A 57,671-nucleotide genomic window follows, 5' to 3' on the forward strand; every position below is an offset into this window, starting at 1 on the left:
GATAGAGTAAGAATGAGCGTGACGACGGTGTCGTCGCATTTGCCTGGCCGCGGAAAGTGAATCAATTGGAGAGATGTTGATTTGCTCGCAGAATTGGATCGGCTTGCGATGCAAATCAACAACCGAAGCTGTGTAAGAACGTAAAACCGGATATTCGCGGGTAGCAAAAACCTTTCCGATACCGGGAAAATTGAATGGCGAGCCAACCGAGCGCCCGATAGCAGACGCTATGACTGGACAGGCGGCTATATGGATAACGCTCCGTGGCGATGATTGACGGCAGTCTTGCCTGATTTCCGGACTGTACCTTCAAACCACATCTAGAACTGCATCCTGAAACCCGCAGTGGCGGATGCGCTGTAGCTGCCATGCAGATCACTGTCGGCAGCAACTTCGCCGTAGATGGCGTAACGCTCGCCCCAGGCATACTCTCCGCCGCCGCCCACCCCGGCCCAGGTGCGCCCTTGACGCGTGTCAAACGGGGTTCCCGACACGGTCACCCGAGTACCGTTGAGGAGCTCGCGCTTGAGATTGATCAGGCCATATAAGTTGAGCTGACGCCGCTGTCCGGCAGCCTCCGGCAAATCGCGGCGGTAATCGAATGCAAGGCCGAGTCGTCCCTGCAGACTCTCACCCTTGTCACTGTCGACTTGCGCATTGAACCGGTCCCTGAAACTGAAACTGCTTGATACATAGCTCAGTTGCGCCTGCGGGATGACAGAGAATCCATCCTTGAACGGAAATGCCATGCCGGTTTCGACACTCGCGGCATAGCTGCGTGCGGGCTGGCCATTGACCAAGGGGCCGGCGAGTCTGGAACTCAGATCGCTGCTGAACCAGGTTGCCTGGAGCTGCGTATCGACATATGCGCCTTGCTGGCCGTACCAGGTCAGAGTGGTGCCCAAGCCATAGGCTTTGGTATCGATGTTGCCGTCGCCATAGACCGAGGCTACCCGGGTGTCGGCCGTGCCATAGCGGGCGGTCACTCCGCCAACCACGCGCGCGCCGTCTTTCTCGCCGGATAAGACGCGATCCACGCCGAACTGCGCCTGCCAGCTATCGATGTCTTGACGCATCGCGCTCGCAGATGTCGATGGTTCGAGGTGATTTCTTTTACCCTCCACCCGGCCCCACACCCCATCCTGGTCGCGGTCCGCAGCGTCATAGCGCCGGGTGCCGACCCGCTGGCGCAATGTGGGAACGCTGCTCAACGCCAGCAGCGTATTGGCGTAGGCCTCATTGGCCTTGTTTGTGAAAATCGCGCCACACGTCGTGCTCATGGTCGTCAATATAATTCCCCTCGCACAGCAACTCGCCGGTCCGGTAATAGGCGCGAAAGAGACCGTGCTTTAACCATCGTGATCCATCAGAGGAAAGATACTGAGAGTATCGAAATCTGACTTCGCCGGTTTCGTAGTGAGTTTCCAGAAGATGCAATTCGGCCTTGGCATTTATTTTGTCGACGGTTGGCCGGCAAGTTTCCCGCCAGGAAAGATATTTGGCTCATTTCGCCTGATACACCCTCCGCCGGCAGCGGCCATCATTCACTGTATTGCCAGGAAAACATCCGCCGGAGCAGGTGAGTGCGACGTTCTGAACGGATGCCAAGCTGCGCAAATGGACTTTTGCGTCAGCGTGTGCATCCGCTTCTCAGACGAGCGGGGCGCGGCAGGGAGCCGAACATGCATGAAGAGCACTTCGCCCCAGCGTGCTCAGCTTACTTGGTCGTATAGCCGCCGTTGATCAGGATGGTCTGTCCGGTGACCCACCAGCCGTCGCTGACCAGATGGCGGATGAACGGCACAACATCTTCGATATCGGTCAGGCCGGTCTTGCTGAAGGGAGAGAGCGCCGCTGCCGTTTTGTGATAAGCCACCGCATCCTGGCCTTCCGCCGGATAAAAGAATGGCGTGTCCATTGGGCCAGGGCCGATGGCCGTCACCGAGATTCCGCGCGCGCCGAATTCCTTGGCTGCGGCACGCGTGAAGTGTTCCACCGGTGCTTTGGTGCCTGCGTACGCCGCGTAGAAGGGCGTAAACGCACCAAGCAGAGAAGTCACCAATGTGCAGATCTTGCCGTTGTCGTTGAGGTGTTTGCCTGCCTCTTTCAGGAAAAAGAACGCCGACTTGCTGTTGACTGCCGTCATCTCGTCGTACTCGGCTTCGCTGATTTCGGCCAATGGTTTCTTGAGCACCTTGCCGACAGTATTGATGGCGATATCCGGGCGGCCGACCGCGGCGATGACATCGGCGAACAGTTTTTCAACGGCGGCGGCGGAGGTCAGGTCGGCCTGCAGCGTGATGGCTTTGGCGCCGGCGTGTTCGACAGCCGCCGCAGTGGCTTTGGCATCGGCAGCACTGGCGGCGCTGTTGTAATGGATGGCGACAGCTTTGGCGCCTTGCGCGGCCAGATCACGGGCGATCAGGCCGCCGAGATTCTTGGCGCCGCCGGCAATGAGGACGACCTTGCCTTGAATGGTGTGTTTGGACATGAGAACTCCGTTGTCGTGGTAGAGGGTTTCATCACTCTACGGGGCGCAGACATATCGATAAATAGCGTATTGACGTATAAACTATTCAGAATTTACTACCAATAAGACGTCATGGATCGGATAGACCAGCTCAGCATCTTCATTCGCGTGGCGCAAGGAGGCGGCTTCACTGTGGCCGCAGATCAACTTGGCCTGCCGCGCCCTACGGTTTCGCTTGCTATCCAGCAATTGGAGGCGAGGATCGGCACGCGGCTGTTCAATCGGACCACCCGTCGCGTCAGTCTTACCCGGGATGGCGAGGCGCTGCTGGAACGCGCCATTCGCCTGGTAGCCGACAGTGAAGCACTGGAACAACAATTCAAGCTCCGGGCCCGTGCGTTGGCCGGAAGATTAAAGGTAGATTTGCCCAGCCGCATTGCGCGCTGCCACGTGGCGCCGGCATTGCCGAAGTTCTTCGCGCGCTTTCCTGATATCACGATCGATCTGGGTTCAAGTGATCATTCAATTGATCTGGTGCAAGAAGGAATCGATTGCGCGTTGCGGGTCGGCCAGGTAGGTTCCGAGAGTTTGGTTGCACGTCCGTTGGGAAGCTTCCGGATGATCAATTGCGCGAGCCCGGCGTATCTGCTACGCCATGGGGCACCACTGAGTCCGGCCGATTTGTCACAGCACAAGACAGTTCACTATGCATTGCCCGGCGGTCGGGCTGCGCTCTGGGAATGGCAGGAAGCGGGCCATCTGCGGACCACGGCGATGACCGCCCAGGTGTCCGCCAGCAATGCCGAAACGTATATTGCTTGTTGTCTGGCCGGCACGGGACTCATTCAAATTCCGGCCTTCGATGTGCACGATCATTTGCTGGCAGGAGAGTTGATCGAAGTATTGACGGACTGGCGCGCCCCTCCGATGCCGGTGCAGATGGTGTATTCGCACCGGCGCAGTCTGTCGTTGCGGGTGCAGGCCTTCAGCGAGTGGTTGGCGGAACTGTTGGCACCCCATCTGAATTAGTGTCCGTGCGCATTGGGGGGGGGCGTTTGATATCCGTGACATGCGGCAACCTTCAAGAGGCCTCCTGTTTTTCAAGAGGAGTAGTAAGGCTTCCGCTTGATCCATATGGGTGACTGGTGCGATTCACGCAACAACACACTGAAGCAAAGGGCACGAAGTCAGCCAACAGAACATGACAGCGATGGCTTGATGAAATTAAGTATCCACAAGCAAGCCCAGATGAATCGGTGATGCGGTTATCATGACGCATCCCTCCTTCGACTACTTCTTCTCATGTCACAGTTCCAGATCATCATTGCCGCGATTTCGTCAATCGTTCTGTTTTTATATGGTCTGGAAGGATTCAGCAAGGAACTGCAGGCCACCGGCGGCGATAGGCTTCGAACCTGGTTGGCGCGCGTCACATCAAATCGTTATAACGGCTTTGTGATTGGCGCATTCGCGACCGTACTTATACAGTCAAGCAGCGCCGTCACCTCGCTGGCCACCGGTCTGGTAGATACTGGAGTGTTGAGTTTGCGCAGCAGCCTGGGCATCCTGCTGGGTGCCAATGTCGGTACCACTGCGACCGCATGGCTGGTTTCGTTCAAACTGGCCAATATCGGGCCATATTTCATTGTCCTGGGTACTGTACTGTCCATGCTACCAAGCCGAGCGAAAATGTTCGGTAAGTCCATCTTCTACTTTGGATTGATCTTTTTTGCCCTCGATCTGGTATCGACCGAATTGAAGCCGCTGCAGCAGCAGGCCTGGTGGGCTTCTGCGATAGGATATGTCGACTCGCCCCTTCCTGGCCTGATAGTCGGGGCACTCTTCACGGCCATAGTGCAATCCAGCAGCGTAGCAACGGGACTTGCGATCTTGCTTGTTCAACAGGGTGTCCTTCCGGCTGAAGGGGCCATCGCCATCGTGATCGGAGCCAATGTCGGCTCCACATCCACTGCACTCATCGCCAGCCTTTCGATGGGTCGCACAGCTAAGGCTGCGGCCTTGGCAAATCTACTTTTCAACGCATGCGGTGCTTTAATTGTTTTCCCTTTCTTGGGTGCCGTGAGCAAGGTCATCATGGGTTTTAGTGATCCTGCGATTGCCGTTGCGCTAGCGCATCTTTGTTTCAATTTGTTTATCGGCGCGCTTTTTTTGCCATCTCTGCAGTGGAGCCAGGCATGGCTTATGTCTTTAGCTGCAAGGGATGCCAAGTGAGGACCGTGTCCTTAGAGTACTTTTCTAGCTTGATCCTTGGACTTCCTATCTGCCTGTCGCAGGATGTCGTGAGCTGCGATATGTATCTCTTCTGCTAACCAGAACTCCGCAGTTCCGTGGAGGTACTGTTAGCGCAAGTTCGCTAAATCAGCTAGATGAAATATTGGGCGGAATTCTCCGACAAGAATCGCCAGCCGAATAATCCAAGTAAAAAGCATTAATGCCCCCAATTGTTGTTATGAAATCGAATTGATTTCGCTCGATTATAGGAGGCGATGTCGGCTTCCATTTGCAGTGGCCGAAATCTATGAGTTCATCGATTTCTATGCGGAGTCCCGGAGCTCTCGGATGGGCTGAGTTCGCTTTCCTAATGGCAACGAAAAGATGGCGGGAAGGGGAAAAAGTCGGAAAAAATGATAACCAACTTTGGGGGGGCGATTAGGAGCGAAAATCTGGTACAAGAACTACCCGCCAAAGCTAGATGGGTAGGGGATTTTCGGTCGATTGAGGCTAGCCGAAAATCCGCCCATTTCTAGTCAATATAAAGTGCTTCTACTGTTTCGTGACAACACAATCAGGCTAAACCACTACAAATCACTCCACAGTAACCGACTTAGCCAAATTACGCGGCTTGTCCACATCCGTACCGCGTGCCAGTGCCGTGTGATACGCCAGCAATTGCAGTGGCACCACATGCAGGATCGGTGACAGTACGCCGTAGTGTTCCGGCAGACGGATCACGTGCACCCCTTCGCTGGAGGTGATGTGTGAATCCTTGTCGGCGAAGACGTACAGTTCGCCGCCGCGGGCGCGGACTTCTTGCAGGTTCGACTTGAGTTTTTCGATCAGGGCGTCGTTCGGCGCCACGGTGACTACCGGCATTTCTTCGGTGACCAGTGCCAGCGGGCCGTGCTTGAGTTCGCCGGCGGCGTAGGCTTCGGCGTGGATGTAGGTGATTTCCTTGAGTTTGAGCGCGCCTTCCAGTGCAATCGGATAGTGCAGGCCGCGGCCGAGGAACAGGGCGTTTTCCTTGCGGGCGAAGGCTTCGGCCCAGGCTACGATGTGCGGTTCCAGCGCCAGTACGCTTTGCAATGCCGCCGGCAAGTGGCGCATCGCTTTCAGATGGGCGGCTTCCTGTTCGTCGCTCAGGCGGCCTTTGGTTTGCGCCAGTGTCAGTGTCAGCAGGAACAGTCCGACCAGTTGTGTGGTGAAGGCCTTGGTCGAGGCGACGCCGACTTCCACCCCGGCGCGGGTGATGTAGGCCAGCGCGCATTCGCGCACCATGGCGCTGGTGGCGACATTGCAGATGGTCAGCGTGTGCAGCATGCCTTGCGCGCGTGCATGTTTCAGTGCGGCCAGTGTGTCGGCAGTTTCACCGCTTTGTGAAATCGTGACCACTAGCGAGGCCGGGTTTGGCACGCTGTCGCGATAGCGATATTCACTGGCGATTTCGACATTGACCGGAATCTTCGCTATCGATTCGATCCAGTATTTTGCCGTCAGGCCGGCGTAGTAGCTGGTGCCGCAGGCCAGGATCAGGACCGAGTCGATTTGCTTGAAGACGCCGTAGGCTTTGTCGCCGAACAGTTCCGGCATGATGCCGGTGACGCCTTCGAGCGTATCGGCGATGGCGCGCGGCTGTTCGAAGATTTCCTTTTGCATGAAGTGCTGATACGGGCCGAGTTCCACCGCGCTGGTGTAGGCATGCACGGTTTTGACTTCGCGCTCGACCGCTTGCCCTTTGCTGTCGACGATCCAGACGCGTTGCAATTGCAGGTCAACCACATCGCCTTCTTCCAGATAAATGATCTGGTCGGTGGTGCCGGCCAGCGCCATGGCATCGGAGGCGACGAAATTCTGGCCTTCGCCGACGCCGACGATCAGCGGCGAACCCTGACGGGCCGCCACCACGCGGTGCGGTTCATCGACCGAAAAAACGGCAATCGCATAGGCGCCGGTGAGGCGACGCACAGCTTGTTGCACGGTATCAAACAAGTCGCCGGTATACATGTGATCGACCAGATGCGCGATCACTTCGGTATCGGTCTGGCTTTCGAAGACGTAGCCGTGGCCTTGCAGTTCGGCGCGCAGCTCGTCGTGGTTTTCGATGATGCCGTTATGTACCAGCGCAATGCGATCACGCGAGAAATGCGGATGGGCGTTGTGGGTAGCGGGCGCGCCGTGGGTGGCCCAGCGCGTGTGGGCGATGCCGGTGAAGCCGCTCAGATGGGCATTGTCTACCTGAATTTGCAAATCGGCCACGCGCGAGGTGCTGCGCGAGCGTTGCAATTTGCCATCAATGTGGAGCGCGATGCCGCAGGAATCATAACCGCGGTATTCCAGACGCTTGAGGCCTTCCAGCAGGATAGGGGTGACATTTTGCTGCGCTACTGCGCCAACGATACCGCACATGGAGACCTCGCTTGAAAGATTAAGTATTTGACATCTTAGGGGAGAGTGCGTGAAATTATCTTTCTAATTAAATCAAGTTTTGAATTATTAATTCTTGAGTTATATTGGGTGAACTAATATTTCATTTAATGAATTTCTAATTACTTATATTTCACTTTATGACTGTGTCTCTCGATGATCTGGACCGCCGTATCCTCAATGCGCTGCAAGAAGATGCTTCGCAAACGAATCATCAACTGGCAGAGCTGGTGCATGCTTCGCCGCCGACTTGTCTGCGGCGCGTCAAGCGCCTGACCGATGCCGGCGTGATCACGCGGCAGGTGGCCTTGATCGATCCGCAGCATATCGGGCCGGCGCTGACCGCGATTGTTGAAATCACGCTGGATCGCCAGGGCGATGAGCAACAAGTCGAGTTTGAAGCATTGGTCGCGCAAGAAGCCATGGTGCTGCAATGTTATCGGGTGTCGCCGGGTCCTGATTTCGTACTGGTGGTGCAAGTTGCCGATATGCCTGCCTATCATGCGCTGGCGCATCGCTTGTTCGCTGCCCACAAGAACGTGCGTAACGTTCGCAGTTATTTTTCCGTCTTGCGTACCAAATTCGAAACCCGCTTCGCCGTGTGAGCGGCGCTGTTGTCGTGGCGCTTCAGCAGGGTTTGTTTCCGTTCTGCAGTATAGGCCCGCCACGGCTGTGGCGGCGCACCTTCCGTAAAACTCTGGCGCTGATGAAGGTGTCAATCACGCAGGGATCGCGCCATGTGGGCTCATGGCGCTGAGGCGCTGGTGCAGGGCGCAGGGATCTTGCCCGATCAGGCCGATGCAGTGGCGGATGCCAGGTTGTTGCAATGCTGCGACCATCGACGTGCCGACATTGGGCTTTGCTCCAGATAGTCGGCTTCGGCGGCGATGGTCGCTTTTTTCATGGCGAATCCGGTCAGGGCAGCTTATTTCTTGATGTTGACCGGACGCTGCCAGCCCGGCAGTGACATTTGTTTGGCGCGCGACAGGGTCAGCTGGTCGGCCGGTGCATCCTTGGTCAGCGTGGTGCCGGCGCCGATGGTGGCGCCTTTGCCAACCCGTACCGGTGCCACCAGTTGGGTATCGCTGCCGATGAAGACCTCATCTTCGATCACGGTGCGGAATTTGTTGGCGCCATCGTAGTTGCAGGTAATCACGCCGGCGCCGACATTGACCTTGCTGCCGATGTCGGCATCGCCGACGTAAGCCAGGTGATTGGCCTTGCTGTGCGCGGCGATGTTGCTGTTTTTGACTTCCACGAAATTGCCGATGTGAACGTCTTCACCGAGGATGGTGCCGGGGCGCAGGCGCGCATACGGGCCGATTTGCGACGCCGCGCCGACGCTGGCGTCGTCGATATGCGAGAACGGTTTGATCTGCGCCTGTTTGCCGATGCGGGCATTCTTGATGACGCAATTGGCGCCGATGCTGACGCCGTCTTCCAGCGTCACCGTGCCTTCGAATACGCAGTTGACGTCGATGCTGACGTCGCGTCCGCAGACCAGGCTGCCGCGCACATCGAGCCGCGCCGGGTCGAGCAGGGTCACGCCCTGTTCCAGTAATGCATGTGCCACGCGCCGCTGATGCAGGCGTTCCAGTTCGGCCAGTTGTACCTTGCTGTTGACGCCCAGGGTTTCGGCCACGTCGTCCGGTTGTGCGGATACCACCTCCACGCCGTCGGCGACGGCGCGCGCGATGATGTCGGTCAGGTAATACTCGCCCTGGGCATTGTTGTTGGACAGCGTTGCCAGCCACTGACGCAGCTTGGCTGTCGGTGCCACGATGATGCCAGTATTGATTTCACGGATCGCCTTCTCGCCGGCGCTGGCATCTTTCTGCTCGACAATGCGAACGATCTTGCCGTCTTCACGCACGATGCGGCCATAACCGGTCGGATCATCCATGGTGATCGTCAGGATACCCAGCTTGTCGCTGCCGGCGCTGTCGACCAGGCGCTGCAGCGATGCGGTCCTGGTCAGCGGCACATCGCCGTAAAGAATCAGGGTTGGCACCGCGTCATCCAGATACGGCAGGGCTTGCATGACTGCGTGACCGGTGCCGAGCTGCGGCTCCTGTTTGGCAAAGGTCAGGCCGTCGCCGGCAAACGCCGTCGGCACCGCTTCGCCGCCATGACCGTAAATGACGCACAGGCCGCTTGGCGTCAGCGTGCGCGCGGTATCGATCACATGACCCAGCAGCGATTTGCCTGCCAGAGGATGGAGGACTTTCGGCAGCGCGGACTGCATGCGCTTTCCCATGCCGGCGGCGAGGATGACGATGTTCATACGGTTTTATGGAGAGGGCGAAAAATGAAGCAGAAAGTGTAGCACGCAAGTATCGTTGTTGTTTAGATAACTATCGCTTGCTCAGGTATTGAGGAAATGCAAAGTTGAGGGTTAATTCATGTTGTTATCCTTGCTTTGAGTTGCGGGCATGCAATTAAGATGACATGAGAAGCAAAGAGCGTCAGCATTAATATTTCCGCCGGGAAAATATACGCTGGCACGGCTCCGTTCTTCGCTCCGCCATCATGCAGCAGACGAAATCGATGGCTTGAATATGAGGGGGCGGCAGCAATCCATCGCATCAACAGGTGACAAGAAAATGAGTTTGAACCAACGAATGGCCGCGTTACTGCAGTCGCCGATTACTGCGATAACCTGGGACAGCATTACGCAAGAATGCATCAGGTTGCAGGAAGAGTATCCCTCCATACCATCGGGCATCAGGTGGGCATTGGAGTACAAACGTTCCCAATTGGAAAATGACCGTGGCAATGCCGCAGCAGCGTTGCAATTTCTGAAAAGTGCCATTGCTTTGGCACCGTATAACGTCGATATTCTTGACGATTACAAGAATCTGGTGCGCAAGTCGTCACGTCTGCAATGCATCGTTTTGATCATCAGCTGCAAAAAAAATGAAGCGAATGCGCTGCGACTGGCAAGTCAATTGGAGCAGATGGACATTGAATACCTGATCGTCAGCGGTTCGGACGCGGCATCAATCAAGCATGTTCGTGCCTTGCAAGTGAATACCTCTGACAGTGTGGAGGCCATGCCGCAAAAAGTGGTCGCTGCTTGTACCTGGGTGCATGAGAATCTGGGCGGTAATGTCAGCGTTCTGAAAGTGGCCGATAACCTTTTGCTGCAAGAGCCGCAGAAATTGCAGGAAATCGTGACGCAGTCAGCGCGCAAGGATGTCTATATTGGCGTGCCGGTCACCAGTTTCGAGCATGATCGCTGTCTGCATTGGGAGCAAAGTGAAAATGCAGCTTCGGAGCGTCGCCCCTATGGACGTCCTGTACTTGGTCCGTGGGCAGATGGAAGTGCCTACTATCTGGGCAGCGGGGCGGTAGAGAAAATTGTATTGTCCTTCATTCGGTTTCCCGGCTTGTTTGACGGCGAGTACTACGAAGACAAACTGATAGGCGACGTCCTCATTGCTGAAGGAGTCACTCTCGGCGGCGTTGCCAGTTATGACGATTTCGGCTTGTTCGTGAATAACGCCCGTTCATGACCGCGAGATTTTTTCATTTATCCGCCGGTACGGGACACAGACGCAGCGGCTTCAGAAAGCAATAGAACTCATATGAACACAATTCTCTTTTTATCCGGCAAAACCATGGGTGATTCGCTGGGCAGCATTGGTCGTGCGTTGGGGCCGCTATTCGAAGAACAGGGATTTGAATTCATCGAGCTGGTGCCAAGTCAGCCCGGCAGCACCGATATCTTGAATCAGATCATCAAGGAAAAAAAACTGGACTTTGTATTCTCATTCGCGGGCATGGGCGCAGATTACAAAGCCGCCAATGATCGCAACCTGTGGGAAGTGCTGGGTATTCCATTTCTTGCCATCCATGGTGATTCGCCGGCGTATTTCTTTGATCGTCATGTACATGCCAGCCCCTATGTGGCTGTCGTTTACGGATTTCATGAACATTACAATTTCCGCAAACAATTGCCAAAAATCAATGGCGTGCTGGCGATTGCAGAGCCGCTGCCACTCAATCAGTTTACGCTGGAAGACATCGATTTCAAAAAGAAGGAAAGCGGCAAACTGTTTTTTCTGAAGAATGGCAATGATCCGGAAAAATTAAGGCGCATGTGGGGCCGGGATTTGCCCCCACGAATTGCGTCCGGCTTGTTTGCCCTGGCGGACGAGCTGGATAACGAAATCGCAAGTGACCTTGGGCTGGATCTGAATGGCTTCGTCAGCGGGTTTTTCGGCGGCAAGGGAATTGATATCGATCAGGTGCCGAAGCTGCATCTGTTTTATGTCGCGCAGCTGGACGACTATCTGAGGCGCATCAAGAGCACCATGATGGCCGAGGTATTGAAGGAATTCCCGGTTGAAATTCACGGTTATAACTGGGAGCACATTGATTTCCACGGTAGTAAATGTCATTACGTGAAAGGTGCCGATTACTCCCTGTCGACCGGTCTGATCAAGGATTCGTTGGGCATGATCGACATGTCGCCGAATACGGGCTCGAATTTTCACGACCGGCCGCTACGCGCATTTGGCGCATATACCTTGTGCCTGACGAATGAACAGGCTTGTTTTCAGCAGGTGTTCGAAAACCACGCGGACTTCAGTTTCAGATTTGAACGGGAAAGCCTGCGCGAGAAGGTTGCTGATGTGTTGGCGCATCCGCAGCGATATGTAGAAATAGGCCGCAATACCGCACTGGATTTTCAGCAGAAATTCAAGGTTGAAGCATCGATCCGGAGATTATGCGAGATCGCAGACGCGGTCCGGATTGGTGCTGCTACGCGGCAGGTTGACATGCAGGACTTCTTTTTATGGCCGCCGGTATCGCTGACATAAAAACGATGTATCCGATATTCCAGATTAATTGATGAAGCGAATGCTGCCATGAAGCTTTTTATGAGTGTTTTTATTACGGACAACAGTAATACGAAACTGGATCGCGGGCTGCTGCAATCGCAATCGCGGGTAGACGTCTTCAAGTATTCGCTGGCCAGTCTTGCGGCAATTCCATTTACGGAAGCCTGGATCTATTTTTCCTGCGACGACATGTACCGGGGTTACGAGGAAGAACTCATTCTGTACGCCCATTCCTGCTTTCCGTCGTTGCGGATTCGTCCGCAACGCTTGTTGCAGCTCAGAGACTGGCAGGCGGCAATCAATGAGCTGACTGCAGATGGATCATCGGAGTTGATCTGGTATTCGGGCAACGATGACCACATCTTTGTCGATAGTGATTTACAGGTGCTCAATGAGTGCCTCCAACTGGCAGATAATTTCAGCGAACGGACTACCGATTTTTGCCTCTGTTATTCACACTGGCCGGAAAGTATAGGCCGGGTTGGACGGCTTTATGCGCATTTTGATTGTGCCTCGATCGTGTATACGAAGCAGATTGATACCCGCGATTCGATTTTGGTCATGCCGCCGGAATTATTGAAAAAATGGTTCTTTTCGGATGCCGCACAAGTGCCTGAAGATTATGTCATCCGGCGCGCAGAAAATATCCCGGTCCGTCCGGACAATTTCGCCGTGATTGTTCCCCATCGCGAATTGCTGCGTCACTTTGACGGCTATTCACATGCCGGGATTTCCATCAATGTGTGTCCGCCACTGACTATCCCGCCGGGATTTTTCAACGATGGGATCAGCATCGCTCTTGGGCCGCTGTCTGCGGAGGAGCGGCTTGAGTTGAGCGCTGACGGATACGTCATCGTGGATCCGACGGCAGAAAATTATTCTGCGGTTGAGGTGGGTGGCGCCGATTGGAAAGTCATTGAAAACCGGGTTCCATTTTTCTGGCGAGAACGTATCAGCCGGTTGGTTCGGGGTACATCGCCGGTGGCTCGGGAAGAGTTGTTGCGGCTCGCCAATAAAGCGGTTCTTGACGTCATGCGACAACGTCTGCCGATTGATTACGCCAGTGCTGCATCGCTGGCGCCAGCGGCATTCGACGACATGCCGGCAGACTACTTGCAGCACGACACGCCCAAGCTGTCGGAGGCCGGTTTGCAGTCCAACCGGCATAACCGTGTATTCAAGACATCCACTACCCGTTCTGCCGACCTCACGGTGATTCTCTTCGATCATGAGGATGCATCGCTGAGTGCCAATCGGGAACATCTGGCTGCACAGATCGCAAACATCAAATCGAAACGGGATATCGAATTCACATACCTGATGCTTAGTGAAAAGTACGGCGGCGAAGTGCAATTCGCGCGCAGCATCGATATTGCCGGGCGCGGTGCTCTCGGCAGTATCGATAACGTCATGTATCACCGATATGAGTTCTTTTGGGACTTGCTCGAAGCAACGTCACAGGCATTACCGTTTTTGCACGGGCCCCATATTCTGCTGATAGAAAATACCTTTGCTGCGCATATAACGCATATCGAAACAGTCATCCAGGAAGCGCTCGATGCCATTGATGCGGGGAATGCGTTGCCGGTAGCCTTTCTGGCAACGGTGACAAATGGCACTTCGCACTCAGTGGTTGACCGGCATAGCGCAATCCTGCTGCAGAGCGCAGAGCTGACGTCGCTGTTGTCTTCTTATGCGGCGTCACCTTCGCTGCGCGGAGTGGTGGATCAGTTGCTTTGTCTGCGTACGGTCAAAGGACTCGATCCTGGCGAGATAAGACAGGGAATCAGTCATGTCGCTTTCGAGCAAGTACTCATGGCGCCCAAGTTCAACATTTACCTCGATTGAGTAATCATGCAACGTAGAAACGGCGATCAACTGCGATGATCATCATCAATTCAGGCGCGTACGTCATTGCGGAGTTTCAGGCCGAGTTTGGAAAAATTCCGCCTTCGCTGCTGCCAATCGGAAATAAAACCCTGCTTGAACATCAGGTTGCAAATCTCAGGGAATCGTTTCCTGATGAGCAGCGCATTGTCGTGTCGTTGCCGGAACATTACGAATTGACGATCAATGAGTCCCATCTGCTGACCAGGCTGGGACTCTCTGCAGTATTCACGCCTGAAAATTTCACGCTTGCGGAATCCGTATTGTACGTACTGAATACGCTCGGAAAGGCAGACGGCGTAGTCCGCTTGCTGCATGGTGATACGCTCATCGGCGGCTTTCCGCCGGGGACTGATCTTGTGGCAGTCGCCAAGACCAGAGACGATTACGGCTGGCAGTACGAATCAGTGGCCGATGAAACATTGGCATGGTGTGGATTTTTCTGTTTTTCTTCCGCGCGCGATTTGATCCGGACGTTGACTATCTCACGTGGTCAGTTCACCAAAGCGGTTCGCATCTACGAAGAAAGCATCCCCGTTACTCTGTGCAGGGTCGATGACTGGTTTGATCTGGGCCATATCAATACGTATTTTCGGTCTCGTTCGACGATTACCACGCAACGTGCATTCAATGAACTGACGATCCGGGCTGGCGTGGTGATGAAATCGGGTTCTCCGTCGCGCAAGATCCAGGCTGAGGCCAACTGGATAAAATCGTTGCCGGTACGACTCAAACGTTATGTGCCTCAGATTATCGAGGAGGGCATTGATGCGCGCGGCGATTTTTTTTACGCCACGGAATATCTGGCGCTCTCGCCATTGAACGAGATTTTCGTTCATGGACGCAATCCTGAATCTTTTTGGCAGCGGATCTTTTTCCTGATCAGGGATTTTCTGGAAAATTGCCGGGAATTGCAACCCACGGACGAGCTGAAGCAGAAAATAGCTGCCGACATGGCCTTGTTGTGCCGGGAAAAGACGCGGCAGCGGTTGTCCGCATTTGCAAAAGCGACTGGCAGCGCGACGCATCATGCCACCACCTGCGCTGGCAGGTCGCTGCCGTCACTGGAAGATATGGCCGAGGTCTGTATTGCCAGATCGATGGCGCTGCCGGTTTTCAGTAGCGTCATGCATGGAGATTTCTGCTTCAGCAATATTCTTCTCGATTCGCGTTCGGATGCACTCAAGGTAATTGATCCGCGCGGAATGAATGAGCTGGGAGAGATGGTGATTGCCGGAGATCAAAAATACGATCTGGCGAAACTGGCGCACTCAGTGCTTGGTTTGTACGACTTCATCATCGCCGGTCGTTATCAGTTGCTTGAAACCGCATCCGGCGACACAGAGATTTCTTTCAATCTGGATGCGCGCCTGGAGTCGATCCAGAAGGATTTCCTGGCGACAGAATTTTTACCCGGATTTTCAACCCGCGAAATCATGCCGCTCGTCGTCCTGTTGTTTTTATCGATGTTGCCGTTGCATGCAGACCGTCCGGACCGGCAGAGGGCGATGAAATTGAATGCAATACGTCTGTATTCGACCTACCTGACGTGAGGAACGCACGATGATTGTCATTCCGATGGCGGGACAAAGCAGCCGATTCTTCAACGCCGGCTATACCGTGCCCAAGTATCAGTTGCAGTTGGGGGCCAATAGCGTTTTCTATCATGTGATCAATTCGTTTCGTTACTATTTCGACAGCGAAGAATTTTTGTTCATCGTCAATGATGAAAATGTCGTGCGTTTCATCCATGCGCAGGCAGCGTTGCTGGGCATTCGCGACTACCGCATCAACAATCTCGGACGGGCGACTGCGGGCCAGGCCGAAACCGTGTTTCTCGGCATGCAGGATATTGACGACGCATCAATTTACATTTTCAACATCGATACCATTCGTCACGACTATCGCAAGCCGGATTTCATCGGCGAGGCAGACGGCTATCTGGAGGTTTTCAGGGATGCCGGCGGACATTGGTCGTTTGTTGACCCGGGGCCTGATGGTACGGTATTGCGAACAACGGAAAAAGAGCGGATATCCGATTTGTGCAGCGACGGGCTGTACTACTTCAAGAGCAAGAAAGATTTCGATACGGTCTTCCTGCACGCGCAGAAAAATGGCCTGACTACGCGCGGGGAGTTGTATGTGGCACCGCTTTATAATGCCCTTATCGGTGCCGGCAAGGATATTCGCTACGCGGTAGCGGAGCGATCATGCCTGGATTTGTGCGGTACTCCGGATGAGTATGTGGCGTTGATAAAAAAATATCAGGCTGACCTGACCGATGATGTAGTCCCGGATAACCCTGACGATATGCCAAAACCAGACCCTTCAGCTGCCGTCGCCAGTTTTGCATTTTCTCCCATCATCAGAAACGTCGATGTGATCGATCTGCAACCTGATCTGGAGCATCTGTTCAGTTTCGAACACTTTCCGGTATACGCCGGATGCACCGGGCAGCCGCGCGAAGAAGATTTGTTTTCGGCGTTGTCATTTTCGATCAGTAAAGGCAGTGGCTGTGTCCAGCTCGACAAGTTGATACCGCTCGATATTCTTTACGCGGCCAATCACGCGGATGTTGTTGGCGGTATATGGGAACGCCATCACAAGGAGTTTGCCCGTTTTATTGCCGACCTGGCCCCCGCCAGCGTGTTGGAGATCGGCGGTGCGCACGGCATGCTCTGCAAAAACAGCAAGGAATTCAACGCTGCATTGAAATGGACCATTGTCGAGCCGAATCCGATTCCTCGCGACGATGTCGATGCGACGTATATTCGGGCATTCTTTGATGCCAGTTTCAGATCTGACCTGCAATGCGATATGGTAGTGCATTCACATACGCTGGAACACAGCTATGACCCGCAGGAATTTGTCAAAAATATCGGCGGATTCCTGGCCGAGAATGCATATCACGTGTTCAGCATTCCCGATATTGAAGCCTGGCTTGAGCAGAAATTCACCAATGCACTGAATTTCGAGCATACCTATTTGCTGAACGATTTATATGTCACGCGCCTGTTGCAGGACAACGGCTTTCGCGTCGTCAGAAAACAGACATTCGGCGACCGGCATTCGGTTTTTTACGCGGCAATCAAGGACAGCGCCACGACAGAAAAAAAGACCGCCTATCCGTCTCACCTGTTTGAACGCAATGTACGGTTATTGCAGAACTACAAGACCTATCTCGAAAACGAGATTGCTACGCTGAATGCCCGTCTGGAGAAAATCCCTGGCCCGGTTTATCTGTTCGGCGCCCATGTGTTCAGTCAGACACTGATCGCACTTGGATTGGATACCAGGAAAATTGCTTGCATCATTGACAACAGCAAGGCGAAGCAAGGCAAGCGCTTGTATGGAACCGGCCTGTCCGTGTGTGCAGCAGAGGTGCTTGCCGATCAGCAGGCACCGGTGGTCATCATTCGCGCCGGCTCCTACAACGAAGAGATCAAAGCCGGGATTTGGGAAGCCATCAATCCGGCGACTGTCTTTATCTGACGATCGAGCGGCGACCCCGCGCTGGCCTTGCTCCGCAATCCGGTTTGGTCATCATGTTGCCGCGTTGCTGCCGGCATTCGTCTGCAAAATCGCCATTTCAGGCCATTGCGGAGGTCACGAATGTGCTCAGGAAGGCCCAGATTAAGCTGCAAATACCCCCTTGATCCCTGATTAAAGCCTGTTTGCTCTATGTTTTAATCCATGTCATTGGCGCAAAAGCCGCTTATTTTCCTCAAGCAGAGAATATTTATGAAAGTCGTCATCCTTGCCGGTGGACTTGGTACCCGCCTCAGCGAAGAAACCGCATTGCGGCCAAAACCGATGGTGGAGATCGGCGGCAAGCCTATTCTGTGGCACATCATGAAAATCTATGCGGCGCATGGATTGACCGAATTCATCGTGTGCTGCGGTTATCGCGGCTACATGATCAAGGAATATTTCGCCAATTACTTCCTGCACATGTCGGATGTGACGTTCGATATGTCGAACAACAAAATGGAAGTGCATCAGCGCCATGCCGAGCCCTGGAAGGTAACGCTGGTCGATACCGGTGAAGACACGATGACCGGCGGCCGCTTGCGCCGGGTACGCAACTATATCGGCGACGATGATTTTTGCTTCACCTACGGCGATGGCATCGGCGATGTCGATATCACGGCGCTGCTGGCATATCACAAAAGCCATGATTGCCTGGCCACCGTCACTGGCGCTCAGCCGCAGGGACGTTTCGGATCGCTGAAGACGGATGGCGATCAGGTGCTCAGTTTCAAGGAAAAGCCGGTGGATGAAAGCGGCTGGATCAGTGCCGGATTTTTTGTCTTGTCGCCCAAAGTGATTGATTACATCGAAGGCGATGACACCATGTGGGAACTGGAACCGATTGACCGGCTGACCAGAGAAGGTCAGTTGAAAGTCCATTTCCACCGCAATTTCTGGCAGCCGATGGATACCTTGCGCGACAAAATGTATCTGGAAGAGTTGTGGCAGTCCGGCAAAGCGCCGTGGCGACTGTAACCGGCGATACGTTCCCAAGATTTTTCCCGACCCCGCCAACATGAATAAAGATCAACTTAAACAACAGATCATCGAGCTGGTTGCCCAGTACGGACAACTGAGCACGCAGCCAGCACCGTTTGTGCCAGGTCAGTCAAGCGTGCCGCCGGCCGGCAAGGTCATCGGCGCCAAAGAAATCCAGTTCATGGTGGAAGCCTCGCTGGATGGCTGGCTGACCACCGGGCGTTTCAACGATCAGTTCGAAGCACGTCTGGCCAAGATCATCGGCGTGCAGCATCTGATCACGGTCAACTCCGGTTCGTCGGCCAACCTGGTGGCTTTTTCAACATTGACCTCACCCAAGCTCGGTGATCGCGCCATTCGTCCCGGCGACGAAGTGATCGGCGTGGCTGCCGGCTTTCCGACCACTGTCAATCCGATTTTGCAATTCGGTGCCGTGCCGGTATTTGTGGATGTCGACATTCCGACCTACAACATCGACCCGGCGCGCATCGAAGCTGCCATTTCGCCCAAGACCAAGGCCATCATGCTGGCCCATACCTTGGGCAATCCATACAATCTGGATGTGGTGGTGGCGCTGTGCAAGAAGTATGGCCTGTGGCTGATCGAAGACTGCTGCGACGCGCTGGGCTCGACCTACAAGGGCCAGATGGTCGGCACCTTCGGTGATATCGGCACCCTCAGTTTTTATCCGGCACATCACATCACGATGGGCGAGGGTGGCGCCGTATTCACCAACAATTACGAATTGAAGCAGATTGCGGAATCGTTCCGCGACTGGGGGCGCGACTGCTATTGCGCGCCGGGCAAGGACAATACCTGCAACAAGCGGTTTTGCTGGAAGCTGGGTGATCTGCCGCAGGGCTACGATCACAAGTACACCTACTCCCACCTCGGCTACAACCTCAAGATTACCGATATGCAGGCGGCCTGCGGCCTGGCGCAGCTGGACCGGGTCGATGAGTTTGTTGCTGCCAGAAAGCGCAACTTCAGTTTTCTGACCAGTCGCCTGAAGGATTGTGAAGAATTCATGATCCTGCCGCAGGCAACGCCTGATTCAGATCCGTCCTGGTTCGGTTTTCCGATTACCTTGCGCGACAACGCGCCGGTATCCCGCCTCGACCTGCTGACGTATCTGGATCAGCACAAGATCGGTACGCGCTTGCTGTTTGCCGGCAATCTGACGCGTCAGCCTTACATGCAGGGCCGCAATTACCGCGTTGTCGGCGACCTCGCCAACAGCGACATCGTGATGAATAACACGTTCTGGCTCGGAGTCTATCCGGGACTGGGCGAGGAACAGCTTGATTTTGTCGCGCACAAGATCGAAGCATTCTTGGGAATCAACTTTTAACCGGGAGTTATCGTGGGGGCAATTTCGCAGAAAAACAAGGACCTGTTCGAGAATCTGTTCGTGCTTGAATTGGCCAACAATCACTGGGGCCGGCTTGAGCGTGGATTGAAGATCATTCGCGATCATGGCTCCGTGGTGCGCTTCAATAACGTCAAAGCGGCAATCAAACTGCAGTTCCGTGATGTCGATGCGTTTATCCATCCGGACTTCAAGGGCACTTCCGAGCAGCGTTACATCAAGAAGACTGAAGATACCAAACTGACGCGCGATGAGTTCGCGCGCATGGTCGAAGAGATCAAGCAGGTGTCCTGCATTCCGATGGCGACCCCGTTTGACGAAGCCTCGGTAGACCTGTGTGTCGAGTTCGACATGCCGATCATCAAGATCGCCAGTTCCGACATGAATGACTGGGTGCTGATCGAAAAGATTGCGTCGACACGACGTCCCGTCATCGCCTCTACCGGTGGTGCTTCGGAAAAAGATCTGGACGATCTGGTGCGCTTTTTCGAAAAGCGCGACATTCCGCTGTCCATCAATCACTGCGTATCGCTGTATCCATCGGAAGATGGTGAGCTGGAACTGGATCAGATCGACTATCTGAAGAAGCGTTATCCGAATCTGGTGGTCGGCTTGTCCACGCATGAATATCACGACTGGCATTCGTCGATGTTGATTTCTTATGGCAAGGGCGCCCGGACCTGGGAGCGGCATATCGATATTGATTACGAAGGCGTCCCGGTATCCTCCTATTGTTCATTGCCGCATCAATGCGATGCCTGGTTCAAGGCGTTTCAGAAGAGCCGGGAAATGTGTGGCGGTCGAAGCCAGTCGCGTCGCGTGATTTCCAAGAAGGAAACACAATACCTGGATGCATTGGTGCGTGGCGTGTATGCCAAACGCAACCTGGAACCGGGATACGTATTTTCGAAAGATGATTTCGAAAAAGATTTTTATCTGGCAATTCCGCTGCGCAAGGGGCAGTTGTCGTGCCGTGAAATCATGAATGGCGAACAATTGACAACCGAACTGAAGGCCGATGAAGCGTTGACGATCAATCACATCGATGGCCCTTACAGCGAAAGCCAGGCATTGAAGGAATTGATTCTGAATCGTGGGATATAAGTGACATGAAGCGTGTATCGGAACAGATTGCCGAGTGGTTCGTCCACCAGGGACTGAAACAGGTGTTTTCAGTGACCGGCGGCGGCGCCATGTTTCTCAATCAGGCACTCGGCAACAACGACGGATTGCAGTGCACCTTCATGCATCATGAACAGGCGTGCGCGATGGCGGCAGAAGGTTATGCACGTATCGCCGGCAAACCTGCGATCGTGATGGTGACCACCGGTCCGGGCGCCATCAATGCCTTTAACGGCGTATATGGTGCCTACACCGATTCGATCCCGATGATTGTCATCTCCGGGCAAGTCAAACGGGAAACCTGTCTGTCATTTCATGAACTGCCGGCATTGCGGCAGCTCGGTGATCAGGAAGGTCCGACCATCGCGATGGCGTCGGCCATCTGCAAGTATGCCGAGATCATCCGCCAGCCAGCCGATTTGGAACGCATATTGCCGGAAGCATTCCGGCAAGCCGTGACGGGACGTCCGGGACCGGTGTGGCTCGATATTCCGCTGGATATCCAGTCTGCTGTCGAAGAGCTGCATATTCCGGACGTGGAAATTGCTGCCCGCGATGTCGTCGCCGATGCGGCGATGGTCGCGCAGTATCAAGACATCATGCGGCGTCTGGCCAGTGCCAATCGGCCATTGATCCTGGCCGGTACCGGCGTCAGGCTGGCAGATGCCGGCAAAGCGTTGCTGCAATTTGCCGAACGCACCGGCATTCCGGTGGCGACTGCATGGACCCATGACCTGATCGCGTCGGATCATCCCTTGTTTGCCGGCCGGCCCGGCACGATCGGTACGCGCGCAGGTAATTTTTGCCTGCAGAATGCCGATTTCGTGCTGGTCCTGGGGTCGCGTCTGAATATCCGCCAGACCAGTTATAACTGGGATTCTTTCGCCAAGAATGCCTGGGTGGCGCAAGTGGATATCGACCCGGCCGAATTGGCGAAGCCGACCATCAAGGTAGACCAGCCCATTGTTGCCGATGTCCGCCACTTCATTGCAGGACTGTCGGCGCAACTGGAGCATGCGGCGCTGCCGGACTATTCGGCCTGGGCCAGGTGGTGCCGCAATATCGGCGATGAATATGCCGTGGTAAAAGAGCACCGGCATGTTGCCAATGCGCCGTTGAATCCCTATTTGGTGGTGGATCGTGTCTTCCGCAATATGCGCGACGACGATATTGCTGCGTGCGGCAACGCATCCGCATGCATTTTGCCATTCCAGATCGGTAGCCTCAAAGCCGGACAGAGACTGTTCAGCAACTCCGGTTCAGCATCCATGGGCTACGATTTGCCGGCAGCTCTTGGCGCGGCAACGGCAGTTGCCAGTCATGGCGGACGGGTGATCTGTTTCGCCGGTGACGGCAGTCTGCAGATGAATATTCAGGAATTGCAGACGCTGAAATCGGCCGGGCTCAACGTCATTGTGGTTGTCATCAATAACGGCGGTTACGTTTCGATCTGGCAAACGCACGAAAATTTCTTTGGCAAGGTGATCGGCGCCACGCCGGCTTCCGGGGTCGATTTTCCTGATTACGCAGCGGTTGCACGTGCCTACGGTATTCGCAGCGCTACCATCCGTGGCGAGCAAGATCTGGATCAACTCGATCAGTTGCTGGCGAGCGATGGACCATTGTTGCTTGATATTGTGGTGGATGCCCGACAAGAATTCACGCCGCGCATAAAGTCGCGTGTGGATGAAAATGGCAAATTCGTAACGCCGGAACTGGACGACATGTTCCCCTTCCTGTCGCCGCAAATCGTTGACGCCATCAGGGTTTCGGCCAATGCAATCAGCGCGGCAAAGAGATAGGGCAGTGGCTCAGAAAACCTGAAGCACAGGATAAGCAGTGTCGACACTTTTGATCATCGGCGGTACCGGATTTTTCGGAAAATCGATTCTGGACGTGTTTCAGCGCGGTGGTCTGGCGCGCTGGGGCATCGAGCGGGTGATCGCCATGTCGCGGCATGCGACGCGGCTGCGCGATGAAGCGCCCTGGCTGGTGGCGGAGCGGGTTGAGTTGTTGTGTGCCGATATTGCACAGGTGGACGCATTGCCGGCGGCGGATTTCGTGATTCATGCGGCAGCCTCGACCGATGCCCGGAAGTATAAGGAACAGCCGGCGCAAGAGCGCCGCAATATCGAGGCCGGCATTGACAATTATTGTCGGCTCGCGGGTCGGTATCATGCCAGCAGCAAGATTGTGTATGCCAGCTCCGGTGCCGTCTATGGTACGCAGCCGGCAGACCTGGAAGGCGTTCCGGAAGACTTCATCAGCGACGATCAGGAGCGGATACCGGAAGAGAAGCGCGAATATGTCTATGGCAAACGGGCTGCCGAAGACGCAGTCCGGCAGCTTGGCGCACAGGGGTTGTCGATCAGTATCGCCAGATGTTTCGCTTTTGTCGGTCCATGGTTGCCGCGTGACCAGCATTTCGCGATAGGCAATTTTTTGAATGACGGATTGCATGGCAGGCCCGTCACCGTTAAAGCCAGCAAACAGGTGTATCGCAGTTATATGCATGCCGACGATCTGGTGGAGTGGCTGATGACGATTGCCGCCCATGCCGGTCCGGAGTGCCCTTGCTATAACGTCGGCTCGGAGCAGGCAGTGTTGATGGGGGAGCTGGCGCACGTGGTCGCAAAGCAATTTGATGTACCGGTCAGTGTTGCCGCCATCACCGACGCTGACATTGATCGTTATGTGCCATCGACCAGGAAGGCGGCCCGCGAGTTGGGGTTGCACCCGACGCGGGATCTGCAGACTGCCGTTGCGGAAAGTATTCTTTCCGTCAGGCAGGCCGAGGTAAATAAATTGAAGGCAGGCCGGTAACGGCAGGAGGGCGTCGTGACGCAGGTATCGAAAACACAATCTGATTTTGCCCATGCAGGTTTTACGGTCTGCAAGAATGCGCTCGGCCAGGATTTGCTGGACAGCGTAAGAGCAGATCTGATTGCATTGGCACATCTGCTGACCGGCAAGCATTTTGCATCGGCCGATGCTTGCTGGAATTATTTCCGCGCATTCGATCGTAAAGCCGGCAGCACGTTTTACAACGGTTTCAAGCATCTGCCATCGGTACATCAAATCAGTGCCAGTGCACAGATAATTGAGGCCTTGAAGCATGGCGCCGGCATGTCTTTGCCGGCACTGGTCGATGTCAATTGTCGTATCGACGCCAATGGCGAAGATAAATTCCTGTTCGACTGGCATCAGGATTACTGGTTTTCAGTTTGTTCTCCGCAGGCAGTGGTAGTCTGGATTCCGGTAGAAGCCATCAGTGAGGAAACCGGGAGTCTGGAATTGATTTCCAATGCCTGGACTGATGGCAGGATTTTCAAAACGCGTGCCGGCGACGTCTACCACTCCTATGCCGATGCGGTGGTGCTGGACGACAGCATTCCCACCGAGCGGGCATGTTCTGCAACCGGTTTGCTGGATCGCGGCGATATCCTGCTGTTCAAATTCAATACGCTGCACAAGTCGGAGCCGGTTCGGTCTGGGAGCCGCTCCAGATTCACAATACAACTGCGATTTGCCGATTATGGCGATCCTGAGTTTCAGGGAAATTGCTTTAAGCCAGGTGTCGTTAATTCTCGTCAAGTCGATTTTTTAGTAAAGGAAGGTCAAAAATGAGTATCTGGGATCTGAAAAAACACGATGCGCCCTTAGTGCAGATGTACGGCGTTCACTCCGAAAAAGACAAGCAGTACTGGGAGGGTTTCGGTGCGCTGCAGGAGAAGTTCCCGCACTCGACATTGCATACATTGACGCATTGGCCGGTCTATACGAAACGCATTCTGATGACCAGATATCTGGCCCATTACGAACTGTTCAAAATGACAATGGATCTGCCAGGCAGTATCGTTGAGCTCGGTGTTTCGCGTGGCGTTTCATTTTTCTCTTTCCATAAGTTCCTGGAAATCTTTCTGCCAACCGACACGTCGAAGAAAGTCTATGGTTTCGATTCGTTCGAGGGTTTGAATGATTTTTCGGAAAAAGATGGCACCACCAACTACGACGTTACCAGCGACAAGAAGGATGGCGGCTGGTCTGCGGAAGGCGTGGAGGCAGAGATTTTTGCGCTGGCCGAGCTGTTCAATGCCGACAATATCCTGGCGCGCGAGCGTTCGCGTCTGATCAAAGGCCGGGTTCAGGACACGATGGAACAGTTCCTGCAGGATACGCCGGGACTGCGTATCAATCTTCTCCATTTCGATCTGGATCTGTACGAACCGACCCTGTATACGCTTGAGAAGCTGTGGGATCTGGTGGTGCCGGGCGGCGTGGTGGTGTTCGATGAATACGGTCTGCCGCCATGGGGTGGCGAAGCAACGGCATTCGACGAATTCCGTGCCAAGCGCAATCTGACGGTCAAGTTGCACAAGTTCAGCTGGTGCCTGACACCGACTGCGTATTGCATCAAGGAATAACGCGCTTGTCTGCGCGCTGTCCGATCTTGAAAGCAAGAGCGGGCAGGGTGCAGCAATCTTGTGCGGAAGTACCTGCTGGACGGCCCGGGTCGCGCTGGAAAATAAAATGAGAAGAGATGGCAATGTCAAACAATGGAAATCCGTCGATGCAGAACAGCGTCCAAATTCAGATCAATGAGTTGTATCAGGTTCTGGCTCATCCGCTGCAAGAGACTGCATCGCAACAAGGCATTCAGATAAAGATCGCGGCGCATTACGTCGACTTCATCAGACAGAACAATATCATCCGTCTGGCCGTCAAGCATTTCGTCTATGCGCACGACATCATCAAGGCCTTCGACTACTATTTCAGTGCAGTGGAACCCGAGAATTTTCACGGTTTCCGGCTGGTGGATTATTCATTGCCGAAGTACCACGAAGTGCCAGGATATGCCTTTGGGCCGGTCTATTTCCCGTCTCTTTCAGAGCCGATGGTGACGACCGTGCAATACCTCGATTTTGCCAATTTGAAGCCGGGCTCCAATGTACTCGATCTGGGTGCTTATTCCGGTCTGACCTCGATCATGTTCAAGGAGCGGGTCGGGCGACTTGGCAAGGTTGTCGCGGTGGATGCGGATGAACAAAATGTCGGTGCAATTGAAAAAAACTTCAAAATGTACAAGCAGCATACCGGGAACGATATTGATCTGCTTTACGCGGCGGTATGGAGCCACTGCAACGGCTTGAGCTTTTCATCTGAAGGCAATATGGGGTCCAGTGCTTCGGAGATCGTCGGCAATAATCGGGGAAACAACTTGCTGGTCAAGTCTCTGACATTGGACAAAATAGTAGAAATTGCGAAACTGGATCATCTCGATTTCATCAAGTGTGATGTCGAGGGGGCGGAGGCCGTCATTTTCGAGCAAGCCGATTTTCTGATTTCCAGAAAGCCACGGATCATTATCGAGCCGCATTTTGTCGGCGGTGTTGAAACCACCGAAAAATGTATTCGGGACTTGGCCAAGTACGGCTACCAGTGCAAGCGTCTGCATCAGACCGGCGTAGATGTTCCTCTGCTGGAATGTCATCCGCCCTCGTAACAACCTGCGGCATCTTCTGATGCCGGGTGGTGGCGTTGACGTTGCGTGATTGCGCAGTCGTGGTCATGCCGCTCCGTGTGACGGATACACTTTGAGAGATGTAAGATGAGCAAAGATCGCATCGCCAAAAGCTGCATTTGCTGTGGCGGCAAGGTACTGAACAAATCGCCTGCAATACTGATGCCCTTTGTCGCCAAACGGGTGTTCGATCACGAACCGGTGATGGTATCGCCCGAATGGGGCATGCAAGATTTGCAAACGGGTATGGCTTATTCGGTTTGCAACACCATTCAATGCAACGATTGCGGTGTCACGTTTCTTGATATTCGTTTTTCAGACAGCGAGATGGCGGCGCTGTATGCAAATTATCGCGGCGAAGAGTACGAGCGACTGCGCATCCATTACGAGCCGGGCTACGCCAGGCGTGCCGCGGCTTATACCGGCCGCTTCACCTACATTGATCAGATGGATGCCTTTTTGCGTCCGCTGGTGCCGGCTGCACCGGCGATTCTTGACTGGGGCGGAGACACCGGCAGAAATACGCCGTTGCTGCAACAGGCCAGTCTGGTGCACGTCTACGATATTTCGAATGTGGCGACGGTGGATGGCGTCAGTGCCGTCAGCATGGACATCGTGAAGCAAACCAGATATGACCTGATCGTATGCAATCAGGTGCTCGAGCATGTGCCCTATCCGTTCGACTTTATCGCAGAGATGGCGGCGGTGATGGATGATGACACCATCTTGTGCATTGGCGTGCCATATGAAAATCTCATGCGCAGTCAGCCGGCTTCGCGGGAAATCTACAAACAGAAACACCACTGGCATGAGCACATCAATTTCTTTTCCGCAGAGTCGCTGCAGAAAATGGTGATGCGTGCCGGTTTGCGCCCGGTGGAGATGATCTTGATTGATGCAGTGCAGGGGGATCTGAAAGGCTGTATTGCAGTTCTCGCCTGCCGCCGCGCTTGACCGCTTTGCGGTTGCCGCTGGCAAGGCAGTTTAGTGATCATTCGCGATGAGTTCGCTGAGGCAGGCGGTGACATCGGATTGCCACGCCGGCATCGTGATCGCAAACGTCTTCTGCATTTTTTCCAGTGACAGACGCGAGTTCAGCGGTCTGGCTGCCGGTGTCGGATAGGCCGCGGACGGAATCGCTGCAATCTTATCGGCAGTGGCCTTGATCGCCATCCGGTGCGCTTGCAGTTGTGTCGCGATAAAGCAGGCATATTCATGCCAGGACGTGGCACCGCCAGCAGTCAGATGGTAAAGACCGCTGGTCGCGCGCAAGTCGTCCAGCATTGCTGTATCACCGATGCCATTTGTCAGCAGATGGCGCGTGACATCGCTGATGGTTCTGGCCCAGGTCGGTGCGCCAATCTGATCAGCGACAATGGCCAATTGTTCGCGCTCCTGCATCAGGCGCATCATGGTCTTCAGAAAATTGTTGCCGTGTACCCCATAGACCCAGCTGGTTCTGAATATCCAGTGTGCTTCGCAGGCAGTGGCAACAGCCAGTTCCCCCGCCAGTTTGCTGCGGCCATAGACGTTCAGCGGGTTGGTCGCATCGTCTTCCTCATAGCTGCCATTCTTGCTGCCATCAAACACATAATCAGTCGAATAATGAATCATACCGGCACCCAGTGCCTGTGCTTCCTGCGCCATCACCGCCGGTGCTTCGGCATTGATGCGCATGGTCAGTTCCGGTTCGCTTTCGGCTTGATCGACCGCGGTATAGGCCGCGGCATTGATGAGCAATTGCGGCTGGTGGTAGCGGATGACCGCACGCACCTGATCGGGATCGGTCAAATCCATGTGTGTGCGATCAAGCGCAATCACCTCGCCCAGTGGCGGCAACTGCCGCGCCAGTTCATAACCGATCTGACCGTTGGCGCCGATGAGCAGGATCTTCATGGGTAGGTGTCGGCATGCTTGAGCGGCAGGCCGAGCATGTCTTTCGCAGACAGGATGGGCGCCGCCTGCAGTTGCCAGTCAATGCCGAGGTCCGGATCATCCCAGCGGATGCAGCGTTCGTGTGCGGGCATCCAGTAGTCGGTGGTCTTGTATAAAAATTCGGTATCGTCAGCGAGCGCCACAAAGCCATGGGCGAAGCCGGGCGGTATCCATAACTGGTGCTTGTTGTCGGCAGACAGAACCGTGCTTGTCCATTGCCCGAAGCCGGGGGAGCTGCGGCGGATGTCGACAACCACATCCAGTGCCGCACCGCGAATGACGCGCACCAGTTTGCCTTGCGGATGCACGATTTGATAATGCAGGCCGCGCAGCACGTTTTTTGCCGAGCGCGTGTGATTGTCTTGCACGAAGACCGGCGAGAGGCCGGTCAGTTCAGTGAAGCGGCGGGTGTTGAAGCTTTCGTAGAAGAATCCGCGCGCGTCACCGAAAACTTCCGGTGCGATGCAGAGGACTTCGGGAAGCGAAGTGGGGCTTGTCTTCATGTCCGTATTTCGGTTGGCGCCCATGCCGGCGTGATTGATATTGCCGGCATTGTACGGCCAGAGTGGTCCGGACGCACCGGCTGCAGAGCAGCTATGCGACCGGATTGTCCGCAATCAGACCCGAAACCCGTTCGGATTGGCAGTCTGCCAGCGCCAGGCGTCGGCGCACATGGTTTCCAGCGAACGGGTGGCTTCCCAGCCCAGCAATTGCCTGGCTTGTGCCGGGTCGGCATAGCACGAGGCAATGTCGCCGGGGCGGCGGGCGGCAATGGTATAGGGCAGTGTGCGGTTGCTGGCTTGTTCGAAGGCTTTGACCACGTCCAGCACGCTGTAGCCGATGCCGGTGCCGAGGTTGACGGCGAAGCATTGCGGCTGTTGCAGATATTCGAGTGCCTTGACGTGACCGACGGCGAGGTCGACCACGTGGATGTAGTCGCGCACGCCGGTGCCGTCTGGTGTCTGGTAATCGCCGCCCCAGATGTTCAGGCGTTCGCGTTTCCCGATGGCAACTTGCGCCACGAATGGCATCAGGTTGTTTGGAATGCCTTGCGGGTCTTCGCCGATCAGGCCGCTTTCATGCGCGCCGACCGGATTGAAATAACGCAGCAACGCGATTTTCCATTCAGGATGCGCCAGATGGAAGTCGCGCAGCATGTCTTCGATCATGATCTTGCTGCGACCGTAGGGATTGCTGGCCGACAGCGGATGCGCTTCGTTGAGCGGCAAATATTGCGGGTTGCCGTAGACCGTGGCCGACGAACTGAACACCAGGGTGCTGACGCCGGTAGCTTGCATGGCTTCCAGCAGGCGCACGGTGCCGACCACGTTGTTGTCGTAATACTCGAGCGGCTTGGAGACTGACTCACCGACCGCCTTGAGGCCGGCGAAGTGGATCACGGCATCGCAAGCGTACTCGCGCAGTGCCTGTTCCAGTGCGTTACGGTCACGGATATCGCCAATCACCAGATCCACTTTCTTGCCGGCAATTTTTTCAACACGTGCCAGCGATTCCTGGAAGCTGTTGCAAAAATTGTCGAATACCACCACGCGGTGACCGGCGTTGAGCAGTTCCACGCATGTGTGTGAACCGATATAACCGGCACCGCCTGTAACGAGAATGTTCATGATGTGTTGTTGGCCAATGTTGAATAACCGACAATTATGTCAGATTCTGGTAAAACTCGATTTGGGTTTCACTCAGACTGCGCAAATCTTCATTGTTGATGTACCCGCCGTACCATTGTGCCGTCAGTTCCAGTGCCGTGTACAGTTCCAGTTTCGGAATCCAGTCCAGCCGCTGGCGTGCCTTGGAAATATCCAGGCGCAGCAAGGCCGCTTCATGCAGCGCATTGGCCTGGCTTTCGATTCTCACTTCGACCGGTTTCACCTCATTCTTTTGCAGGGAATGATTGAACGTCGCGCATAACTGGCTGACCGTTTGCAGATCGGTATCCGCCGGTCCGAAATTCCAGCTTTCGGCAAATGTCTGACCCGACTCGAACAGTTTTTGCGCGACCGACAAGTAACCCGCCAGCGGTTCCAGCACGTATTGCCACGGACGGATCGCATGCGGATTGCGGATGCTGACCGACTCTTCCTTCTCCAGCGCACGGATGAAATCCGGGATCAGACGGTCAGCGGCAAAGTCGCCGCCGCCGATGACGTTGCCGGCGCGCACGCTGGCGATGGCGACATCGCTGTCCTTGCCGTGCTGGAAGTAGGAGCGGCGGTAAGCCGCGGTCACCAGTTCGGCGGCACCCTTGCTGCTGCTGTACGGATCGTGTCCGCCCATCGGATCATCTTCACGATAACCCCACAGCCATTCACGGTTTTCATAGCACTTGTCGCTGGTGACGATGATCACCGAGCGCACGCTGGACGTGTGCCGTACCGCCTCCAGCAAATGCGCCGTGCCCATGATATTGATGGCGAAGGTATCGATCGGCGAAGCATAGGAACCGCGCACCAGCGGTTGCGCCGCCAGATGGAACACGATGTCCGGTTGTACTTCGGCCATGGTATCGCTCAGGTGTTTCAGATCGCGCACATCGCCGGTGGTGGTCTGGACACAGTTGTGCAGACGCGCCAGATGAAACAGACTGGGATTGGTCGGTGCCGGCAGTGAATAACCATACACCTTGGCGCCCAGACGGCTGAGCCAGAGGGTCAGCCAACTTCCCTTGAAGCCGGTATGTCCGGTGATGAATACGCGCTTGTCGCGCCAAAATTGTGCTGCCATCAAGCTTCCTCATGCACGAAAGAGAAATCGCGAGGCGAGCGCAGTGCAACGGCGCGCGCTTTGGCATTGGCTACAGGCACCACCAGACTGCCTTGGCCAAGGCAGACTCGCGGCCCCCCAGCTGTCACGACTTTCATATTTTTGATTGATTGTTGTTTTGCGACTGAGCTTCAACTGCTGGTATTGCACTCAGTCAAGTAACGTTCAGATTAAATCATGCGGGTTTCAGGATTCAAGCGAGGATCAGGAGGGTGTTTAGCATTCAATCCGTGCAAATATGCGCATTCTGACGGGACGGGGAGCACAGAAATGACAAGTTCTCCCTCGTAGCGGTGCAAAAAAAGCACGGGCGATGATTTGACGTGCAGGCCGAATCGGTCCAGCATGGCGAGTCGTTTTTTTGTATCGCCATTGTGTAAATATGCGTTTTTTCCCCGGCTTCCGTCTGCGTCAATTCAGCGCCCTCAGGTTATCCGATCTGAAATGGTCGTATGTGCTGGCCCATGCGCTGGTCATTGCCATCGCCAATGTGACGGTGCGCTATCCGTTTCCATGGGCGCCCGAGGCGTTGACCTGGGCGGCATTCGTTGCGCCGCTGGCATTCTTTGTCACCGACTTGTGCAATCGTTACCACGGCGTGGGAATGACGCGTCGCGTGGTCGTCGCCTCATTTGTGATTGCCGTGGTGATTTCCTGGTTTGCCGCCGATGCGCGCATTGCGCTGGCCAGCGGCAGCGCGTTCTTGTGCGGCCAACTGCTCGATGCCGCCATTTTCAACCGGCTGCGTGGCCGTGTCTGGTGGCTGGCGCCGACGGTATCGGGCGTGCTGGCCTCGATGCTTGATGGTTTGCTGTTTTTCTTGCTGGCGTTCGCCGGCAGCGGCTTGCCGTGGGTGAACTGGGCGCTGGCGGATTACGGCATCAAGCTGGCCATGATTTTCATGATATTGCCGCTGTATGGCGTGATCATTTTCGGCGGCAATTTCAAACGCAATTTGCGCGACAGCCTCGGCGGCACCGACGCCGGTTCCGGTGCCACGCCGGCGCAGACGTCCGCCGGACACCGGTCTGATCCGCCTAGTCGCTGACCTGCAATGGAATCACGTTAGGCGCGATGCCGGTTGAACATGGCTCGTCGTCAAACGCGATATCGCCGTTGGCATCGGCCACGCCGGTTGCCTTGAGGTCGGCGAAACCGAACAGATTGCGATCCATCAAATGCGATGGCGCGACGGTGGACAGAGAGGCGAAGATATTGTCGACGCGGCCCGGATGTTTCTTTTCCCACTCGCGCAACATGCCTTTGATTTGCTTGCGTTGCAGATTTTCCTGACTGCCGCACAGGTCGCAAGGAATGATCGGGAATTGCTTGACCCCGGCATACCGCGTGAGATCCGCTTCGTGCACGTAAGCCAGCGGCCGGATCACGATTTGCTTGCCATCATCCGATTGCAGCTTGGGTGGCATGCCTTTGAGTTTGCCGCCGAAAAACATGTTCAGGAAAAAGGTTTCCATGATGTCGTCGCGGTGGTGGCCGAGCGCAATCTTGGTCGCGCCGAGTTCGGTCGCAACCCGGTACAGGATACCGCGCCGCAGACGTGAACACAGGGCACAGGTGGTTTTTCCCTCCGGCACCACGCGCTTGACGATGCTGTAGGTATCCTGATTTTCGATATGAAAAGCGACCCCGAGTTCGGTCAGGTATTGCGGCAGGATATGGGCCGGGAAGTTCGGTTGTTTCTGGTCCAGATTGACGGCGATGATATCGAAGTGAATCGGCGCCCGTTCCCGCAGCGTCATCAGAATATCGAGCATGGCATAGCTGTCCTTGCCGCCGGACAGACAAACCATGATCTTGTCGCCATCCTCGATCATGTTGAAATCGCCGATGGCCTGCCCCACCTGACGGCACAGCCGCTTGTGCAGCTTGTTGTTTTCGTAGGCGATTTTTTCCGCCTGTTTCAGCGTTGGTACGGCAGCGCTGGCAGCAGCATCAGTTGCCGGCGGTGGCGCCGGATGTTCAAGAAGATCGTTCATGGTCGGTCCTGCCGTCATTCAGGTAGAAGATTTGATGCCGAATACTTCGACCCCGACTGAATCGCAGTCGGGATAGACATCCGGTTTTTCGGTCGAAACCCGTGCCGCCAGCACCTTGGGGTGGGTCAACATGGCTTTGAGTACGTCATCGCACAGGGTTTCCTGCAAGTGAATATGGCCTTCGGCCATGCGCTTGGCGATCGTGCTGCGAATGAAATCGTAATCGACCACTTCGGCCAGCAGATCGTCTTTCGGCGTCGACAAGGCCAGCGGAATGAACAAGTCGACATTGATCAGGATGCGTTGTTCACCCTTCTTTTCGAATTCATGCACGCCGATGTTGATCAGCACTTCGTAATTGCGCAGGAACAGGCGGCGGCAGTTGCTTAATTCAGGGTGAGAAAGAGGGAACATGATTTTCAGTATTTCTATGTAAATGTCGGTAAGGCGTTAACGAGTACTTCGTGGGCTTGTCGGATGTGCCGGCGTCGCTTATTTGGCCAGGAACATGACATCGCGTTGCAGCGGAATCAAATGCTGTCCGCCGTCGACCAGAATGGTGGTGCCGGTAATCGCCGTGGCAGCGGCGACAAAGCAGACGGTGGCGGCGATATCTTCCGGCGTGCTGCTTTTGCCAAGCGGCGTGACGCGATGGGCTTTTTCAAATTCTGCCACCGTTTGCTCACCCGACATCATGGTAATGCCGGGGGCTACCCCGACCACCCGCACCAGTGGCGCCAGCGCCTGTGCCAGCAGCGTGGTGGCGCTCAGCAATGCGGCTTTCGACAACGTGTAAGACAGAAAGTCGGGATTGGGATTGTAAAGCTTCTGATCCAGCAAATTGATGACCACCGACTGACTGCCGGCCGGCGTCGCCGCATGCAGCGCCTGCGCCAGCAACAACGGCGCTGCCAGATTGGCGTGCATATGGGCGTCCAGTTGTGCGGTCGAAAAAGTGTCGGCGGTATCGTGTTCGAACAGCGATGCATTATTGATAACGCAAGACACCGGTCCCAACTGCGCTGCCTGGGCCAGCAATTGCCGTACTGCGGCCTCGTCGCGCAAGTCGCACGGCACCGCAATGGCGCGGCGACCAAGACTTTCAATCGCCTTCACGGTCTCCTGTGCTTCGGCGGCGGAGCGGCCATAATGCACCGCGATATCCCAGCCGTCGCGCGCCAGCGCAAGCGCAATCGTGCGGCCAATGCGTTTGGCGGCGCCGGTCACAAGAGCAACTTTTTGTTGGTGTGGTTTCATAGAAAGCAAATCAAATACAATACGGCCATGCAACTGCAATTACCAGAACCCGGCGCGGATGCGCTGCTCGCCTCGCGTGCGCTCCAGCAACTGATTACCGAAGAGATCCGTCAACGCGGCGGCTGGATTTCGTTTGCACGCTATATGGAACTGGTGCTGTATGCGCCTGAGTTGGGGTATTACAGCGGCGGCGCAGCAAAATTGGGCAAAGACGGTGATTTTACAACCGCGCCGGAGATTACGCCGCTTTTTGGCGCGACGTTGGCCCATTTAGCGACAGAATTGATGGCGCAGACCGTGGATGTCCTCCTCGAATTCGGCGCCGGCACTGGCAAGCTGGCATTCGATATCCTGACTGAGCTGAAAGCTGCGGGGCATTTGCCGCAGCATTATTTCATTGTGGAAGTATCGGCACAGTTGCGTGCGCGCCAGCAGGAGTTGTTGCGCGACTTCCCTCAGGTCAGTTGGCTGGACCGCTTGCCGCCGGCATTTTCCGGTGTCGTGTTCGGCAATGAAGTGCTCGATGCGATGCCGGTCAATCTGTTGCTCAAGAGCGCCGATGGCTGGCTGGAACGTGGCGTCACGCTGGACGATGCGGGCCGCTTTGCATTTGCCGAACGGGAAGTCGAACCGGCGCAATTGGCGCAATGGCTGGCGCAGATTCCCGACGCCGGCCAGCTGGACGTCGGCTATCTGACCGAAATTCACCCGGTGGCGCAGGGCTTCATGCAATCGTTGTCGACCATGTTGCTCAACGGCAATGGCGGCGCAGCGATATTGCTGGATTACGGTTTTCCGGCGCATGAGTATTATTTCTTCGAGCGCGCGCAGGGCACGCTGATGTGTCACTACCGGCATCACGCGCACGACGATCCGTTTTATCTGCCGGGCTTGCAGGATGTCACGGCCCACGTTGACTTTACCGCCATGGCGCGGGTGGCGGTTGACGCTGGGCTCGATGTGTTCGGGTATACCAGTCAGGCCGCATTCCTGTTGAATGCCGGGATCGGCGACTTGCTGCTGCGGACATCGCCGGAACAGCCGCAGATTTATCTGCCGCAAGCCAATGCCGTACAAAAACTGATTTCCCCGGCCGAGATGGGGGAATTGTTCAAAGTGTTGTCGATAGGCAAGAATGTGGATTGGCCTGCGCGTTTGCAGCGTCACGACCGCAGCCATCGTCTGTAAAGGTCGCTTCATGATTCGCTGGGTATTGGTGATCTTTTTCGCCGTGATCGTTTTTTCCTCTTTGTTGCCGTGGCTGGAAAAGCTCGGCATCGGCCGCTTGCCGGGCGATCTGCGTTTCAAATTGTTCGGCCGCGTGTTTTCGCTGCCGTTCGCTTCCACCATTCTGCTGTCGGCCGTGATTTTCCTGATCGCGCGTTTTATCTGACGTCTGCCTGCGCATTGTGTTTCAGGTTGGCGTTCAGTCTGCGTTAAGTTTGCGTTAAGTCGCAGCCTGCTAACATGATCCATCTGAGATGATTCACGTGGTTTAACCGGTGGCAAGGAGTGGGCGTGCGCGTATTACTCGTGGAAGACGACCTGATGGTCGGTGCGGCGGTCCGCAAGGGTTTGCGTCAGGATGGCTTTGCCGTGGACTGGGTGCAGGATGGCAAGGCCGCCGAGCTGGCCCTGCAACAGGAAGACTATGCCTTGCTGTTGCTGGACCTCGGTTTGCCGCAAAAAAGCGGACTGGCGGTATTGCAATCGCTGCGTGCGCAAGGCAACAAGATTCCGGTGCTCATCACGACCGCGCGCGATGCCGTTGCCGATCGCGTGGCCGGGCTCGATGCCGGCGCCGATGACTATCTGATCAAACCATTCGACCTCGAAGAACTGTCGGCCCGCATGCGGGCGTTGTTGCGCCGGCAATCCGGTCGGGCCGACAGCCTGATCGAAGTCGGCGACGTGGTGCTCAATCAAGCTACCCATGAAGTGTCGCTGCAAGGACAGCCGGTCAATCTGTCGGCGCGCGAGTTCGCGTTGTTGCGCGCTTTTCTGGACCGGCCTGGCGTGGTGCTGTCGCGCGCACAACTGGAAGAAAAACTGTATGGCTGGGATGACAGCATCGACAGCAATGCGGTGGAAGTGCACATCCACGCCTTGCGCAAAAAGCTCGGCAGCGATTTCATCAAGAATGTGCGCGGCATAGGGTATCTGGTGTCCAAATGAATTCGATACGACGTCAATTGTTGCTGTGGCTGGCACTGGGGTTGAGTGCCGGTATTCTGCTGGCCGGCATCGCCTTGTATTTTCAGGCGCGTGGCGAAGCCAATGAAATATTCGACTATCAGATGCGCCAGATTGCGGCCTCGCTGCCGCGTCAGGCATTTGCGCCCATCGCGCCGGGGCAGGCCTTGCCCGGCATGGATGACGAAATCATGATGCAGATCTGGGATAGCACCGGCACCGTGATTTATCACTCGCATGCCCGCAGCGCCATGCCGCAGCAAGCCGAACTGGGTTTCGTCAATGTGCCGGGACCGGGTGGCGCGTGGCGCGTGTACAGCGCGCAGATCGGCAATACCGTGGTGCAGGTGTCGCAGCCGCTCAGCGCCCGCCAGACGGTGGCGGCGCAGATGGCGGTCAAGACCGTGATGCCGCTGTTGCTGCTGTTTCCCTTTCTGGGGGCGTTGATCTGGATCGCCGTCAGCCGTGGACTGGCGCCGGTGCGGCGCGCCGCAGATGAAGTCAAGCAGCTCGACATGCATGCGCTGGCGCCGATTGCCGATGTCGGTCTGCCGCAGGAAATACAACCGCTGACGCATGCTCTCAATGACTTGTTGTTGCGACTGAAAAGTGCGATGCAGGTACAGCGGGCATTTGTTGCCGATGCCGCACACGAGTTGCGCACACCGCTGACCGCGTTGCGTTTGCAAGTGCAACTGGCGGAGCGTGCTGATAACGCGGAAGAGCGGCAGGCCGCCTTCCAGGATTTGAAAAACGGTCTGGAGCGTGCCACGCATCTGGTGCATCAGCTATTGACGCTGGCGCGTCAGGAGCCGGGTCTGCGGCAGCATGTCGAACTGGATCTGACGGCGCTGGTACAGCGGGTCATCGCCGATATGTCGCCGCTGGCGCTGCATCGGAATATTGATCTGGGCATGACCGAGGCGGCGGCCGTGACGGTCAGCGGCGATGCCGATGCCTTGCGTATTCTGTTCAGCAATCTGCTGGTCAATGCCGTGCATTACAGCGCGCCCGGCGGCACCGTCGACGTTGCCATGCAGTGGATGGACGAGCGCGCCGTGGTCACCATACAGGATAGCGGGCCGGGCATTCCGGCCGCGCACATGGAGCGGGTATTCGATCGCTTCTACCGGGCCGCTGATGCGCAGACGCAGGCCGTGGTCGGCAGCGGGCTGGGGTTGGCCATCGTGCGCCAGATCGCCGATCTGCACGGTATTGCCGTGCAACTGGAAAATACCGCGCCCGGATTGCGTGTCACCGTACGTTTTCCGCAGGCCTGAAGCTTATTCCGGTTTATTGAGAGACCTTAAGTTTGTCTTAATTCTGAGCATTTATTCTGCACTTCATCGGGTAAACCTTCACCCATTTTCAGGAGTGCTCCATGAATCGTTCTTCCTTGCTGGTACGCAATACACTCGCTATTGCATTGGCTGCTGCGCTGGGCGGTGGCTATGTTTACTTCCGCGGTGCCGACCTGCCCGCCGTGCAGGCCGCCAATCTCACCATGCCGGCACCAGCCTCGGGCAATGTTGCCGTGTCGGGTGCGCCGGTGGATTTCTCGACGATTGTTGCGCAATCCGGCCCGGCCGTGGTCAACATCAGCGTGACCGGCAAGGCCAAGCGCGTCACCGACGACACGCCGCAACTCGATCCGAATGATCCGTTGTCGGAATTCTTCAAGCGTTTCGGTCCGCAATTCCAGGCCCCCCGTTCGCCACAAATCATGCGCGGTCTCGGTTCCGGTTTCATCATCAGCGCCGATGGTTTGATTCTGACCAATGCGCACGTGGTGGATGGTGCTTCGGAAGTGACAGTCAAGCTGACTGACCGCCGCGAGTTCAAGGCCAAGGTGTTGGGCATCGACAAGCAAAGCGATATCGCCGTGATTCGGATTGCGGCCAAGGATTTGCCGACCGTGAGAATTGGCAATCCGTCGCTGATCAAGGTCGGTGAACCGGTGTTGGCCATCGGCTCGCCTTACGGCTTCGACAATACGGCGACTGCCGGCATTGTGAGCGCGAAGTCGCGCAGTCTGCCGGATGACAATTACGTGCCATTCATTCAAACTGATGTGGCGGTCAATCCCGGCAATTCCGGCGGCCCGCTGTTTAATCTGCGAGGCGAAGTGATCGGGATCAATTCGCAGATTTACAGTCAGACCGGTGGCTTCCAGGGTTTGTCGTTTTCGATTCCGATTGATGTCGCGATGAAGGTCGAGCAGCAACTGGCGCAACACGGCAAGGTGACGCGTGGTCGTCTCGGCGTATCGGTGCAGGAAGTGAATCAGGCGCTGGCGGAATCGTTTGGCCTGAAAAATTCCGAAGGCGCATTGATCAGTTCGGTCGAGAAGGACAGTCCGGCAGAAAAAGCCGGCTTGCAGGCAGGCGACGTGATCCTGAAGTTCAATGGCCAGGCCATCAGTCATTCGGTGGATTTGCCAACACTGGTCGCCGATACCGCGCCCGGCTCAACGCAAAAGATTGAAGTCATGCGTGGCGGTGCGATCAAGAGCCTGAACGTCAAGATCGGTGAAGCGCAGGCGCCCAAGGTGGCCGGCGCCAATACCAGCGCTGAACCGCAAGGACGGCTGGGACTGGCAGTGCGTCCGCTGGATCAGGATGAACAGCAACAACTGGGCGTGCGTGGCGGGCTGGTGGTGCAAGATGTCAGCGGACCTTCGGCGATTGCCGGCATCCAGAGCGGTGACGTGATTCTGTCGCTCAATGGCACCGCCATCACGAATGTCGATCAGTTGCGCAAACTGACTGACAAGGCCGGCAAGAATGTCGCTTTGCTGGTGGCGCGTGGTGATGAAAAGATTTTTGTTCCGGTCAATCTGAACTGATTCCTCCGGCGGATTCTTGGCAGTACTGAAAAAATGGATGTCCGCGGACATCCATTTTTTTGCATTGCACATCCGTTGTCTTGCATGTGACGGCAGATCAGGCAATCGACATCGCTGAAGCGGAAGATGCCGGTGCCGGTTCCGTGAAAAATATTTTGCGCACCAGCGGCCCGTACAATTCCCCGCGATGGATGGCCAGTCGTTGTCCTTGCGCCTGTGCTTCACCTTGCGCACCGGCGCCGAGGTAACGTTGCTCCGGCGTTTTCAAATGAGCCGCCGAAAAATGTTCAGCGGCGGTATCGGCAGCCGGGTAGTGCATATGTGCATAGGCCCATATTTTTCCTCCGGCCCTGATTTCAAATTCATCGAGATAGTCACGCATTCGTTGCGGCCGGTTGGCGGACGCTGCGCCCGCCGTGTTGTTGACCACAACCCGTGACCGGGTTTTTCTGATCTGCAGCAAGCCCCGGTTGTCCAGATATGCCAGATCACTTGCGTTCGGCGCATTGTTCAGAATCATCGTGACCCGGATGCCCTGGCCCTTTTTGGACAATTCGTTTGCCTTGTTGCGCAGCGCGGCAATCATGGCGTCTGCCTGGCGACGATTTTCTTCAGTGGTCAGACGGCCTTTCACCAGCGCTGTTTCATTGGCGGTTTCCTGCAGGCGGCTGGCGCTGTGGTCGAGAATGCCGGCCGGGGTGGATGGCAAGCCATCGCCTTTGCGCGCCAGAAAATCGGCAATATTTTCGGCGGACCTGACTTCATCCAATACTTTGTTGAATTTGTTGCTGAGCTGATGCCAGCCGGCGACGTCGACGCTGGCGGTTTGTCCGCCGCTGACAGCCGGTTGCACCGGCGCGTAGGCAATCCAGTATTGCGCATTGGGTGAGCGCAGATAGGTGGCCTTGCGCTGATTGCGGCTGTCCAGAATATCGACGATGTCCGGGTTGTCGGCGCGCGGTTTGCCGCTGAGAACATGACCTTCGACAGTGCGGATATCCACCCGGTTTTTGGAGGCCGCCGGCCTGGCCGGTTCTGTTGCGCCGCCCGATGTTGTCCGCGATGGGCCAGACTGGTTGCTCTTGCGCGATGGCGGCGCCGGCAGCAGCGTTTTTTTCGATGCCGGGGCAGGCATGCCGTCGAGCCGGGTCAGCAAACGTTCCAGTTCCTCTTCCGCCAGTCCATGCAGGATGCGCACGTCGCTGATGATTGCAGTTTCGGCATTGATCATGCGCATGACTGCGGACAACTGACTGTGCGGCTGCATGCCGCTGTCCATTCCACGCGTAATCCCGACCAGCTTGCGATAGCCTTTGGTGTCGGCATCTTTGAGCGCCTCGCAGGTTTCCAGCGCAGAACGATAGTTGCGGCTGATGACCGTCATTTCTGCAATCCTGCCTTGAATGCGTTCTCTGAGCAGTGCGGGGTTGGCGGCAAAGTCCGGAAACATCAGGCGCGTTGCTTTGCTGTCGGCGTCCATCACGGCCAGCAATTCCATGCGGACATTGTTCTTCACCAGAACGGAAGCGCTGATCCCCAGCAAATGGGTGCGCAAATCCTGTCCCTGAAGTACGTCAGCAATGCGGTCCTGCGATGCTTCCCATTGGTCATGCTTCTGGTGCATCCGTGCCGCTTCGGCTTCGTTGGTCAGTTGCAACTGCTTCAGTTTGCCCGGCCCGGGCATGCCGCCGGCACCGGTTACGCGCCGCCACGTACCATTGCCGGCAGTATCGACAGTCAGCAACGGGTGGCGGGAGTCGGGATCAATGATCTGCACCCGGTTGTCACTGCTGCGGAAATCGCTTCTGATCTCATAGGGGGCGTTGACGCCGCTGTCATCGGTATAGCGGATATACCAGCGGTTGCCGGCCTGATAGATGCCGCGATGATCGGGCCGGATACCGGCCAGCGATGATTCGGGTACGGTATGCGCCGTGATCACGCCGCTGCGGCTCGGCTGCAAGCGGCTGGCTGGCAGTGCGGCTGCTGCCAGACCGGCGCCCGGTTCATCTGCCACGACGCCGGATGCAACCGTGGCGGTGTTGCGCGCCACGGTGGTACCGGACTGCTCCAGTGCATCGGCGACTTGCGTTACCGCCGTGGTGCCGGTTTTGATTGCTTGCCCGGCCCAGGCCACGAATGGCACGGCGTTGAACAAGCCGAAGGCGGCGCGGGTGGCGCCGGCGTGTCGCTCCTGAGCGGTCTGGCCGTGGAGCGCCTGACCGGCGCCATAGCCGGCATCGATCAGGCCAAGCAGTGCAAAGCTCATCGGAAATTCCAGCATCAGCGGCAGCGCCAGCGGACTCTGTGCCAGCCTGATGGTGGACTTGACGTACCACTCGAGGTTGTCCCATCTGACGTCGGCGTTGTTGCGGATATTGTCGACCATGGCGTACATCGATTTCCTGATGCCGAGAACCAGTTGTGCGAACGGCTCCTGATCTGCCGCGAATGCCGGGAACTGTACATATTTCGCGGGATTCCACAGTTCATCTGCGGTCGGACGGTGGTGCGGGTAGATGGCGCCGGCATATTGCTGCTGATCGACGCTGCGCATGTGCGGATACGCAGCAATGCCGTCGAGCGCGCTTCTGACGCCGGTTTTTTTCCAGAACAGATGACCGCTGTCTTCGACATCGGCGGCAGAGAAATGTCGCAACAAGGCCTCGCGCCTGAATCCGTCTTTGGCCTGGGTGGCAATCCAGGTCTGCAATGTCGCGGGACTGTCAAATTCGTGCAGCGGTGAGGAATTGCCCGGGATATACAACAGGATCCGGTTGCTGTCGCGGTCACGGCAAGTCAGTATGTCGACCGCAGTGCGGCCATGGATTGCCAATGGCGCAATTTCGGTATTGCCGGCGGCGGGCGTGGCGGCACGCAATTGTTGCGGTGTGATGTCATTCCAGCGCAGGCGCGGATCAAGGCCGGCAGATTGCAGCGCCAGCTTCAGTCCCGCCGCGCTCAGACTGTTTTCGGCGCGTTGCATGAAGGCGGTTCTGATGAAAGCGGTTTTCACCAGCGTGCGTTGCCGGTCAGCATTGGACGTGTCATGCGACGAATCGGATGGCCACACGGTTTGCAGGTAGGTGCGGTACTTTTCCTTGAAATCGAGATTCCATACCCATTGCCTGAATTCGGCCGGAGAAATATCGCTGACTTGCGTCGCCGGACTGAATTGCCACGGTTGTGACTGCCGGTAAATGCCTTCGTAAGTACGATACCCGAGTCCGAGCGGGTACTGCCGGAAGGCATCACTGATTTCGATGGTCGGTCCGATCCGGGACGGCGTCAGCAGACCAAACCCGTTTTCGCCGAAGCGGTCGTCGCCCACCGCCTGATAGTTGCTCAGCACGGCATCGGTCAGGCTCAGTGCATGCGCCACATTGCCCTGAGCCGGAGTGCCGGGCGCGGCTTCGTGGCCGGCGTAATCGTAATGCAGCGTGACCAGTCTGGTGCCGTGTGGATCAAGCTGCTGTCCCCAGCGTTGTTGTATCAACTGACCGGCATAGCTGGCCGGCGAGAGCGGCACCGCAGCCGACAAGGACCCGGTGAAACGGCGGATCTCTTCATCATGGGCTGCGGTTTGCTGTTGTTCACGGTATTGCAGCAGCAACCGCCGGGCATCGAGAATGGCGCTGACGTCAAACCTGTTTTGCAGGCTGGCAGCCTGATCGGTACTGGTGCCCGGAAGGGTGCCGCGTTGCTTGTCACGTCTGCTGGCATACGCAATATCCTGCTGTTGCTGGTCGAGCTGCGTTTGCAGACATGCGGCAAACAGCGGGCCGGTGACTGGCTGATAGCGCAACGCGTCGGTGGCATCCAGCATATTGCCGAACACCTCCGCGCGCTCCCGGTTTTCCAATGCCACATGGGTCAGCAGGGTAGTGCGCAGTGGTGCGCTGTCGAAGCATTGCAGCATGGCTTGCCGATAGGCGGACGCGGAGCTGAACTCCATCAGTCCCTGACCCGGGATCATCAGCAGCACCGGGCCGGCGGTCCGGTCCGGGGATTCATGCGGGCTGCGCGTGAAGACCGCGATGCCGGAAAACGGAATGACACCGGCGTCGTCCTGTAATGACAGACTGAATATTCCGGGCTGGCTGGCGGACGTGTGCAATTCGGCGACGTTGGCGACATTGGCTGCGCGCAGCAGCCATTGACGGCTGGTGTCGCTGAGCGTGCCGTCGCCGACGCGCAATTGTGCTTCTGCCTGCCGTTGCATGCGGTACCCGGCGCTGAGCCATGCCTTTGGTGTCTGCGGCGGATCAAGCGTGTCATCCGGGGTATGCCAGAAATGCTGCAATGCCTGTTGATAATGTTGCGGCTGCCGGCTGGCACTGACGGCTTCCTGCAGTATCCGTTCAAACGCCAGCAGATGATGCGATCCTTTCATGGCGCCGACTTCGCAACTGCTGCCGGCATTGTCGGGCAGATAGAAAAAACCGGTGCGCGACTGGTTGTAGGTTGGCGCTGCGCCGGCGGTGAGCGCCGCCTGCAATTCCTGGCTCAGGGTCCGCGAGGTGATGACCGTGCGTTCGAAGCGGGAGGCCGGCGAGGCCGAGGCACGTTCCCTCTCGTCATAGGCGGCGACATAGACATAATCCGGATTGAGCGCGCCGGCTTCGGGGAACGCTTGCCTCAACGCCTGCCGGAACGCGGCATCGGTCACGCTCTTGAAATCCGGTTGGCGGCGCAGCACACGCGTGACTTCCGCGTTCGAGTCGGCCAGCCGGTCCAGCAGGATCGATGCCGCTGGCGTGCCTGCCTGCGGCCGGCCGTAAACCGGATTGGCTGCGGCACTGGCTGGTGCGACTGGCGGTGCCGGTCGCCGGGATGTCGCATCGGGCCGTGCGGCAGCTGTCGTGTTCGCGGTTCTGCGGCCCTGCAATATGGGAAGTTGTGTTTGTTGCGGAGAGGTGCCGCTGGAAGAGGGGAATGACGAAATGGTGGGCATGGCGAGCATCTGACAGACGACAGGAATTACATGGATATTTCCTGTTGGCAATAGTTCGGCGCAAATCCGAGATTCGATATTGTTCTAGATCGGGTTGATAATCGGTCTGATTTATATAATCCCCGGTACGAAAACCGGATGACAGTGCGGACGGAAAATCCGCTGTGTCTAGCGATATTCTTCCCAGGTATGCGCATTGCCGATCTGATTCACATCGTTGAGCGGCAGACGGCTATCCAGCCACTCATCGATCAGCGCCTTCATCGCATCGGGGATTTCAATACTGCTGTCGGCCCTGAGCCGGATGGCTTCGCGCAGCTGATACATGTCGGGCAGGCGTTCGTTGACTACCTTGTTGAAAACATCAGGCCCGGTGACATAGGAAACGCGCTTCATGTAATCAGAAATCTGTTGTTCTGAATGTGTACTTTTACGCGGGCGCGGAAGTACATAGAGATCCCGGTTCTCAAGGAAGCGCCGGTAACTTTCTTCGGAGATTGCGCGCAGCGTGGGATTGTTTTTTTGCGTGCCAAAGATGCTGGTGTTGTACTCGGCATCCATGCCCAGCGTACTGTTGGAAACCGGGCCGTTCAGTGCCAGACCGGCCGGCGTGGTCTTGATGTCGAGCACACCCAGTGGTCGCAGTTTATCGTCGATGTCCATGTACAGCCCGCCTTTGCGAAACAGCAACTGGTAGCGCATGATATCGGCGGCCGACGCATTGTTGGCGGCGACGCCGCCGTTGCCATTGAGGGCGGTTTGATACTGCGCAAAATACTTCCCTTGTTCAGCGCTGCGAAAGTTGCGATAGAAACGACTGTCTTCGAGCGTAATGACATCGACCAGCGGGGCATATTCTTTCAGGGCCGCCAGATTCTTTTGAAAATTGAGCGGATGGTGATTGGATAAATACAGTTTGGTTTTATAGGGTTTCTTTCCCAATGTCGCGTTGAACGCATTGCGACCGAGATTCTTTACCAGCGCCTCGGGAATGACGCGGTCACCGATCCATACACTGCGAATGATGCGAGGGATGGAACTGGCGCGCATCATCCCTGGAATTGCCAGCGGCAGGGCCAGTTCGATGCCAAGTGCTTTCAGGCTGACCACGCGTTCGTCGTTGGTCACGCGGTGAGCAGGGTTCCTCTTTCGCATTTCATTGTTGCGCAGTACATACCAGCCGGGATCTTTGGCGGCGCCGGTTTCATTTATTTCATGAAAGGCATTTTTTTCGAGATTGAATCCGACGTCGCGTTCGCGGCCATTGATGTTGATACTGAAAAAATGGCCACGACCGCCGGCGGTCATCGTCTTTCGGATTACCGGTTGCGCCGGTGATGCCGGCTCCGGTTGATGCAGCGGCGAAATATCTGCCGCTGCTGCCGACGGGGAAAGGCTGTCATTGCCTCCCTTGAGCGGCGATATTTTGCGCCACACATTGTCGGCGTCGGGGGCGCCATAACCGGCCGACTTGAGTAGTCCCGGATGCGACGGATCCCAGACAAACAAATCGCGATAGCGCACCATCGTGTTTTTCGTGTACCAGTAATAGTGAGTCAGGCCATCAATCTGCACCGTTGTCATGCCGGCCGGAACCGGATTTGCCGGTGACGGCAGTGGCGGCACGGCGCTTATCCGGGCACCGCCGGCCGGATTGCGCGGCTGTTTGTCGATGCCGGCGCGATAGAGTTTTCCCGCCTGATGCATTGACACGCCGAAGCTATCGGATACGGCGCCGCCGAGCTGGCTGATGCCGTTGACCAATTCGATCAGCGCGGCGTCGTCGTCGCCGCGGCGTCTGGCATCACTGCTGCTGTAAAACGCATACCCTGCACGCAGCAGCGATAACGGCAGGCTCAGCCTGAGCGGCAGAATGATGCCGGCGATATCCAGTGCGGTATCGAACTTGTCCCACCATGCCTGACGCCCGGCTTCGCTGTTGGTGGTAGTTCGGGCATCGGCATCGGCCAGGAGATGTCGTACCTGGTTGCGATAAGCGCTGTGCAGGAAATTGCCCGGGACCGGTGGTTGTCTGAAATTGCAGGCCGACACGCCGTCAGCGAGCAGCTTGCCGACTTCGTGCTGATGGCCGGTCTCGATGCGTTGCAACAGATAGTCGCGCATGAGGGGATTGTTGATGAAGCCGGCCATCATCTGCTTGCGATTTTCGTATTCCCGCAAGCGCTTGCCATCTGGCGCATCGGGCGTATACATGACAATCTTTGACGAACCGACGCCGGCTTGCATGGTGACGGGGAACAGTCCAATGGCCGTGACCAGCGGCACCGGGGTGGCAAATGCCAGAATGCCGTTGAGTTGTTGGCCGCCGATGGCAACATTGCGCGTGCGCACTACTTCATTGTTGGCGTAGCAAGGTGATCCTTTCAATGCTGCCAGAACCCAGTGCGCGCTTTCAGAAGTGATATCGCCGCTGATCTTTGCTTCGCGCACATCGAGTTGCATCTGGGCCTTCAGAAACTGCGTATAAGATTGTTCGCGCGCGATGCCTTCGGGCGAATCGAGCAGCCGCGATTGCAGGAATTCCTGGTAACGCTGTCCGATGTTGGCGGCGCGTATGGTTTGCGTCAGATAATTGCGGGTCAGTTGCGGCAGGGATTTACCATCGCTGTCGGTAACCGGGAATTCGTTGCCCCAGCTCAGGTCCAGCATGCGGGTGTTGGCCAGCGCCAGTTCGGTCAGCGTCATGCGGGACGGAATTTTTTCCGGCTTCCGGGCTTGTGGCGGCGCCGGCAAATCGCCGCGCGTGGTATGCGGCAGCGAGAGTGAATAGGTTGTGACGATAACGCGATCCGGGTCGATATCGAGTTGCAGATCGTGCCTGATGCGCGCACGGATGTCGTCGCGCGCGTAGCGTTGCAGAAAGCCCGTATCAAGAAATTGCCACATGGCCGGAAAGCCGCCGGTCTGCGTTTTTTGCAATGCGGCCTGGTACGCTTTCAATTCATCGAACCAGGCCGCGCGGTCGGTCTCACTGGCTGCTTGCAGGAATTTTTCCAGAATCAGTTGCTGGCGCAGATTCAGCATCCCGGCGATATCGGATGTGGCGCTGAGGTCGGCCGCCTGGTCAAGTGCGGCAGATGAGGCGGAGCGGCCGGCTGTTCCGGACAAGGCGGTCCACGTAATATCGCGGGCTTGCTGATCCAGTACGGACTGCACGCGGTCAAGCATGACCGGACCGGAAATCGGCTGGTAGCGGAACGGGCTGGTGGCGGCGATCTCGTTGTCGAGATTGGCTGCACGTTGACGCTCGGCTTGTGCAACCCGCGTCAGCAATATGTCGCGTTGTGAGGTGGCATCGAACAATTGCTGCAGACCCTGGCGATACGCTGCCGCCGACGCATACGCCAGCACGCCTTGTCCCGGGATCGCCAGCAAGACTCGCCCCGCAGTACTGTCAGGCGGTTGATCCGGGCTTTGGGTCACGACCAGAATGCCGGAAAGCGGAATGGATCCGGCGCCGTCTTGCAATGAGACGGAGAATGCCCCAGGCGGATGTTCTGCAAGGCGGTTTTCTGCGATATCGGTCAGCCACTGCTGGTCAGCGGCGGTCAGGGTGCCATCGCTGATGCGCAGCCGGGCTTCGGTCAGACGCTGTTCACCCCATTCGCGCGCCAGCCGGGTGCGCGGCGTCTGTTCGCCATCGAGGGTCGGATCCGGGCTGTTCCAGAACTGTCGCAAGTGCTGCCGGAATTGATGGTGACGGGCGCTGGCAGTGGTGGCGTCTTGCAGAATTTTTTCAAACGTCAGCAGATTCCGGGCGCCTTTCATTTGCGCAATTTCATTGCCGGCATCGGCATTGTCCGGTTGCCGGAAAAAGCCGGTTCTGGTCTGGTCGTAGTTGGCCGGCGCTGTGTTTGCGGATGCCAGCAATGCTGCCGTCAATGTCTGCGAAAAAAGCACGGTGCGGGAAAAGACCGGATGCGGGGCGGAGGAAGGAACTTCATGTTCCGCGTACTGCGTGACATAAATATGGTCGGGATCGGGTGCCGGAGACAGCGTCGGCCAGGCACGCTGCAGCGCATTCTGAAAAGCCTGCAACAGAGCGGCTTGCGAGTGCGGCTGGCGTTGCAATACATACGCCACGTCCCGGCCCGAGGCCGCCAGGTGCTCCAGCCCGGATTGTTCCGCGGAGGGGGCCGGGAGACGATCTTTGTCGTGATTGAACACCGCGCCGATGATGTGTTGGATGGTGGTGGTTGAAATTTTCTGAATCGCGATGTTTGCTGCGTTCACCACATCCTTCGTACTGTCGTCGTCCTGTTCGTGATCCGCCCGGGAAGGTGCGGGTGCGACCGGATCGTTGACATCGCGCGGCATCCGCAACCGGGGGCTGCTGTAACAGGGATTGTCGTTCGCCGGTGCCGGTGCTGCGGGTGTCAGCGTAACGCGGGTTGGCGTGCCGGAATGCAACTGCAGTGCGCCGCCGCCGGATGTGGCTGGCCGGGTCTGTATGCTGCCGGTGTCGCGGTTTTGGCAACGGCGATGATTGCAGGCACCGGCGGAGGTATCGATTTCGCGCATGGCAGACCTCAATCTGGTCGTAACGGAACCAGGTTGGTGTTATCGATCAGCGAATGGTTCAATATGCAGTGCCTTTCATTTACAACAGCGTTTTTCAAGAGTAACCGGCGGTTAATCCGCTGACGTTACTGTCTCCGATTGCGGTCAAGCGGGAACCGGCGATGGTCAGTTTTCTTTCCAGCTGTGTGCATTCCCCGGCAGGTTGATCCGGTTCAACACGAGACGTTCGCTCGCCCATTCTTCGATCTGACTTTGCAGCCGGTCCGGAATGTCGATACTGATGTTGTTGGACAGTTTGAGCGCCTCGCGAAGCTGTCGCATAGCGGGCAATTGCTCGCCGATGACATGATCAAACATGGCGGGACCTGTCACCTGCGAAATCCGCTGCATGTAATTCGACAATTCCGCGCTGGAATGCGTACTCTCGCGGGGTCTGGCGACCGTATACAGATCACTGTTTTGCAGATAGCGCCGGTAGCTTTCCTCTGAGATGGCATTCAGCGTCGGATTGTTTTTTTGCGTGCCGAAGATGTTGGTGCCGTACTGCCCGTCCATGCCCAGCACGTCCATGGTTTGCGGCGTGTCCAGAACCAGGCCGTCGGGCGTGGTCGCAAGTTCGCTGTCGCCGGGTGCTTGCAGCAGTTTGTCGTCCAGATCCATATACAGACCGCCTTCATGAAACATCAGCCGATAGCGCAAGACGTCGGCAGCGGAGGCATTATTGGCGGCAATTCCGCCATTGCCGTTGAGTGCCGCCTGGTATTGTGAAAAATATCTTCCATCGTGTTCGGTCCGGAATTTTTGGTAAAACGCACTCGATTCCAGTGTTTCGACCGCGACATGCGGCGCCTTGTCGCGCAGCAATTGCAGATTCCTGCGGTAGGCTACAGGGTTGTGGTTGGAGAGATAAAGGGTGGTCTGGTATTTTTTGCCAGGCGTTGCGCCGCCCGCGTTGTGCTGAAGATTGTCAGCGCGTTCCGGCGCTGCGATGACGGCGTTGCGTTCCAGATTCGCCACCAGCGCCGGCCGCAGAGATCCGCTGCCGGTCCAGATGCCGCGGATGACGGTGGGAATCGGCGCGGTGTTGACGGGAGCCGTGACATCCAGCGGCAATTTCAGATTGATGCCAAGCAAGCGCAAGGTCGCGCTGCGTTCGGCGTCGCTCACCGGCCGCTCAGGATCGGTCAATCGCTGCAGCGTATTGTTCTTGATGACATAGTAGGAATCGGCATCGCCGGTCTGCAAGTCGTTCTGGATTTTGCGGAAGGCATTCTTTTCCAGATCGAATGTCAGGTCATATTCCCGACTGCCGATGTTTGCGGCGTAAAAGGTCCTGCCGTGCAATTGGTTTTTCTTGATCAGAACAGATGCATTGTCGGTCATCATGGTTGTCGGGGTGACCGCCGACGTCATGGACGCCGTTGCGGATGCGCCCGGCCGGGGCGGCACGCCGGGTTCGCGGGCAGAGCCGCCACCGCCGCTGAGCGGAGCAATTTTTTTCCAGACGTTATTACTGTCAGCAATACCGTGACCGGCGGCCTTGAGTTGACCGGGATGCAGTTGATCCCAGGTGAACAGGTCGCGATAGCTGGCAATGTTGTTTTTGGTATTCCAGTAGAAATAAGGCTGTCCCTGGATTTGCACGGCGCTCATGCCGGCCGGGGCAGCGGGAGATTTGGGGCCGGCGGCAGGTGGTACCGGGATACTGTTTGCCGTGCCTGCCGCAGGATGTTTCGCTGGCCGCGAGGGATACAGATGTTGATTCGTACTGACTACAAGGCGGCCGACGCCATCGGATAACACGTTCAGCGCCAGGCTGATGCCGTTGATAAACCCGGCCAGCGCTTCGTCGCTATCACCGCGTACGCGTGCCGCATTGGCGCTGTGCAGGGCATGACCGAGGCGTATCAGCGACAGCGGGACCGATAATTTGAGCGGCAACAGAATGCCGGCGATATCCAGCGCGTGACTGATCTTGTCCCATCTGGCCTGGCGGTCAGCCTCGTCATTGTCAGTGGTGCGGGTCTCGGCATCGTCAATGATGTGCGCCACGCCAGTGCGGTAAGACACCTGCAGAAAGTTGCCGTCGACTGCTTCGCTTCTGACCCGGGGTGCGTCAACACCGGCTTGCAGCATGCGGTCAATTTCGTTTTGCCGGCTGCGTTCAATGCGTTCGCGCAGATATTCACGCATCTCGGACCGGTTGATGAAGTCATCGACCATTTGCGTACGGTTTGCATACTCGCGCAGATTCTTGCCGTCGGGAGCGTCGGGGGTATACAAAACAATTTTCGGTGTACCAACACGGGAATTGATTTCGACGCGCGTCATGCCGCTGCTGAGAGTGACCGGCGGCGGCGTCCCGAACAGCAAGATGCCGTTGAGCGTGCTGCGGTCGATTTGCAGATGCTGGGCATAAACAGAACGCTGGTTGATTTGCAGCGGCGTGGTTGTCATTGTTGATCGTACCCATTGTGCGGCATCGGCTGTGATGTCGCCGCGAATCCGGGCCTCACGCACATCGAGTTGCAGCCGGGCGCGGGAAAAGTCGACATAGGCTTTTTCGCGCGCCTTGCCCTCGGGCGAATCAAGCAGACGGGATTGCAGGAATTCCTTATAGCGCTGGCCGATATTGGCGGCGCGGATGATGCGTGTGAGATAGGCTTGCGTCAGTTGTGGCAACGCCGTTCCGCCACGGGTCTTGACCGGCAGTTCATTGCCCCAGTTTTGATCGAGCATGCGGGTATTGGCCAGCGCCAGTTCAGTCAGTGTTGAGTGGGTTGGCACTTTTTCCGTTTGTCTGGCGCGCGGCGGCGCCGGCAAATCACCGCGCGAGGTATAGGCCATCAATAATTCGTGGGTAGTGACGATAACCTGATCGGGGTCGACTTCCAGTTTGAGATCGTTGCGGATCTGTTCGCGCAGGTGGTCGCGTGCATAACGGGTCAAAAATCCGGGATCGAGATACTGATGCATGCCGGGAAAGCCGCTGCCCTGAATTTTCAGCGCGGCATTGCGATAGTGTGTGAGTTCTTTGAACCACGCTTCTTTGTCACTGGCGCTGGCCGGCGCCAGGAATTGTTGCAGCAACAATTGTTCGCGTTGGTGCCGCATACCACTCAGATCGAAGGTTGCCGCCAGCGTATCGGTCGGCGTTGTTGTCCTGGTGGCGGCAAGCACGTTCGTGATGTCTTGTATTTTTTGATTCAGCAAGGATTGCATCAGTCTGGTCCACTCCGGTCCGGAAATTTCCTCATAGCGAAACGGGCTGACTGCGGCATCAAGCGCATTGTCGATGTTGGCAGCGCGTTCACGTCGGTCGCGGGCTACGTGCATAAGCAAGAGGTCGCGCTGGGCGGTGGTGTCGAACAGTTGTTGCAGGGCTTCCGTGTACGCGGCTGACGATTCGAATTTCATCAGGCCCTGGCCGGGAATGACCAGCAACACCGGGCCGGAAGTGGTGTCCGGTGTTTCACTGGGCCTTTGCGTCAGCACCAGAACGCCGGCGAAGGGAATGTGGTCGGTACCGTCCTGCAGTGACAGTGAGAAACTGCCGGGCTGCATGGTGGCGCGTACCGGATCGGTCAGATAGGTCAGCCATTGTTCGTCGGCGCTGCCCAGCGTGCCATCCCCGATGCGTAATTGCGCTTCTGCCAGACGTTGCTGCCCATAGAAGCCGGATAGCCGGATGGCAGGTGTTTGTCCGTGGAGCGCGGCGTTTGCGGTGTTCCAGAAGTCTCGCAATGCTTGCCGGTAATTGCGGTGGTGTGCGTCCGGATCAGCTTGTTCTCGCAGGATTTTTTCGAACGCAAGCAAGTGTTGCGAACCCTTCATGCCGGCAATTTCATTGCTGCCCCTGACGTCGTTGGCGCTGCGAAAAAATCTGGTTCTGCTTTGGTTGTAGGTGGTGTCGGCGGGATAGTCGATGCTGGCTTGAGACAGGGCTTGTGACAATGTCTGCGACAGCGAGGTGGTGACGATATTGTCTTGCTCGACGTATTGCGTGATGTAGATCTGATCGGGATTGAATGGGCGAGGTACCGCCGGGAATGCCTGTTCCAGCCGGGCCCGGAATGCCGCCGCCGCAACCGTTTGAGGATCGGGCTGAAGGCGTAGCAGACGCGTGATCTCAGCGTCGGATCTGGCCAGCCGTTCCGGTGGCGGCAACAGCCGCCAGTCCGCCAGGGAGGTAGTGCCGGTGCCGCTGGTGGCCGTGACCCGGGGGCCGATAATATGGCGGATGACCGCGCCGGAGATATTGCCGACGGCGGCGAGCCCGGCGCTCAGCGAATCTTTTTTATCGTCCTCAGCGCCGCTGAATTCACCGGCGTTGCGTGGCAAACGGATTTTCGGCTGGGGATAACACGCCGCCTCCCCGGTTTGCACGCTTGCTAGCGGTGACAAGCTGACGCAGCTTGCGACGTCAGACGGTGCTTGTGAAGGTTGCGGAACGTGCGTGCCTGACAGGCTGACGCAGCGCGCTTCGCCGATGTTCGTTTGCTTGAAATGATGCTGTAGTTGACCGCCGGCGGTCCCGTCTATTTGACTCATGGCAAACATCACTCCGGTAATGGCAGAATGACGTTGATGCCGTGAACAGCGCAATGGTTCAATACAAACGGCGTCGAATTCGCATCACTGTTGTTGAATATTAACCATCAGTCAAGTAGATCGTTTTACAAATCTGGTGGTGGTTAAGTGGCGCTCGTTTTTTTGCCCGTGTTCACCGGAGAAGCCCCGATGGGATTGCCGGAAGTCGATCTGATTGCCTGAGGCAGCGGATGCATGTCGGTTAAGCGTGCGCTAACAAGATGTGCAAAAAATCTGCGCCGCCCGGCCGATATTTTTCCTGGCCGGATAGCGCAACAGAACACCGGCATCAATCCCAATGCGGTTGTTTTTCTTTTTCCATGGCGTCGTTATCGTGCGCGAACATGGCTTCCAGTTCCTCGCGCGCCTGAGTCGCCATCGATACCATTTGCGCCTGATCCTTGTAATGCGGATAGAGCGCGTTGAGGGTCTTGATGTTGTGCGCCCGGAATTTCATCGCGGCCTGACGCGCGGCGTAAGCGCCGAAGTCCAGTTGACGCAACACTTGCTGCCCCATTTGCAGCGCGCTTTCGAAAGTTTCCCGTTCGAGAATGGTGACGCCGCGGTCCATCAGGTCATACAAGTGGGTAATGTTGCGCGCACGGGCCGCGATGGTGAGGTCGGGAAAGGCATGTCTGACCGCATCCACCAGACGCAGGGACTCGTCGACATCATCAATTGCAATCACCAGCAAACGCGCTTCGGCAGCACCGGCAGTGCGCAACAGATCGATGCGGGTGGCGTCGCCGTAAAATACCTTGAAGCCGAATTTGCGCAGCAATTCGATTTGCTCAGGATCGTGATCGAGCACGGTCATGCCGATGCCATTGGCGTGCAGCAGCCGGCCAATGATCTGACCGAAGCGGCCGAAGCCGGCAATGATGACCGGATGATCCTGCGGTGTCATGGCATCGTCCGGCGGCTGACTGGCGGCATCCAGACGCGGCGCCAGAACGCGGTCGTAGAGCAGCAACAGCAAGGGTGTGATCACCATCGATAAGGCCACTACCACCACCAGAATCGACGAGATGCGCGGCGACAGCACATTCGCACTGGCAGCGGCGCCGAAGACCACGAACGCGAACTCACCGCCCTGCGATAACAGAAAGGCGAAGAACAATTGCTGTTTGGGCGGCAGACCGAAGCACTTGGCCAGCGCGTACATGACGCCGATCTTGATCAGCAGGAAGCCGCTGACCAGTCCAATGATCAGCCACGGTTGCGCCAGAAAGATGCCGAAGTCGACCGACATGCCGACGGCGATGAAGAATAGCCCGAGCAATAATCCCTTGAACGGTTCGATATCGCTTTCGAGTGCATGGCGATATTCCGAATCGGCCAGCAGCACCCCGGCCAGAAAGGTGCCGAGCGCCATCGACATGCCCACCCATTGCATCAGCAAACAAGTGGCGATGACCAGCAACAGGGAAAAGGCGGTGAAGATTTCCCGCATGTTGGTCTTGGCGATGATGCGCAACACCGGACGAATCAGATAGCGGCCGCCGAAAATCAGCAGCGCCACCACGGCCACCACTTTGCCCGCATGCAACCAACCCTGGCCGCTGCCTTGAACTGCCGCCACACCGAGCAAGGGGACTGCGGCCATCATCGGAATCGCGGCGATGTCTTGAAACAGCAAGATCGAAAAACCGGCAGCGCCGGCCGGCGTCGCATTCAGTTTGCGTTCGCCGAGTGTGGCCAATGCAATCGCAGTAGAAGACAGTGACAGGCCGAGCGCGGAGATGAGCGCGACTTTCCAGTCGATGCCGCAGGCCACGGCGGCGGCCAGCAACGCAATGCTGACCGCCGCCACCTGCGCGCTGCCCCAGCCGAAAATGCGCCGCCGCAGTGACCACAAGCGTTTCGGTTCCAGTTCCAGGCCGATCAGAAACAGCAGCAACACCACGCCGAATTCGGAGAAGTGAAGAATGTGCTCTACTTCGGTAATCAGTTCCAGGCCCCACGGACCGATCACGATACCGGCCAGCAGATAGCCGAGCACGGCGCCGAGCCCGAGGCGTTTTGCCAGCGGCACGGCGGCGACCGCCGCCAGCAGGTAGATCAGGAGATTCAGCAGTTGGTGGTCCATGGTGGCGGCTTTGGCGGGTTAGCGTGACAGGATGGCGGGCGCCAACGGTGAGTGCGGATAGGCTTGCAGCATGGCACGGTAGTGCGCAACGTGCTGTTTCAGTTCATCATCGCTGACATGATGGGCGCCATGCAGCAACAAGGGCGGCAGCCAGCGCATGCCGCACAGGCGCGCGGTTTGTTCATAGGGCGGCAGGAAATCGGCAAACGGATGACCGTGGTGGCCCTGTTCCTGATAAGCATCGGCGCCGCCGCCGGTAGTGGCGACCAGCAAGAAGTCTTTGCCTTGCAGGGCATTACCGCCGGGACCGAAGGCCCAGCCGCGCTGCAAAACCATATCGATCCATTCCTTTTGCAGCGAGGGCATACTGTACCAATGGATGGGGTGCTGCAGGATCACCAGGTCGGCCTGTTGTAATTGTGTCTGTTCGTAAGCGATATCAATATGAAAATCGGGATACATTTCGTACAGGTCATGAATCCGTACCTGAGGCAGATCAGCGACTGCCGCGATCAGGCGCCGGTTGGCACGGGAGCGGTTTGCAGCCGGATGGGCATAGAGAATGAGAATGCAGGGGGAGGTCATGTCTCGCGTCAATCCTGGCTGAAAATAAAATATTGTGGAACATAAGGTCGAATGTCGCAGTCTGCCTTTGCAACAGGGGCGTGTCAAAAGCAATTCACACGTTTATACTCGGCAACACAGAGTTGCAAGGCAGTCATCAGACTGCTGCATTTGACAGCCGTAGCCGATCAATAGATACATCCACTACCAATTGACGCCAATGTCCGATATCAGCGATTCCCAGGCCAACCAGCCAGACTCTCCATCACCATCTTCATCTGCGGCATCTGCCCAGGCGTCGTCTGCAGCATCGGCGGCAGCGCCGGAGCAACATGTGCCGCCGGCCGGCCGCACGCCGCTGGTCAGCGATACGCCGTGGGCGCAAACCTGGAAACTGATCGGCGCCCGCTTCCGTGCGCTGTCAGACAAAGCCGGACGCCGCATCATGCAGCGCACGCTCAAGATCGGCATTTCAGCCCGCATCTTTCATCCCGAAAGCGGGGCCAAAGGCTTGCGCAGCAAGACGCTCCAATATCTGGAGGAATCGATTGCGCAATGGGTCATGTCACGCGATGTGCTGGTGTTCATGATTCCCACCGTCAATACCAATGGCTTGGTGCATCCGAGTAATATCCGTTTGCGCGATTACGCCAAGCACCTGGATGGCCTGGTATTACAGGGCGGCGCCGATGTCTCGCCGCAAAGCTACGCCGAGGCGGCCACACGGCCGGAATGGAGTGGTGATCGTGTGCGCGACATGTATGAATTGGAGCTGCTGCATGAGTTTGTCGAAGCCGGCAAACCGGTGCTGGGCATTTGCCGTGGCTGCCAACTGATCAATGTCGCCTTCGGCGGCACGCTGTATCAGGACATTGCATCCGATGTGCCGACCGCGATTGCCCACGTCAACGATCTGTACGACAGCAATTACCACGAACTCAGTTTTCCGCCCGGGTCGACGCTGGCATCGCTGCTCAATGTGAAGAATGCCACCGTCAATTCGATTCACCATCAGGCCGTCAAGGATCTGGGACGCGATCTGGCGATTGAAGCCGTGTCCGGTCCCGATAACATCGTCGAAGCCATTCGCTATCGCAAGGCGCCGTTTGTGATGGGCTTGCAGTGGCATCCGGAATTCCATCGTGCCGGTGGTCCGGCCCTGCTTGACTGCATGCCAATTCTGGATGGCTTTCTGCGGGCGGCGCGGGAAACCCGGTTCTGAGCGGAATTTCTGCTGCTGTTATCGGTTGTGGGTCCAGGAATGTGCATTGCCGGTCCGATGAATCCTGTTCAGCGGCAGCAGCTTTTGCTCCCACATATTGATTTGAGCATGCATCTCCGGACTGATCTGGCAGTGGTCGCGCAATTTGATGGCTTCGCGAATCTGTCGCATGGCAGGTAGTCTGTCGCCGATGACATGGTCAAATACATCAGGTCCGGTGATGTAGGAGATATCCTGCATGTATTGATGAAAACGTGCCAGTTGCTGTGCATAGGTGTCTGACGCGGTCCGATCGAAACGGCCGGCCGGCGGTGC

General features: G+C 56.6%; 41 protein-coding genes (1 of these 41 running past the window's edge). 24 read left to right on the forward strand and 17 right to left on the reverse strand.

From position 1 onward, the window contains the following. Positions 1 to 320: 320 nt before the first annotated feature. Both AKL27_RS16910 and AKL27_RS16915 read right to left on the reverse strand, forming a co-directional pair. Positions 321 to 1,280 (reverse strand): autotransporter family protein, encoded by a 960-nt coding sequence (locus AKL27_RS16910; RefSeq protein WP_050464031.1) that lies wholly within the window; start codon positions 1,278 to 1,280, stop codon positions 321 to 323. A 437-nt stretch (positions 1,281 to 1,717) separates the two neighbouring features. After that, positions 1,718 to 2,491 carry an SDR family oxidoreductase gene (locus tag AKL27_RS16915; protein ID WP_050464033.1) on the reverse strand — a complete coding sequence of 258 codons (774 nt, stop codon included), beginning with the start codon at positions 2,489 to 2,491 and terminating at the stop codon, positions 1,718 to 1,720. A gap of 111 nt (positions 2,492 to 2,602) precedes the next feature. Here AKL27_RS16915 and AKL27_RS16920 point away from each other — a divergent pair, with 111 nt between their 5' ends. Together AKL27_RS16920 and AKL27_RS16925 are read left to right on the forward strand one after the other, a co-directional pair. After that, positions 2,603 to 3,499 (forward strand): LysR family transcriptional regulator, encoded by an 897-nt coding sequence (locus AKL27_RS16920; protein ID WP_050464034.1) that lies wholly within the window; start codon positions 2,603 to 2,605, stop codon positions 3,497 to 3,499. Between the two features lie 273 nt (positions 3,500 to 3,772). Next, a complete protein-coding gene (locus AKL27_RS16925) occupies positions 3,773 to 4,702 on the forward strand; it encodes a Na/Pi cotransporter family protein (RefSeq protein ID WP_050464035.1) in 930 nt (309 codons plus the stop codon). 594 nt (positions 4,703 to 5,296) lie between these two features. On the opposite strand, the gene glmS is transcribed toward AKL27_RS16925, so the two are convergent. Further along, complete coding sequence (gene glmS, locus AKL27_RS16930; RefSeq protein ID WP_050464036.1) at positions 5,297 to 7,114, reverse strand: glutamine--fructose-6-phosphate transaminase (isomerizing); 1,818 nt, start codon at positions 7,112 to 7,114, stop codon at positions 5,297 to 5,299. A 158-nt stretch (positions 7,115 to 7,272) separates the two neighbouring features. Between glmS and AKL27_RS16935 the strand changes: the two genes are divergently transcribed. Then, entirely contained in the window at positions 7,273 to 7,737 is a 465-nt protein-coding gene (locus tag AKL27_RS16935) for an Lrp/AsnC family transcriptional regulator (protein WP_050464037.1), read from the forward strand. Positions 7,738 to 8,057: 320 nt separating this feature from the next. Here AKL27_RS16935 and glmU read toward each other — a convergent pair whose 3' ends face one another. Continuing rightward, entirely contained in the window at positions 8,058 to 9,416 is a 1,359-nt protein-coding gene (gene glmU / locus AKL27_RS16940; RefSeq protein ID WP_050464038.1) for a bifunctional UDP-N-acetylglucosamine diphosphorylase/glucosamine-1-phosphate N-acetyltransferase GlmU, read from the reverse strand. Between the two features lie 319 nt (positions 9,417 to 9,735). On the opposite strand from glmU, the gene AKL27_RS16945 reads away from it, so the two are divergent. The 14 genes from AKL27_RS16945 to AKL27_RS17010 all read left to right on the forward strand — a co-directional run bounded on the left by AKL27_RS16945 (position 9,736) and on the right by AKL27_RS17010 (position 27,341). Then, positions 9,736 to 10,647: a ribosome maturation factor RimM gene (locus AKL27_RS16945; protein WP_050464039.1), complete on the forward strand. Its 912-nt coding sequence runs from the start codon at positions 9,736 to 9,738 to the stop codon at positions 10,645 to 10,647. Positions 10,648 to 10,719: 72 nt separating this feature from the next. Then, the gene (locus AKL27_RS16950; protein WP_157056967.1) at positions 10,720 to 11,958 is read left to right on the forward strand and encodes a glycosyltransferase family protein; all 1,239 of its coding nucleotides are present in this window, start codon (positions 10,720 to 10,722) and stop codon (positions 11,956 to 11,958) included. 48 nt (positions 11,959 to 12,006) lie between these two features. Then, the gene (locus AKL27_RS16955; RefSeq protein ID WP_157056968.1) at positions 12,007 to 13,827 is read left to right on the forward strand and encodes a hypothetical protein; all 1,821 of its coding nucleotides are present in this window, start codon (positions 12,007 to 12,009) and stop codon (positions 13,825 to 13,827) included. 35 nt (positions 13,828 to 13,862) lie between these two features. After that, positions 13,863 to 15,419 (forward strand): glycosyltransferase family protein, encoded by a 1,557-nt coding sequence (locus tag AKL27_RS16960; protein WP_050464043.1) that lies wholly within the window; start codon positions 13,863 to 13,865, stop codon positions 15,417 to 15,419. A 10-nt stretch (positions 15,420 to 15,429) separates the two neighbouring features. After that, positions 15,430 to 17,358 carry a methyltransferase domain-containing protein gene (locus AKL27_RS16965; protein WP_050464044.1) on the forward strand — a complete coding sequence of 643 codons (1,929 nt, stop codon included), beginning with the start codon at positions 15,430 to 15,432 and terminating at the stop codon, positions 17,356 to 17,358. Positions 17,359 to 17,607: 249 nt separating this feature from the next. Further along, a complete protein-coding gene (gene rfbF, locus AKL27_RS16970) occupies positions 17,608 to 18,372 on the forward strand; it encodes a glucose-1-phosphate cytidylyltransferase (RefSeq protein WP_050464045.1) in 765 nt (254 codons plus the stop codon). A 40-nt stretch (positions 18,373 to 18,412) separates the two neighbouring features. Next, positions 18,413 to 19,726, forward strand: coding sequence for a lipopolysaccharide biosynthesis protein RfbH (gene rfbH, locus AKL27_RS16975; RefSeq protein ID WP_050464046.1), 1,314 nt, complete (start codon positions 18,413 to 18,415; stop codon positions 19,724 to 19,726). Between the two features lie 12 nt (positions 19,727 to 19,738). Continuing rightward, positions 19,739 to 20,848 carry an N-acetylneuraminate synthase family protein gene (locus tag AKL27_RS16980; RefSeq protein WP_050464047.1) on the forward strand — a complete coding sequence of 370 codons (1,110 nt, stop codon included), beginning with the start codon at positions 19,739 to 19,741 and terminating at the stop codon, positions 20,846 to 20,848. Positions 20,849 to 20,853: 5 nt separating this feature from the next. Next, positions 20,854 to 22,668, forward strand: coding sequence for a thiamine pyrophosphate-binding protein (locus tag AKL27_RS16985; RefSeq protein WP_050464048.1), 1,815 nt, complete (start codon positions 20,854 to 20,856; stop codon positions 22,666 to 22,668). Positions 22,669 to 22,705: 37 nt separating this feature from the next. After that, a complete protein-coding gene (locus AKL27_RS16990; RefSeq protein ID WP_050464049.1) occupies positions 22,706 to 23,689 on the forward strand; it encodes an NAD-dependent epimerase/dehydratase family protein in 984 nt (327 codons plus the stop codon). Between the two features lie 303 nt (positions 23,690 to 23,992). Continuing rightward, positions 23,993 to 24,493, forward strand: a complete 501-nt coding sequence (locus AKL27_RS27800) for a phytanoyl-CoA dioxygenase family protein (RefSeq protein WP_157056969.1) — start codon at positions 23,993 to 23,995, stop codon at positions 24,491 to 24,493. Beyond that, the gene (locus AKL27_RS17000; protein WP_050464051.1) at positions 24,490 to 25,290 is read left to right on the forward strand and encodes a TylF/MycF/NovP-related O-methyltransferase; all 801 of its coding nucleotides are present in this window, start codon (positions 24,490 to 24,492) and stop codon (positions 25,288 to 25,290) included. The genes AKL27_RS27800 and AKL27_RS17000 overlap by 4 nt, the downstream gene beginning before the upstream one ends. A 122-nt stretch (positions 25,291 to 25,412) precedes the next feature. Beyond that, complete coding sequence (locus tag AKL27_RS17005; protein WP_198155999.1) at positions 25,413 to 26,369, forward strand: FkbM family methyltransferase; 957 nt, start codon at positions 25,413 to 25,415, stop codon at positions 26,367 to 26,369. A 105-nt stretch (positions 26,370 to 26,474) separates the two neighbouring features. Next, positions 26,475 to 27,341, forward strand: a complete 867-nt coding sequence (locus AKL27_RS17010; protein ID WP_050464053.1) for a class I SAM-dependent methyltransferase — start codon at positions 26,475 to 26,477, stop codon at positions 27,339 to 27,341. A 30-nt stretch (positions 27,342 to 27,371) separates the two neighbouring features. Here the strand turns inward: AKL27_RS17010 and rfbD are convergent, their stop codons facing one another. From rfbD to rfbG, 4 genes are all read right to left on the reverse strand, one after another. Beyond that, positions 27,372 to 28,283 (reverse strand): dTDP-4-dehydrorhamnose reductase, encoded by a 912-nt coding sequence (rfbD, locus tag AKL27_RS17015; RefSeq protein WP_050464054.1) that lies wholly within the window; start codon positions 28,281 to 28,283, stop codon positions 27,372 to 27,374. Next, a complete protein-coding gene (gene rfbC, locus AKL27_RS17020; protein WP_050464111.1) occupies positions 28,280 to 28,825 on the reverse strand; it encodes a dTDP-4-dehydrorhamnose 3,5-epimerase in 546 nt (181 codons plus the stop codon). The genes rfbD and rfbC overlap by 4 nt, the downstream gene beginning before the upstream one ends. A 114-nt stretch (positions 28,826 to 28,939) precedes the next feature. Further along, positions 28,940 to 29,950 carry a UDP-glucose 4-epimerase GalE gene (gene galE / locus AKL27_RS17025; protein WP_050464055.1) on the reverse strand — a complete coding sequence of 337 codons (1,011 nt, stop codon included), beginning with the start codon at positions 29,948 to 29,950 and terminating at the stop codon, positions 28,940 to 28,942. A gap of 34 nt (positions 29,951 to 29,984) precedes the next feature. Next, on the reverse strand, positions 29,985 to 31,064 hold the full coding sequence (gene rfbG, locus AKL27_RS17030; RefSeq protein ID WP_050464056.1) for a CDP-glucose 4,6-dehydratase: 1,080 nt from the start codon (positions 31,062 to 31,064) through the stop codon (positions 29,985 to 29,987). A gap of 421 nt (positions 31,065 to 31,485) precedes the next feature. On the opposite strand from rfbG, the gene AKL27_RS17035 reads away from it, so the two are divergent. Further along, positions 31,486 to 32,151: a VUT family protein gene (locus tag AKL27_RS17035; protein ID WP_050464057.1), complete on the forward strand. Its 666-nt coding sequence runs from the start codon at positions 31,486 to 31,488 to the stop codon at positions 32,149 to 32,151. On the opposite strand, the gene ttcA is transcribed toward AKL27_RS17035, so the two are convergent. The 3 genes from ttcA to AKL27_RS17050 all read right to left on the reverse strand — a co-directional run bounded on the left by ttcA (position 32,141) and on the right by AKL27_RS17050 (position 34,357). After that, entirely contained in the window at positions 32,141 to 33,100 is a 960-nt protein-coding gene (gene ttcA / locus AKL27_RS17040; RefSeq protein WP_050464112.1) for a tRNA 2-thiocytidine(32) synthetase TtcA, read from the reverse strand. The two genes, AKL27_RS17035 and ttcA, sit on opposite strands and share 11 nt — an antisense overlap. Before the next feature lie 18 nt (positions 33,101 to 33,118). Further along, the gene (locus tag AKL27_RS17045) at positions 33,119 to 33,514 is read right to left on the reverse strand and encodes a dihydroneopterin aldolase (RefSeq protein WP_050464058.1); all 396 of its coding nucleotides are present in this window, start codon (positions 33,512 to 33,514) and stop codon (positions 33,119 to 33,121) included. A gap of 78 nt (positions 33,515 to 33,592) precedes the next feature. After that, positions 33,593 to 34,357, reverse strand: coding sequence for an SDR family oxidoreductase (locus tag AKL27_RS17050; RefSeq protein WP_050464059.1), 765 nt, complete (start codon positions 34,355 to 34,357; stop codon positions 33,593 to 33,595). A 27-nt stretch (positions 34,358 to 34,384) separates the two neighbouring features. Here AKL27_RS17050 and AKL27_RS17055 point away from each other — a divergent pair, with 27 nt between their 5' ends. From AKL27_RS17055 to AKL27_RS17075, 5 genes are all read left to right on the forward strand, one after another. Continuing rightward, on the forward strand, positions 34,385 to 35,545 hold the full coding sequence (locus tag AKL27_RS17055) for a class I SAM-dependent methyltransferase (protein ID WP_050464060.1): 1,161 nt from the start codon (positions 34,385 to 34,387) through the stop codon (positions 35,543 to 35,545). A 10-nt stretch (positions 35,546 to 35,555) separates the two neighbouring features. Further along, the gene (locus AKL27_RS17060; RefSeq protein ID WP_050464061.1) at positions 35,556 to 35,750 is read left to right on the forward strand and encodes a DUF2905 domain-containing protein; all 195 of its coding nucleotides are present in this window, start codon (positions 35,556 to 35,558) and stop codon (positions 35,748 to 35,750) included. A 125-nt stretch (positions 35,751 to 35,875) separates the two neighbouring features. After that, on the forward strand, positions 35,876 to 36,532 hold the full coding sequence (locus AKL27_RS17065; RefSeq protein WP_050464113.1) for a response regulator: 657 nt from the start codon (positions 35,876 to 35,878) through the stop codon (positions 36,530 to 36,532). Then, complete coding sequence (locus AKL27_RS17070) at positions 36,529 to 37,830, forward strand: sensor histidine kinase (RefSeq protein WP_050464062.1); 1,302 nt, start codon at positions 36,529 to 36,531, stop codon at positions 37,828 to 37,830. The genes AKL27_RS17065 and AKL27_RS17070 overlap by 4 nt, the downstream gene beginning before the upstream one ends. Before the next feature lie 101 nt (positions 37,831 to 37,931). Then, positions 37,932 to 39,395, forward strand: a complete 1,464-nt coding sequence (locus AKL27_RS17075) for a DegQ family serine endoprotease (protein ID WP_050464063.1) — start codon at positions 37,932 to 37,934, stop codon at positions 39,393 to 39,395. A 97-nt stretch (positions 39,396 to 39,492) separates the two neighbouring features. Here AKL27_RS17075 and AKL27_RS17080 read toward each other — a convergent pair whose 3' ends face one another. The 5 genes from AKL27_RS17080 to kefF all read right to left on the reverse strand — a co-directional run bounded on the left by AKL27_RS17080 (position 39,493) and on the right by kefF (position 56,155). Beyond that, positions 39,493 to 44,349: a dermonecrotic toxin domain-containing protein gene (locus AKL27_RS17080; protein WP_157056970.1), complete on the reverse strand. Its 4,857-nt coding sequence runs from the start codon at positions 44,347 to 44,349 to the stop codon at positions 39,493 to 39,495. A gap of 168 nt (positions 44,350 to 44,517) precedes the next feature. After that, positions 44,518 to 48,891, reverse strand: a complete 4,374-nt coding sequence (locus AKL27_RS17085) for a dermonecrotic toxin domain-containing protein (protein ID WP_050464065.1) — start codon at positions 48,889 to 48,891, stop codon at positions 44,518 to 44,520. A gap of 165 nt (positions 48,892 to 49,056) precedes the next feature. Beyond that, entirely contained in the window at positions 49,057 to 53,232 is a 4,176-nt protein-coding gene (locus AKL27_RS17090; protein WP_198156000.1) for a dermonecrotic toxin domain-containing protein, read from the reverse strand. A gap of 538 nt (positions 53,233 to 53,770) precedes the next feature. Beyond that, positions 53,771 to 55,570, reverse strand: a complete 1,800-nt coding sequence (gene kefC, locus AKL27_RS17095; protein ID WP_050464067.1) for a glutathione-regulated potassium-efflux system protein KefC — start codon at positions 55,568 to 55,570, stop codon at positions 53,771 to 53,773. Between the two features lie 18 nt (positions 55,571 to 55,588). Continuing rightward, positions 55,589 to 56,155, reverse strand: a complete 567-nt coding sequence (gene kefF, locus AKL27_RS17100; protein WP_050464068.1) for a glutathione-regulated potassium-efflux system oxidoreductase KefF — start codon at positions 56,153 to 56,155, stop codon at positions 55,589 to 55,591. Positions 56,156 to 56,354: 199 nt separating this feature from the next. Between kefF and AKL27_RS17105 the strand changes: the two genes are divergently transcribed. Continuing rightward, positions 56,355 to 57,356 (forward strand): gamma-glutamyl-gamma-aminobutyrate hydrolase family protein, encoded by a 1,002-nt coding sequence (locus AKL27_RS17105; RefSeq protein ID WP_050464069.1) that lies wholly within the window; start codon positions 56,355 to 56,357, stop codon positions 57,354 to 57,356. An 18-nt stretch (positions 57,357 to 57,374) separates the two neighbouring features. On the opposite strand, the gene AKL27_RS17110 is transcribed toward AKL27_RS17105, so the two are convergent. Continuing rightward, a protein-coding gene (locus AKL27_RS17110; RefSeq protein WP_050464070.1) for a dermonecrotic toxin domain-containing protein crosses the window boundary here: on the reverse strand, positions 57,375 to 57,671 show its final stretch. The gene runs 3,699 nt beyond the window's last position; 297 of the gene's 3,996 nt are visible here — the last part of the coding sequence; its start codon lies beyond the right edge, outside the window; its stop codon occupies positions 57,375 to 57,377.

Source organism: Herbaspirillum autotrophicum (assembly GCF_001189915.1).
In the GTDB taxonomy this organism is placed as follows: Bacteria; Pseudomonadota; Gammaproteobacteria; order Burkholderiales; family Burkholderiaceae_D; genus Herbaspirillum; species Herbaspirillum autotrophicum.

Excerpts from the sequence above, each read along its gene's own strand:
- AKL27_RS16965 (WP_050464044.1), top strand. The coding sequence starts at position 15,430 with ATGATTGTCATTCCGATGGCGGGACAAAGCAGCCGATTCTTCAACGCC.
- rfbG (WP_050464056.1), bottom strand. The coding sequence starts at position 31,064 with ATGGCAGCACAATTTTGGCGCGACAAGCGCGTATTCATCACCGGACAT.
- AKL27_RS17060 (WP_050464061.1), top strand. The coding sequence starts at position 35,556 with ATGATTCGCTGGGTATTGGTGATCTTTTTCGCCGTGATCGTTTTTTCC.
- AKL27_RS16960 (WP_050464043.1), top strand. The coding sequence starts at position 13,863 with ATGATCATCATCAATTCAGGCGCGTACGTCATTGCGGAGTTTCAGGCC.
- glmS (WP_050464036.1), bottom strand. The coding sequence starts at position 7,114 with ATGTGCGGTATCGTTGGCGCAGTAGCGCAGCAAAATGTCACCCCTATC.
- galE (WP_050464055.1), bottom strand. The coding sequence starts at position 29,950 with ATGAACATTCTCGTTACAGGCGGTGCCGGTTATATCGGTTCACACACA.
- AKL27_RS17000 (WP_050464051.1), top strand. The coding sequence starts at position 24,490 with ATGAGTATCTGGGATCTGAAAAAACACGATGCGCCCTTAGTGCAGATG.
- AKL27_RS16935 (WP_050464037.1), top strand. The coding sequence starts at position 7,273 with ATGACTGTGTCTCTCGATGATCTGGACCGCCGTATCCTCAATGCGCTG.
- AKL27_RS17010 (WP_050464053.1), top strand. The coding sequence starts at position 26,475 with ATGAGCAAAGATCGCATCGCCAAAAGCTGCATTTGCTGTGGCGGCAAG.
- AKL27_RS16910 (WP_050464031.1), bottom strand. The coding sequence starts at position 1,280 with ATGAGCACGACGTGTGGCGCGATTTTCACAAACAAGGCCAATGAGGCC.
- AKL27_RS16925 (WP_050464035.1), top strand. The coding sequence starts at position 3,773 with ATGTCACAGTTCCAGATCATCATTGCCGCGATTTCGTCAATCGTTCTG.
- kefF (WP_050464068.1), bottom strand. The coding sequence starts at position 56,155 with ATGACCTCCCCCTGCATTCTCATTCTCTATGCCCATCCGGCTGCAAAC.
- AKL27_RS17050 (WP_050464059.1), bottom strand. The coding sequence starts at position 34,357 with ATGAAACCACACCAACAAAAAGTTGCTCTTGTGACCGGCGCCGCCAAA.
- AKL27_RS16920 (WP_050464034.1), top strand. The coding sequence starts at position 2,603 with ATGGATCGGATAGACCAGCTCAGCATCTTCATTCGCGTGGCGCAAGGA.
- ttcA (WP_050464112.1), bottom strand. The coding sequence starts at position 33,100 with ATGAACGATCTTCTTGAACATCCGGCGCCACCGCCGGCAACTGATGCT.
- AKL27_RS27800 (WP_157056969.1), top strand. The coding sequence starts at position 23,993 with ATGTCTTTGCCGGCACTGGTCGATGTCAATTGTCGTATCGACGCCAAT.
- AKL27_RS16950 (WP_157056967.1), top strand. The coding sequence starts at position 10,720 with ATGAACACAATTCTCTTTTTATCCGGCAAAACCATGGGTGATTCGCTG.
- AKL27_RS17075 (WP_050464063.1), top strand. The coding sequence starts at position 37,932 with ATGAATCGTTCTTCCTTGCTGGTACGCAATACACTCGCTATTGCATTG.
- AKL27_RS17080 (WP_157056970.1), bottom strand. The coding sequence starts at position 44,349 with ATGCCCACCATTTCGTCATTCCCCTCTTCCAGCGGCACCTCTCCGCAA.
- rfbH (WP_050464046.1), top strand. The coding sequence starts at position 18,413 with ATGAATAAAGATCAACTTAAACAACAGATCATCGAGCTGGTTGCCCAG.
- AKL27_RS17035 (WP_050464057.1), top strand. The coding sequence starts at position 31,486 with ATGCGTTTTTTCCCCGGCTTCCGTCTGCGTCAATTCAGCGCCCTCAGG.
- rfbF (WP_050464045.1), top strand. The coding sequence starts at position 17,608 with ATGAAAGTCGTCATCCTTGCCGGTGGACTTGGTACCCGCCTCAGCGAA.
- AKL27_RS17005 (WP_198155999.1), top strand. The coding sequence starts at position 25,413 with ATGTCAAACAATGGAAATCCGTCGATGCAGAACAGCGTCCAAATTCAG.
- AKL27_RS17105 (WP_050464069.1), top strand. The coding sequence starts at position 56,355 with ATGTCCGATATCAGCGATTCCCAGGCCAACCAGCCAGACTCTCCATCA.
- AKL27_RS17055 (WP_050464060.1), top strand. The coding sequence starts at position 34,385 with ATGCAACTGCAATTACCAGAACCCGGCGCGGATGCGCTGCTCGCCTCG.
- AKL27_RS16915 (WP_050464033.1), bottom strand. The coding sequence starts at position 2,491 with ATGTCCAAACACACCATTCAAGGCAAGGTCGTCCTCATTGCCGGCGGC.
- AKL27_RS16955 (WP_157056968.1), top strand. The coding sequence starts at position 12,007 with ATGAAGCTTTTTATGAGTGTTTTTATTACGGACAACAGTAATACGAAA.
- AKL27_RS17070 (WP_050464062.1), top strand. The coding sequence starts at position 36,529 with ATGAATTCGATACGACGTCAATTGTTGCTGTGGCTGGCACTGGGGTTG.
- AKL27_RS17085 (WP_050464065.1), bottom strand. The coding sequence starts at position 48,891 with ATGCGCGAAATCGATACCTCCGCCGGTGCCTGCAATCATCGCCGTTGC.
- glmU (WP_050464038.1), bottom strand. The coding sequence starts at position 9,416 with ATGAACATCGTCATCCTCGCCGCCGGCATGGGAAAGCGCATGCAGTCC.
- AKL27_RS17045 (WP_050464058.1), bottom strand. The coding sequence starts at position 33,514 with ATGTTCCCTCTTTCTCACCCTGAATTAAGCAACTGCCGCCGCCTGTTC.
- rfbC (WP_050464111.1), bottom strand. The coding sequence starts at position 28,825 with ATGAAGACAAGCCCCACTTCGCTTCCCGAAGTCCTCTGCATCGCACCG.
- AKL27_RS16945 (WP_050464039.1), top strand. The coding sequence starts at position 9,736 with ATGAGTTTGAACCAACGAATGGCCGCGTTACTGCAGTCGCCGATTACT.
- rfbD (WP_050464054.1), bottom strand. The coding sequence starts at position 28,283 with ATGAAGATCCTGCTCATCGGCGCCAACGGTCAGATCGGTTATGAACTG.
- kefC (WP_050464067.1), bottom strand. The coding sequence starts at position 55,570 with ATGGACCACCAACTGCTGAATCTCCTGATCTACCTGCTGGCGGCGGTC.
- AKL27_RS16985 (WP_050464048.1), top strand. The coding sequence starts at position 20,854 with ATGAAGCGTGTATCGGAACAGATTGCCGAGTGGTTCGTCCACCAGGGA.